The sequence below is a fragment of the Micromonospora acroterricola genome (assembly GCF_003172955.1).
Taxonomy (GTDB): domain Bacteria; phylum Actinomycetota; class Actinomycetes; order Mycobacteriales; family Micromonosporaceae; genus Micromonospora; species Micromonospora acroterricola.
This window is the reverse complement of record NZ_QGKR01000193.1, coordinates 1-54232: the sequence shown is the minus strand read 5'-3', so window position 1 is coordinate 54232 and position 54232 is coordinate 1. Positions and strand designations below refer to the sequence as shown.

43 protein-coding genes are annotated in these 54232 nt (G+C 72.1%); 25 read left to right on the top strand and 18 right to left on the bottom strand.

Annotation, left to right across the window (positions count from 1 at the left end):
- Positions 1–247: 247 nt before the first annotated feature.
- Positions 248–2602, bottom strand: a complete 2355-nt coding sequence (locus DKT68_RS14575; RefSeq protein ID WP_201749039.1) for an AbfB domain-containing protein — start codon at positions 2600–2602, stop codon at positions 248–250.
- Positions 2603–2859: 257 nt separating this feature from the next.
- Between DKT68_RS14575 and DKT68_RS14570 the strand changes: the two genes are divergently transcribed.
- Positions 2860–3876, top strand: a complete 1017-nt coding sequence (locus tag DKT68_RS14570; protein ID WP_109817943.1) for a LacI family DNA-binding transcriptional regulator — start codon at positions 2860–2862, stop codon at positions 3874–3876.
- A gap of 188 nt (positions 3877–4064) precedes the next feature.
- The gene (locus DKT68_RS14565; protein WP_109817942.1) at positions 4065–4856 is read left to right on the top strand and encodes a S1 family peptidase; all 792 of its coding nucleotides are present in this window, start codon (positions 4065–4067) and stop codon (positions 4854–4856) included.
- 241 nt (positions 4857–5097) lie between these two features.
- Here the strand turns inward: DKT68_RS14565 and DKT68_RS14560 are convergent, their stop codons facing one another.
- A complete protein-coding gene (locus tag DKT68_RS14560; RefSeq protein ID WP_109817941.1) occupies positions 5098–5430 on the bottom strand; it encodes a putative quinol monooxygenase in 333 nt (110 codons plus the stop codon).
- Positions 5431–5555: 125 nt separating this feature from the next.
- On the opposite strand from DKT68_RS14560, the gene DKT68_RS14555 reads away from it, so the two are divergent.
- On the top strand, positions 5556–6446 hold the full coding sequence (locus DKT68_RS14555) for a glycoside hydrolase family 19 protein (protein ID WP_109817940.1): 891 nt from the start codon (positions 5556–5558) through the stop codon (positions 6444–6446).
- 125 nt (positions 6447–6571) lie between these two features.
- Positions 6572–8239, top strand: a complete 1668-nt coding sequence (locus tag DKT68_RS14550) for a glycoside hydrolase family 10 protein (protein ID WP_236646897.1) — start codon at positions 6572–6574, stop codon at positions 8237–8239.
- Positions 8240–8311: 72 nt separating this feature from the next.
- Here the strand turns inward: DKT68_RS14550 and DKT68_RS14545 are convergent, their stop codons facing one another.
- Positions 8312–9361, bottom strand: coding sequence for a zinc-dependent alcohol dehydrogenase family protein (locus DKT68_RS14545; protein WP_109817939.1), 1050 nt, complete (start codon positions 9359–9361; stop codon positions 8312–8314).
- A gap of 108 nt (positions 9362–9469) precedes the next feature.
- Here DKT68_RS14545 and DKT68_RS14540 point away from each other — a divergent pair, with 108 nt between their 5' ends.
- The 4 genes from DKT68_RS14540 (at position 9470) to DKT68_RS14525 (ending at position 13447) form a co-directional block, all read left to right on the top strand.
- Entirely contained in the window at positions 9470–10693 is a 1224-nt protein-coding gene (locus tag DKT68_RS14540; RefSeq protein WP_161556666.1) for a B12-binding domain-containing radical SAM protein, read from the top strand.
- A 3-nt stretch (positions 10694–10696) separates the two neighbouring features.
- On the top strand, positions 10697–11668 hold the full coding sequence (locus DKT68_RS14535; protein WP_109817937.1) for a GHMP family kinase ATP-binding protein: 972 nt from the start codon (positions 10697–10699) through the stop codon (positions 11666–11668).
- 85 nt (positions 11669–11753) lie between these two features.
- Positions 11754–12320 (top strand): hypothetical protein, encoded by a 567-nt coding sequence (locus tag DKT68_RS14530; RefSeq protein ID WP_109817936.1) that lies wholly within the window; start codon positions 11754–11756, stop codon positions 12318–12320.
- Complete coding sequence (locus DKT68_RS14525) at positions 12302–13447, top strand: hypothetical protein (RefSeq protein ID WP_146218372.1); 1146 nt, start codon at positions 12302–12304, stop codon at positions 13445–13447. The genes DKT68_RS14530 and DKT68_RS14525 overlap by 19 nt, the downstream gene beginning before the upstream one ends.
- Here DKT68_RS14525 and DKT68_RS14520 read toward each other — a convergent pair.
- The 9 genes from DKT68_RS14520 to DKT68_RS14485 all read right to left on the bottom strand — a co-directional run bounded on the left by DKT68_RS14520 (position 13420) and on the right by DKT68_RS14485 (position 23992).
- The gene (locus DKT68_RS14520) at positions 13420–14148 is read right to left on the bottom strand and encodes an HAD family hydrolase (protein ID WP_161556665.1); all 729 of its coding nucleotides are present in this window, start codon (positions 14146–14148) and stop codon (positions 13420–13422) included. The two genes, DKT68_RS14525 and DKT68_RS14520, sit on opposite strands and share 28 nt — an antisense overlap.
- A 369-nt stretch (positions 14149–14517) precedes the next feature.
- Positions 14518–16434, bottom strand: coding sequence for a glycerophosphodiester phosphodiesterase (locus tag DKT68_RS32405; RefSeq protein WP_109817933.1), 1917 nt, complete (start codon positions 16432–16434; stop codon positions 14518–14520).
- A gap of 79 nt (positions 16435–16513) precedes the next feature.
- Entirely contained in the window at positions 16514–17248 is a 735-nt protein-coding gene (locus tag DKT68_RS14510) for a cellulose binding domain-containing protein (protein ID WP_146218370.1), read from the bottom strand.
- Positions 17249–17321: 73 nt separating this feature from the next.
- Positions 17322–17702 (bottom strand): DUF742 domain-containing protein, encoded by a 381-nt coding sequence (locus DKT68_RS14505; protein WP_109817931.1) that lies wholly within the window; start codon positions 17700–17702, stop codon positions 17322–17324.
- Entirely contained in the window at positions 17680–18129 is a 450-nt protein-coding gene (locus tag DKT68_RS14500) for a roadblock/LC7 domain-containing protein (protein ID WP_109817930.1), read from the bottom strand. Before DKT68_RS14500 ends, DKT68_RS14505 begins: the two co-directional genes overlap by 23 nt.
- Positions 18126–20105 (bottom strand): nitrate- and nitrite sensing domain-containing protein, encoded by a 1980-nt coding sequence (locus DKT68_RS14495; protein WP_146218369.1) that lies wholly within the window; start codon positions 20103–20105, stop codon positions 18126–18128. Before DKT68_RS14495 ends, DKT68_RS14500 begins: the two co-directional genes overlap by 4 nt.
- A 43-nt stretch (positions 20106–20148) precedes the next feature.
- Positions 20149–20514 carry a response regulator transcription factor gene (locus DKT68_RS31985; RefSeq protein ID WP_236646898.1) on the bottom strand — a complete coding sequence of 122 codons (366 nt, stop codon included), beginning with the start codon at positions 20512–20514 and terminating at the stop codon, positions 20149–20151.
- 860 nt (positions 20515–21374) lie between these two features.
- Positions 21375–22721 (bottom strand): hypothetical protein, encoded by a 1347-nt coding sequence (locus DKT68_RS31980; protein ID WP_236646896.1) that lies wholly within the window; start codon positions 22719–22721, stop codon positions 21375–21377.
- A gap of 5 nt (positions 22722–22726) precedes the next feature.
- Positions 22727–23992: an Hsp70 family protein gene (locus tag DKT68_RS14485; RefSeq protein WP_161556664.1), complete on the bottom strand. Its 1266-nt coding sequence runs from the start codon at positions 23990–23992 to the stop codon at positions 22727–22729.
- 299 nt (positions 23993–24291) lie between these two features.
- Between DKT68_RS14485 and DKT68_RS14480 the strand changes: the two genes are divergently transcribed.
- The 13 genes from DKT68_RS14480 to DKT68_RS14420 all read left to right on the top strand — a co-directional run bounded on the left by DKT68_RS14480 (position 24292) and on the right by DKT68_RS14420 (position 44382).
- Positions 24292–25212: an IniB N-terminal domain-containing protein gene (locus DKT68_RS14480; protein ID WP_109817927.1), complete on the top strand. Its 921-nt coding sequence runs from the start codon at positions 24292–24294 to the stop codon at positions 25210–25212.
- A 115-nt stretch (positions 25213–25327) separates the two neighbouring features.
- Positions 25328–27184 carry a dynamin family protein gene (locus tag DKT68_RS14475; protein WP_109817926.1) on the top strand — a complete coding sequence of 619 codons (1857 nt, stop codon included), beginning with the start codon at positions 25328–25330 and terminating at the stop codon, positions 27182–27184.
- Positions 27181–28641, top strand: coding sequence for a P-loop NTPase family protein (locus DKT68_RS14470; RefSeq protein WP_109817925.1), 1461 nt, complete (start codon positions 27181–27183; stop codon positions 28639–28641). The genes DKT68_RS14475 and DKT68_RS14470 overlap by 4 nt, the downstream gene beginning before the upstream one ends.
- 381 nt (positions 28642–29022) lie before the next feature.
- The gene (locus DKT68_RS14465; protein WP_236646895.1) at positions 29023–34629 is read left to right on the top strand and encodes a GH92 family glycosyl hydrolase; all 5607 of its coding nucleotides are present in this window, start codon (positions 29023–29025) and stop codon (positions 34627–34629) included.
- A gap of 405 nt (positions 34630–35034) precedes the next feature.
- The gene (locus DKT68_RS14460; RefSeq protein ID WP_109817923.1) at positions 35035–35736 is read left to right on the top strand and encodes a FadR/GntR family transcriptional regulator; all 702 of its coding nucleotides are present in this window, start codon (positions 35035–35037) and stop codon (positions 35734–35736) included.
- Positions 35737–35926: 190 nt separating this feature from the next.
- A complete protein-coding gene (locus tag DKT68_RS14455) occupies positions 35927–36784 on the top strand; it encodes a fumarylacetoacetate hydrolase family protein (protein WP_109817922.1) in 858 nt (285 codons plus the stop codon).
- Positions 36781–38094: an L-fuconate dehydratase gene (locus tag DKT68_RS14450; RefSeq protein ID WP_109817921.1), complete on the top strand. Its 1314-nt coding sequence runs from the start codon at positions 36781–36783 to the stop codon at positions 38092–38094. The genes DKT68_RS14455 and DKT68_RS14450 overlap by 4 nt, the downstream gene beginning before the upstream one ends.
- Positions 38091–38900: an SDR family NAD(P)-dependent oxidoreductase gene (locus DKT68_RS14445; protein ID WP_109817920.1), complete on the top strand. Its 810-nt coding sequence runs from the start codon at positions 38091–38093 to the stop codon at positions 38898–38900. The genes DKT68_RS14450 and DKT68_RS14445 overlap by 4 nt, the downstream gene beginning before the upstream one ends.
- Positions 38897–39943 carry a sugar ABC transporter substrate-binding protein gene (locus DKT68_RS14440; RefSeq protein WP_109817919.1) on the top strand — a complete coding sequence of 349 codons (1047 nt, stop codon included), beginning with the start codon at positions 38897–38899 and terminating at the stop codon, positions 39941–39943. Before DKT68_RS14445 ends, DKT68_RS14440 begins: the two co-directional genes overlap by 4 nt.
- A gap of 80 nt (positions 39944–40023) precedes the next feature.
- Complete coding sequence (locus DKT68_RS14435; protein WP_109817918.1) at positions 40024–41541, top strand: sugar ABC transporter ATP-binding protein; 1518 nt, start codon at positions 40024–40026, stop codon at positions 41539–41541.
- Positions 41534–42583, top strand: coding sequence for an ABC transporter permease (locus DKT68_RS14430; protein ID WP_109817917.1), 1050 nt, complete (start codon positions 41534–41536; stop codon positions 42581–42583). Before DKT68_RS14435 ends, DKT68_RS14430 begins: the two co-directional genes overlap by 8 nt.
- Before the next feature lie 6 nt (positions 42584–42589).
- Positions 42590–43555: an aldo/keto reductase gene (locus DKT68_RS14425; protein WP_109817916.1), complete on the top strand. Its 966-nt coding sequence runs from the start codon at positions 42590–42592 to the stop codon at positions 43553–43555.
- Complete coding sequence (locus DKT68_RS14420) at positions 43552–44382, top strand: amidohydrolase family protein (RefSeq protein WP_201749037.1); 831 nt, start codon at positions 43552–43554, stop codon at positions 44380–44382. Before DKT68_RS14425 ends, DKT68_RS14420 begins: the two co-directional genes overlap by 4 nt.
- Before the next feature lie 186 nt (positions 44383–44568).
- On the opposite strand, the gene DKT68_RS14415 is transcribed toward DKT68_RS14420, so the two are convergent.
- The 4 genes from DKT68_RS14415 to DKT68_RS14400 all read right to left on the bottom strand — a co-directional run bounded on the left by DKT68_RS14415 (position 44569) and on the right by DKT68_RS14400 (position 47497).
- The gene (locus DKT68_RS14415) at positions 44569–45894 is read right to left on the bottom strand and encodes an alpha/beta hydrolase (RefSeq protein ID WP_109817915.1); all 1326 of its coding nucleotides are present in this window, start codon (positions 45892–45894) and stop codon (positions 44569–44571) included.
- Positions 45895–46014: 120 nt separating this feature from the next.
- Positions 46015–46368, bottom strand: a complete 354-nt coding sequence (locus tag DKT68_RS14410) for a TraR/DksA family transcriptional regulator (RefSeq protein ID WP_109817914.1) — start codon at positions 46366–46368, stop codon at positions 46015–46017.
- A gap of 44 nt (positions 46369–46412) precedes the next feature.
- Entirely contained in the window at positions 46413–46628 is a 216-nt protein-coding gene (locus tag DKT68_RS14405) for a hypothetical protein (RefSeq protein WP_236646894.1), read from the bottom strand.
- A 32-nt stretch (positions 46629–46660) separates the two neighbouring features.
- A complete protein-coding gene (locus DKT68_RS14400) occupies positions 46661–47497 on the bottom strand; it encodes an alpha/beta fold hydrolase (protein ID WP_109817913.1) in 837 nt (278 codons plus the stop codon).
- Positions 47498–47555: 58 nt separating this feature from the next.
- On the opposite strand from DKT68_RS14400, the gene DKT68_RS14395 reads away from it, so the two are divergent.
- Both DKT68_RS14395 and DKT68_RS14390 read left to right on the top strand, forming a co-directional pair.
- Positions 47556–48254 carry a TetR/AcrR family transcriptional regulator gene (locus DKT68_RS14395; protein ID WP_109817912.1) on the top strand — a complete coding sequence of 233 codons (699 nt, stop codon included), beginning with the start codon at positions 47556–47558 and terminating at the stop codon, positions 48252–48254.
- Between the two features lie 211 nt (positions 48255–48465).
- On the top strand, positions 48466–48825 hold the full coding sequence (locus DKT68_RS14390) for a hypothetical protein (RefSeq protein ID WP_236646893.1): 360 nt from the start codon (positions 48466–48468) through the stop codon (positions 48823–48825).
- Between the two features lie 85 nt (positions 48826–48910).
- Here the strand turns inward: DKT68_RS14390 and DKT68_RS14385 are convergent, their stop codons facing one another.
- Positions 48911–49768 (bottom strand): NAD(P)H-binding protein, encoded by an 858-nt coding sequence (locus DKT68_RS14385; protein WP_109817911.1) that lies wholly within the window; start codon positions 49766–49768, stop codon positions 48911–48913.
- A 96-nt stretch (positions 49769–49864) separates the two neighbouring features.
- On the opposite strand from DKT68_RS14385, the gene DKT68_RS14380 reads away from it, so the two are divergent.
- Together DKT68_RS14380 and DKT68_RS14375 are read left to right on the top strand one after the other, a co-directional pair.
- Positions 49865–50260: a winged helix-turn-helix transcriptional regulator gene (locus DKT68_RS14380; RefSeq protein ID WP_109817910.1), complete on the top strand. Its 396-nt coding sequence runs from the start codon at positions 49865–49867 to the stop codon at positions 50258–50260.
- Positions 50261–50394: 134 nt separating this feature from the next.
- Positions 50395–53187, top strand: a complete 2793-nt coding sequence (locus DKT68_RS14375; RefSeq protein ID WP_109817909.1) for an AfsR/SARP family transcriptional regulator — start codon at positions 50395–50397, stop codon at positions 53185–53187.
- 25 nt (positions 53188–53212) lie between these two features.
- Here DKT68_RS14375 and DKT68_RS14370 read toward each other — a convergent pair whose 3' ends face one another.
- A complete protein-coding gene (locus tag DKT68_RS14370) occupies positions 53213–54175 on the bottom strand; it encodes a helix-turn-helix transcriptional regulator (RefSeq protein WP_146218368.1) in 963 nt (320 codons plus the stop codon).
- Positions 54176–54232: the final 57 nt, after the last annotated feature.

The following is a 54232-nucleotide window of genomic DNA, read 5'->3' as shown; positions in this document are numbered from 1 at the left end:
GCCACCAGAGACCCTCCCCGTCACCGGCGGTGACGCGGCGGGTCTCTGGTGGCTGTTCGGCACCGGTGCGGCGTTGGTCGTCACCGGAACCGCGGCGCGGCTGATCCTGCGCCGATCCAGGGCAACGATGGACGCGTGACACACGCGCCCTGAGACTGGTCGCCACCGCGGGGGGTTCCCGGCTTGAGCCGGAACCCCCCGCGGTCGTTCCATGGCGGCGGCCACCGGCCGCGGCCCAGCCGACCGGTCAGGGCGCCCAGGGGGCGGCCATGTTCCAGGTGCTGTCCGCGGCCCACAACGTCGGCGTGTTGTACGCGTCGCCGCCCGTGCCGTTGCTGAGCCAGACCTCCGAGTTGTAGTGCCGCAGGTACCTGCCCCGGAAGTTATACGACTCCAGCGAGACGCCCGTGCCCGTCAATCCGACCCGGGCACACCACGTGGCGTCCGCGCGGGTGAGCGCGGTGCCGTCGTTCGGGGAGTTGCGTACCCGGGAGTTCTGATGGCGCAGGTACTGCCCGGGGACGTTGACCGACTCGAACGAGTAGCAGCCGGTGTCGGCCAGACCGGGCCGGATGGTGTACGTGGCGTCGGCCTTGAGCAGGCTGGAACTGGCGGCGTCGACCACCTCCGTGTAGGCGAGGCCGTCCTGGTGGCGCAGGTACCGGTTGGTGTAGCCGGGGGTGGTCACCTGCAACGACCGTCGGGTGTTGACCGGCAGGGCGACGGGCGCCGCGCTGCCGATGGTCTTCGAGGCGTTGATGAGGGCGGTGTTGGCGGCGCGGACCCTCGCCTGATCCATTTTGACGACCTGCCGGTCGTAGGTGAGGAAGCCGTTCAGCTCGCCCTCCAGGTCGGTGATCTCGGTGTAGACCGAGGCGCTGAGCCCCTTGCCGAGCATCAGGTTCTGGGTGCCCTGCACCAGCCCCACGTACCGGTCGGTGAGCGCGGTCGAGTTCGTCTGCCATTCGTAGGCGAAGAACTGACCGTTCGGGCTGTGCTCGTGGCCCGGGGTGTGCAGGCCCAGGCCGCCGAACTCGCCGAGCACGGCGATCCGGCTGCTCGACGGCGTGGGGGAGTCCGGTCCGAGGTAGACGTGCCAGTCGTCGATGTCGCCGTTGCCGGGGTTGCCGAGGGACTGGCAGCAGTTGTGGCCGCTGTGCGGGTTGACCAGACGGGTCGGGTCCTGGTTCTTGATGTTCTGCCCGACCCGGCGGGTGTCGGCCAGGGCTCGCTCGCCCCAGCCCTCGTTGTAGGGCGTGTACGCGACGACGGCGGGGGAGCTGCGGTGCTCGTCGACGATCTCGCGTGCCTCGGCCTCGAACTGCGCCTGCTGGGCGTCCGTGGGGTTGATGTCCTGCGCGGTCATCGACGGGATGTCCTGCCAGACCAGCAGGCCGAGCCGGTCCGCGTGGTAGAACCAGCGCTGCGGTTCGACCTTGATGTGCTTGCGCACCATGTTGAAGCCGAGATCCTTGTGCTTCTGCAGGTCGAAGGCGAGAGCGGCGTCGGTCGGCGCCGTGTACAGCCCGTCCGGCCAGTAGCCCTGGTCCAGGGTGCCGACCTGGAACACGAACTGGCCGTTGAGCTTGGGGCGCAGCACCCCGTTCACCATGCCGGTGGTGATCTCCCGCATGCCGAAGTAGTGGGTGGTCCGGTCCACGGTGGCGGCCCCGGCGTTGCGGAGGGTCACCCGCAGGTTGTAGAGGAACGGGTCGTCGGGTGACCATCGGCGGGCGTTGGGCACCGGCACGCTGAAGTCGGTGAAGCCGCCGGTAGCCGATCCGACGACGGTGCTTCCGTTCAGCGCCTCGGCGAGCACGCTGTGGCCGCTCACGTCCCCCCGGGTGAAGACCCGGACCCGCAGGGTGTTGTTGCTCAGGTTCGGGTAGACGTCCACGCTGCTGATGGAGGCCGTGGGCACCGGCTCCATCCACACCGTCTGCCAGATGCCCGAGCTGGGGGTGTAGAAGATCCCGCCGGGCTGCTTGGTCTGCTTGCCGATCGGGGGCAGGCTGCCGTTCTGCCGGGTGTCGGTGGGGTCCCAGACCTTGACGACGATCTCGTTGGCCCCGGCGGTGAGCTGGGGGGTCACGTCGAGGGTGAAGGCGTCGTAGCCGCCGGTGTGGGCACCGACCCGGACGCCGTTGACCCAGACGGTGCTCTGCCAGTCGACCGCGCCGAAGTGCAGCAGCGTCCGCCGGCCCGACCAGTTCGGCGGGACGGTGACGGTACGCCGGTAGAACAGGTAGTTGCGGTTGTCGTTGGCGGCCCGCTGGATGCCGGAGAGCGCGCTCTCCACCGGGAAGGGCACGTTGACCCGCTCGGGCAGGTCGGTGCCGAACTGCGGGGCGTCGTCGGTGGCGGACTGGCGTAGCTGCCACTCGCCGTTGAGGTTGAGCCAGTCCGGCCGGGTCATCTGCGGTCGCGGGTACTCGGGCAGTGGTGTGCCGACCAGCGCCTGGCTGGTCCAGGGGGTGGTCAGTGGCGGCGTCTTGGGCGGGGCGGCCTGCGCCGGTCGGGTGGGTGCGACGAACAGGCCGGCGACCAGGGTGAGGATGAGCAGCAGAGGCAGGGCGGGGCGGAAGGGGACCTGACGTGTCATGCCGTCTCCGGGGGACGAGTCGCCGCGGGCGGTGCAGCCGGGCCCGAAGCGCGCTGGCGGTGGGCATCGGGTGGTCACTCGACGAGGGACGGGCGTCATCGACGGATGTCGGTGGGATTTCCACGGGCCAAGGATGGTGCTTATATTGACATCCATCACCACCTCTATAACGTTATAGAGGTGTGGCGTGCGTTCCGTCAATCCTTGTTGGTCAATGTCTTTCCGGTTCGCCAGTCGGATTCGCGGAGGGTCGGTGGATGGGCGTCAGCCTGAAGGACATAGCCGAACGTGCCGGCGTGTCGCTGGCCACGGTCTCGAACGTCGTCAACGGGTACCGACCGGTGGGGGAGCGGACCCGGCAGCGCGTGCAGCAGGCGATCGACGAACTCGGATACAGCCCGAACCTCGGCGCCCGGCACCTCCGTCGGGGGCGTACCGGCCTGATCGCCCTGGCCATCCCGGAACTGAACAATCCCTACTTCGCCGAGCTGGCCGAGATCGCCATCCGGGAGGCCGTCGGGCTCGGCTACACGCTGGTGATGGAGAACACCGCCGCGGACCGGGAGGCCGAGCTGGCGCTCCTCGACGGCTCCCAGCGGCGCATCATCGACGGCCTGATCTTCAGTCCGGTGCGGATCGGCCGCGACGAGGTGCTCGCCCGCACCGCCGACAGTCCGCTCGTGCTGATCGGCGAGGGCGTGTACGACGTGCCGCACGATCACATCGCCATCGACAACGTGGCCGCCAGTCACGCGGCGATCCAGCACCTCGTGGCGACCGGCCGCCGCCGGATCGCGTTCATCGGCGCCACCCCCGGTGGTGACCGGCAGTCGGCGCACCTGCGCGTACGCGGCTACCGGGAGGCCCTGGCCGCGGCCGGCCTGCCGTACCGCCCGCGGCTGGTGGCCCGCACCGACGCGTTCGGTCGACTCGACGGCAGGCGGGCGATGCGTGACCTGCTCGCGCTCGGCGACCCCCCGGACGCGGTGTTCGGCTACAACGACCTGGTCGCCATCGGCGCGCTGCGGGCGTTGACCGAGGCCGGTCACCGGGTGCCGGACGACGTCGCGGTGATCGGGATCGACAACATCGAGGAGGGGCGGTTCAGCAGCCCGACCCTCACCACGATCGCCCCCGACAAGGAGGCGATCGGCCGCCTCGCGGTGCGCCGCCTCGTCGCCCGCATCGAGGGCGCGGAGGTCGCGGCGCCGCTGACCGTGCAGACGCCGTTCCGGCTCATCCGACGGGAGAGCACCGGCACAACGGGCGGGTGACGCGCGAGCGCGTTCGAAGAACCGGAGCGGCGCGTCGCGGAGCCTCCGCGACGCGCCGCTCGCGTTCCATAGCGCGGGTGGTACGACCCAGAGAGGATGTCGCAGCGAATCTATTGATCTCAATATGATTGCCGCAATCTTGAATCAGGTGCGCTCACGAGGCGTGCCATCCTGATGCGGAGGAATGCATGGTTCGCTGGCGTACCCTCACCGGCCTCCTGGCCACCGCGCTGGCCGTGGTGACCGCGGGCAGCCTCACTATCGCGGCGCCGGCGGCCGGGGCCGACAACCCGACGCCCACCGTTGTCGGTGGCACCCGCGCCGCCCAGGGCGAGTTCCCGTTCATGGTCCGGCTCTCGATGGGGTGCGGCGGGGCCCTGTACAGCTCGCGGCTGGTGCTCACCGCGGCGCACTGCGTGGGCGCCACCGGCACCAACACCAGCATCACCGCGACGCTCGGGACGGTCGACCTCCAGTCGTCCAGCCGGATCACCGTCCGGTCGAACTACGTCTACCGGGCGCCCGGCTACAACGGGAGCGGCCGGGACTGGGCGCTGATCCGGCTGGCCACCCCGGTCACCGGGCTGAGCACCCTCAAGATCGCCAACACGACGGCGTACGACAGCGGCACGTTCACCATCGCCGGCTGGGGCGCCGCGCGTGAGGGTGGCGGGCAGCAGCGGTACCTGCTCAAGGCGACCGTCCCGTTCGTCAGCGACTCCACCTGCAACTCCTACTACGGCGGCGAGATCATCCCCGCGCAGGAGATCTGCGCCGGCTACGCCGCCGGCGGCGTGGACACCTGCCAGGGTGACTCGGGCGGCCCGATGTTCCGCCGCGACGCCAGCAACGCCTGGGTCCAGGTCGGCATCGTCAGCTGGGGCAACGGCTGCGCCCGGCCCAACTACCCGGGTGTCTACACCCAGGTGAGCTACTTCGCCTCGTCCATCGCCTCGGCAGCCGCGAGCCTCGGCGGCTGACCGTACGACCGATCGGGCGGCCCGGCCGGGAACGGCCGGGCCGCCCGCGCGTCACTCGCGCGTGAGCCCTGGCGGCAGAGGGCGTCCTCGTCGGTGACCTCCACGCGGCCCCACCAGGCCATCGGTCGGCGCCGCGGCTAGGCGCTCCGCCCCGTCCGGTCGTGATCAGGTGGTATCGCACGTCGGGCATGAGACGCCGGGCGGCGCCGACGTTCCCGGTGGGCCGGCGGGGCGATGTCGGTCAGCTGCCTTCGGAGACGGCCATCTCGCCGAGGAGCGACCAGTCCTGCTGCGGCACGGTGGCGTTCACGATGCGCGGCGTCTCGGCCAGGTGTGGCGGCAGGTCCTCCTGGGCCTTGCGGAAGTGGGCGGACCCCACGTGCGCCGCGCCAGCCTCGTCGTCGCGGAATGCCTCGACCAGCACGTACTCGGTCGGGTCGTCCAGGCTGCGGGACCAGTCGAACCACAGGCAGCCCGCCTCGGCCCGGGTCGCCCGGGTGAACTCGGCGGCGATCTGCGGCCACCGGTCGGCGTCCTCGGGGAGTACGCGGAACTTGGCGGTAATGAAGATCATGCCCTCAGGCTACCCAGACGGCGCCCCGGCCCAATAGTAAAGATTGTGAACAGTACGTGTACAGTCACTCCCATCGATGTCTGGCCGGATCGTCGGCCAGTCGTTTCCCAGGAAGGAGTGATCCCATGTCGAGACTGCGCGCCCTGGTCGCGTTCGCGGCACTGGTCGCCGTCAGCGGGCTGGTGGCGGTCATCCCGTCGACCCCCGCGTCGGCCGCGGCCTGCTCGGCGTCGTGGCAATCCTCGGCCGTCTACACCGGAGGCGCTCAGGTCTCCCACAACGGCCGTAACTACCAGGCGAAGTGGTGGACCCAGAACGAGGCGCCGCCCGGCACCACCGGCGTGTGGCAGGACCTCGGCGCCTGTGGCGGCACCACGCCGCCCCCGACCAACCCGGGCAGCTTCGTGGTCAGCGAAGCCCAGTTCAACCAGATGTTCCCGGGCCGCAACTCCTTCTACACGTACTCCGGGCTCGTCGCCGCGCTCAACGCCTACCCGGCCTTCACCCGGACCGGCAGCGCCACCGTCCAGCGCCAGGAGGCCGCGGCGTTCCTGGCGAACGTGCACCACGAGACGGGCGGACTCGTCCACATCGTGGAGCAGAACACCGCGAACTACCCGCACTACTGCGACAGCGGCCAGCCGTACGGCTGCCCCGCCGGGCAGGCCGCCTACTACGGGCGTGGGCCCATCCAGCTGAGCTGGAACTTCAACTACAACGCCGCGGGGAACGCCCTCGGGCTGCCGCTGCTGACCAACCCCTGGCTGGTGCAGACGGACGCCGCGGTGGCCTGGAAGACCGCCATCTGGTACTGGATGACCCAGAACGGGCCGGGCACCATGACCCCGCACAACGCGATGGTCAACGGCGCCGGGTTCGGCCAGACCATCCGCAGCATCAACGGCTCGATCGAGTGCAACGGCGGGAACCCCGCCCAGGTGCAGAGCCGCGTCACCAGGTACCAGCAGTTCGTCGGCATCCTCGGCGTGTCCGCCGGGGCCAACCTCTACTGCTGACGTGACGCCGGGCCTCGACACCCGTCGTGACGCGGCGTCGAGGCCCGGCGGGCGGTCCTTAGCTGATCGTTAAAAAGCGGGTCATCTGGTATCAGTCGGCCGGTGGTACTGGGCAGACTGGGGCAATGCCCGCCACCGCCCCGCCCGCCGTCTCCGCTCACCGCCGCCGTGTCCGCGCGTTCGTCGCCGTGATCGCCACGTTCGCCATGGCCGTCGGGGTCGGCGCCTGGTCGCTGTTGGACCGGGTCGACGACGGCGGCGGTGCGGGGCGGCCGGGCGGCGCCGCCGCCCTGAACGCGGTGCCCGAGGCCGACCCGGCGGGCGGAGACCCCACCTGCGCCGGCCTGCCGGTCCGAGCGCCACGTGAGCTGCGTGGCATGTGGATCACGACCGTGAACAACATCGACTGGCCGAGCCGGCGTGGACTCCCGGCGGACGCCGCGCGGGCGGAGTTCCGGGGCTGGCTCGACCTTGCCGTACGGCGCAACCACAACGCGGTCTTCGTGCACGTGCGGCCGAGCGGCGACGCGCTCTGGCCGTCCAGCTACGCGCCCTGGTCGGAGTGGCTGACCGGACGCCGCGACGGACGCGATCCGGGCTGGGACCCGATGGCGTTCATGGTCGCCGAGGCGCACGCCCGGAACCTCGAGTTCCACGCCTGGTTCAACCCGTACCGCGGTGGGCAGCCGGCCACGGTGGGCGGGCCGGGCCCGAAGCTGGACCAGCTCGCGCCGACGCACCCGCTGCGGCGGCACCGCGACTGGGTGGTGACCTACCCCAGCGCCGACAAGCCCGGCAGCCGCCTCTACTTCAACCCCGGCATCCCCGAGGCACGCACCTTCGTCGAGGACTCGATGCTGGAGGCGGTCCAGCGGTACGACGTCGACGGGGTGCACTTCGACGACTTCTTCTACCCGTACCCCGAGGCCGGACAGGACTTCCCGGACGGCGCGGCGTTCGCCCGTCACGGCCGGGGATTCGCGGACCGGGACGCCTGGCGCCGCGACAACGTGAACACGCTCGTCCGGGAGATGAGCGAGCGGATCAAGGCCATCAAGCCGTGGGTGAAGTTCGGCATCAGCCCGTTCGGCATCTGGCGCAACGAGCGCACCGACCCGGCCGGCTCCGCGACGGCCGGGTTGCAGAGCTACGACGACATCTACGCCGACACCCGACTCTGGGTACGGAAGCAGTGGCTGGACTACGTGGTGCCGCAGCTCTACTGGCACATCGGGTTCGGCAAGGCCGACTACGCGAAGCTCCTGCCGTGGTGGGCGGCCACGGTGAAGGGCACCCGGGTGCAGCTCTACATCGGGCAGGCCGACTATCGGGTCGGCGAGTCGGGCGCCTGGCGCAACCCGGCCGAGCTGGACCGCCAACTGGCCCTCAACCGCCGGTACGGGGTGAGCGGGAGCGTGCACTTCAGCGCCCGGCAGGTACGCGCCGACAAGCTTGGCGCGGTGAGCCGGTACAGCAGGGCCCACTACGCCAGCCCCGCGCTGGTGCCCGCGATGGCGCAGCTACCCGCGGCGCCGCCGGCAGCGCCCGAGGTCACCGGCGTCCGGCGTACGGACGCTGGCGAGGTGGCGCTGACCTGGCGCGGGGAAGGGGCCACGAGCTTCGCCGTCTACCGCGTCGACGGCGACGCCGCCCGACTGGTCGGCACCGCCCGGGGAACGGGCTGGGTCGACCGCGCGGCACCGGCCAGCGCCCCGCTCACCTACTGCGTGTCCGCGCTGGACCGCAGCGGGAACGAGGGCCGTCCCAGCGCGGCGATGCCCGCGTCGTCGTAGCCGATGCCCGTCCGCCGCCCCCGCTCCGGCACCGCCAGCGTCGGGAGACGCCGCTCGCCGTCCCCACGGTGGTCAACGCGGCTGGATCAGGCACATTCCGCCGAGGGCCGGTCCGTCCATGCTGGACAGCGCGTCGGGCGCCTCGGCGAGGGCGATGGTGCGTGTGACGAGCTCGGCGGGGCGTAGGACGCCGGCGGTCACCAGCCGCAGCAGCTCGGGATAGGCGTGCGCGGCCATGCCGTGACTTCCCCGCAGCTCCAGCTCGAACGCGATGACGAGATCCATCGGCAGGGCTGGCCGGCCCTGCGCGGCGGGGAGGAGACCGACCTGCACGTGCCGTCCGCGCCGCCGCAGGCTCTCGATGGACGCGGTGCAGGTGGCGGAACTGCCCAACGCGTCGAGGGACAGGTGGGCGCCGCCCCCGGTCGCCTCCCGGACTGCCGCGGCCACCGCCTCCGGCCCGCCCAGGGCGCTTCCGTCCAGGCACACCGTGGCCCCCAGACTCCTCGCCAGCTCGAGCGCGCCGGGCGCGACGTCGACCGCCACCACCTGCGCGCCACAGGCCGCGGCGATCATCACCGCCGAAAGGCCCACGCCGCCGCAGCCCTGCACCGCGACCCACTCGCCGGCGGCGACCCGTCCCTGGCCGACCACGGCCCGGAACGCGGTGGCGAAGCGGCAACCGAGGGCTGCCGCGGCCGGGTGGTCCAACTCGTCCGGCAGCCGGACCAGGTTGACGTCGGCGTTGCGCACCGCCACGTACTCGGCGAACGATCCCCAGTGTGTGAAGCCGGGCTGCGTCTGCCGCTCGCACACCTGCTGGTCGCCGGCGAGGCAGGCGGGGCACTGCCCGCAGGCGCAGACGAACGGCGCCGTGACCCGGTCGCCGGGCCGCCAGCCGCCCACGTCGGCGCCGACCGCCGCGACGACGCCGGAGAACTCGTGACCGGGAACGTGCGGCAGGCGGATGTCCGGATCGTGTCCCTGCCAACCGTGCCAGTCGCTGCGGCACAACCCGGTCGCCTCGACGCGGACGATCGCGCCGCCGGGCGGGGGCGCCGGGTCCGGAACGTCGCGGACCTCGGGTCGGGCACCGAACTCGTCGAAGATCACGGCACGCATGCGCCGCATCCTCACATGCCGCGCACCTACCCAGGAAACCAAGCATGTAAATCTGTCGGTGCCCCTGCTAAAATCCCGGGGCGGCGAGGGGGCAACGACATGGCGAGAGTGGTTCTGCTGCAACCGCCCTATCTGCGAGCACTCGGGTCACACAACGACCGATACCCACTCGAGCTCGCGTACTACGCCGCCCATCTGAGAAACGAGGGGCACGAGGCGCTCCTCGTGAATGCCGACTTCACCGGCAGCGCGGCGTACATCGAATGGCAGCGCCTTTTCCGCAACTATCGCTACCTGGTGGATGCGATGCGTTTCGGGTCGCCGTTGGTTGACGAGACCGTCGAGCGCGTTGTCGGGCTGGATCCCGACGTGGTCGTCGTGTCGGCGGGCGACTCGCTTGTTCCCTGGGTCGACAGCGGTAACGCCTATTGGTCGGCCATGTTCTCCGGTGCCCTGCGGAAAGCCGGCCTGTTCACCGTCGGCGTGGGCCCGTTCTTCGACCAGGTCCCGGAGCGCTTCCGGGAGGATTTCGACGCGATCCTGCTGGGGTTGCCCTCCGCGAAGATATCCGAGGTGGTGCGGAGCCGCGCCGCGGGATGCACGTCCACGGGAGGCTTCGACGTCACTGTCGCCCCCTTGCGCAACCTCGTCGACTCGCACCAGGCACCCGACACCCTCATCACGTCTGCCGGCTGTCCCCACTCCTGCACGTTCTGTCTGGGGCGAGACACCGGGCTGTCGCTTCTGCCCCGAGCCGTCATCGAGCGTGACCTGTCGGAGACCAGATCGACACTCGTGGAGATAGGCGACGCGATCGCCCCGAGTCTGCAGAGACTGTCTGATCTCCAACCCATGTTCAGCAGTTCCGGTCGTCACTTCTCATGTGAGATCACGGTGCGACAGGCGAGTCCCCGGCGATTGGACGCTCTGCGGCAGGCGGGCGTCAGAGTCGCGAAGATGGGCATCGAGAGCGGCGACGACGAGTTCCTCCGGGCGGCCGGCAAGAAGCAGTCCCGCTCGACGATTCTCGAGGCCGTACGGCGGTTGAAGGACCGGGGTTTCCACGTCGTGGCCTACGTCCTGCTCGGCGGTCCGTCCAGCACCCCGGCGGTGGTGGCACACACCTACGATCTGTGTGTCGAGCTGGGAGCTGACGAGTACGTCGTGAACGTGTGGTCCCACCACGATCTGGCGAACAGGGATTTCCGTTACGACGCGCACTTCTCGTCCACGCTCGCCGAGGAGTGGGGGGTGTCGGAATATCTGCCCAGATTCTTCAATCTTCAGGGGTCGCAGAAGATGGGCCTCGGTCGCATCATCCGGTACGGGTGACCCGTGGCAGCGAAGAGCCTCATCGCCAGGGCGCCCGTCCGCGTCGACCTCACCGGTGGCTACACCGATGTTCCTCCGTTCGACGCGGGCCGGCCCAACGGCACATCCGTGAACATCGCCATCACCCTGTACGCGTGGGCGACGTTCCGCGACCGCCGCGACGGTGAGCCGGTCGCCGACGGGTTCGTCGAGGAACTGCGTGCCGCCTGCGCCGGCGTGCTCGGCCTCGACCGACGGCGGACCCGACCGATGTCGGTCGAGGTTGACGTTCCTGCCGGGTGTGGACTCGGCACATCGGCCGCGCAGGGGGTGGCCATGGTCCGCCTGCTGGCGGCAGACCGGGGGATCCCCCTCAACCCGAAGGAGGTGGCGGAGGCGGCGGCTGCCGCGGAACGGCACCTCGGCATCGTGGGAGGCTGGCAGGACCAGTACGCGTCCTCGTACGGCGGCGCCAACGTGGTCATCTCCAGCGCCGATGGCAGGCACGCCCACCCATTGGGCCCGGCATTCCAGGCCTGGGCCGCCGCTCGCATCGTCATCGCCCTGCCGGCAACCGTCCGGAGGGGAGCGGCTCTGGTCGAGGACGTCGTGAGGGGGTATGCGACACACCGGGTCCGGGCGTCGCTCGGGGATCTCGACCGCCTCGCGGCGGACCTCTGCGGCGTGATCAGGCTGGGAGCGTACGCATCGCTTCCGAAACTGCTGGAACGTGTCCGCGAGGCACAGGAAAGACTGGACCAGAGGATCGTCGACCCCGACTTCCTGCCATGCCTCGAGAGCGCGGGCGTGTCCACGGCCAAGCCCTGTGGTGGAGGCGGCGCGGGCGCCGCATGGCTGATCATCGAGGAGTCGGCGCGCATCCCGTCGATACGGGCCGCTCTTCATCGCGCGGGCGTCCGGACCGTTGCCCCCGCTGTCGACCACCAGGGTGCCGTGGTTCTGGACGGCCGGAGCACCGGCGCGGCCGTTCCGTGAGCCAGATCCGAACACCACGTTCTTCACGGGCGTCTGTCCTGCGGGGAGAGCCTCCGAGACACGGCCACTAGGGGACAGGACCGACATGGACTTCAGACGCCAGCTCGCGCTTCTCTTGATCGGCGGGTTCGTCGGCGCGGCGATCAGTGCCGGCTTCAATGCCGTGGCCACCGGCGATCCCGGCACGTCCAACACGAAGGCGGCGCTCCTCGGTGGGGCCCTCCTCCTGCTGGGCCTGCTCGCGTCGACCCGCACGCTCGGGTCGATAAAGCACGTGTTGTCGTCATCCAGAGGAATTCGCGCAGAGGGTCACTGGGCGGGCTACTTCGAGTACGAGAAGTCGGGCGAGCTGGTTCGGGTCGAGGAGGATCTGCAGATAACGCAGGTCGGGCTACTGCTGAGAGGCAGGTCGACAAGCACCAGAATTGACGGGGACTTCCCGCTGAAGCGGACGACCTACGATTTCTCCGCCGTCCTGGCCAGCGACGGGACGTTCTCCGGGTCATGGAAGAGCATCGCGGTGCGGGGCAGGTATCACGGCCTGCTGCTGGGCAGGATATCCCGGCACGGGGGGCGGATCGACGGCGTATGGATCGGGATCGAGGAGCCGCAGTCGCGAAAGGGGGACTTCACGTGGGTGAAGGCGAGCTGAAGGACAGCCACGGCGCTTCACCGGTGACCGATCAGGACATCCTGGCGTCCCTGGTGAGACTGTTCGAACCGCAGCTGGAGGACATCGAGCAGCGGGTTGTCGGGTTCCTGGTCGAGTCCGGGTTCCGCTCCTCGTCGGCCACCGATTTCGTGTACCGCCATTCGCTGCCCTATCTGGCCTGCTCCGACGCGTTGAACTGTGGTCCGGCGCAAGGCGACGCGGTTGTCGGCTGCGTCCTGTCCTACAGCTTCCCCCTGATGGGCCTGGACATACTGCTCGACGGAGGTGCGCCCGTGCTCAGGCGCGCCGAGGAGTTGTGGGGCACCGCGTCGGTGGCGGCGACCGCGCTGCTCACCAACCTCGGCTACGCACTGGTCGCGCCCTCCGGCGTCGACTCGGTCTCCCTGCTCTCGAGTCTGGCAAGACGGACGATCAACGCCATGATGCGCGACTCACAGGCCAGCTTTGATCCGGCGCAACTGAACACGGCGGTGGACGAGTACTGGCGATCCGGCACATCGAGGCTGTTCGGCTCGGCGATCAACGAACTGATGTTCGGAGTCGCGTGCCAGGACGCACGGAGGTCGTTCTCGCCGCATCGGCGGTTCGTGGCGGCCGGCATCGGCAGACTGCGCCAGGCGGCAGACGAGTTGATGGACGTTCGGGAAGATGTGCGCCGAGGTCTGGTCACGCTGCCCGTCCTGTGCGCCCTGTCGACCACATCTCACGCGGGGCGAGTGACGTCGATGGTGCGGGAGATCTGGGACCGAGGGGGCGAGGAGGACGCCGACCTGGAGGGTGAGCTGACCGAGCTAGTCCTGGACAGTAGCGCGCCAGAACATGTTCTCGGGCGAATGCGCGATCTTCGCGACGAGTGCCTCCGGTCGGCCAAGCTGGCGTTCCCCGACCCGGAACCGGTCGAGTTGCTCATCGAGCAGCGGTGGCTGCAGGGCACGCGGGCCGTTGCTCACGGCCTGTGCGATCCGCCTCCCTACCTCACCTCTCTCGCGCTCGCGGCCGATCGCTCCTTCGGAGTGCCGACCGAGGTGGAGGACCGCATGCGGGCGAACCTGTCGAGACGGTCTCCTGGGTGGCCCGCTCAGGCTGAGGCTGGAACCGCCAGCTGAAGGATGTCGCCCAGACTCCGCAGGCGGTCCTGCTCCGGAATGTCGTACCGGCAGGTCGGATCGATCAACAGGCCGTCGATCCCGGCGGCTTTGGAGCCGAGATAGTCTGCCGTGTAGTTGTCACCCACGAAGACGGCGTCGGACGGGGCGACCCGCATCTGATCGAGCGCCTCGGCGAAGATCGCCGGGTGGGGTTTCCTCCAACCGACCTCCAGGGACGTGACAACACTGTCGAAGAAGTCGGCGATGCCCATGTTGGCCAGATGGCGGGGCACCAGATCGGCCTTGTGCGTATTGGTGACGACGGCGAGCCGGAACCGGCTCGCGAGTGTCGCCACGATCATCGGTGCGTCGGCCGGATAGCGGACCCCCTTGTTCCATTCGTCCAGGTACACCTCGACGAACTGTGCCACGGTGTGCGGCGCCGGATCGCTCTTCGTCAGCCTCTTCAGGAAGTCGGAGGTGACGTCCTCCATGGAGAACTCGCGGTGGCTGGTCTGGGTGACCTCGTCGAGGCGTGACGACTCGGCTGACCATTCATGGAGAAACTCGTCGTACCCCATGCGCAGGCCCATGCTCCGCAGTAGTGCGTGAGAGCGGTGAAAGCCCTGCTCGGTGCGACTCGGTGAGTAGTCGACGAGGGTGCCAAAGAAATCCAGGAAAACGCATGACACCGGCGAGCCGTTCATCGTCCAAGGCATGCCACCTGGCTGCGTCTCGGGGGCGGGCGCACCGACGTCATGAGCCACGTTACCGGGCCCCTCCACCATTCCGTCCAATGGAGGCGCTCATTGCCCCGGAGATCCGAATTGGGCTCGGCTTGTGGCAACGCGTTCTCACATGGACCACCAATGCGTGTTCGAGGTGAGGACGGTCACCCCACTGGTTGATACGGCAACCGCGATGGTTTGTCAAACCTGGATTGGAGGTCCACGGACGCCAGTTGTGCAGGTCGCGCGTGCTGTCGCCGGCGGACGGTTCTCGACCTTTGCCGGTCGTCGTACCGCGGCGCGTTGCCGTGTCCCCGCCGTCGGGGGAAGGACGGCGGGGACTCTCGGCGTGGTGACGGACTACGTCAGCGCGAGGGTGCGAGCGTCGGCGGCGATGACACCGGCGACCTCCGCGGGCACCAGCTTGCCGGCCTGCCGGTCGACGTAGGTGGCGAGCTGGGCGTACTGGGCGTGGGCCAGCTTGACCGTCATGGCGTTTACGGCGGCCGGCTCGGCGCCGGAGGTGAGGATCAGGTAGCCGAGCCCGGCCTGGGTCACCGTCACGGTGAAGGTGCTGGTCGCGGTCGCGGTGCCCTCCGGGCCGGTCACCTCGGTGTGGACGGTGTGCCGGCCAGCGGTCAGCGTGACCAGGTCGAGCTTGCGTCCCGCGGCCGACTTTCCGCCGTCGAGCGTGACGGTGACCGTGTCCGCGTTGGTGGCGGCGACCGCGATCACGGGGGACTGGGCCCGGTCGAGGCGCGCGCCGTCGACCGGTGAGGTGATCTCAACGGTGGCGTCGGCGGAGGCGCGCTGCATGAACGCCGAGTTCCAGCCGACCAGCTCGGACGCCCGGTTGGTGATGACCGCGTCGGCGCCGATCCGCTCCAACCGCTGCCACAGGCCGGCGGAGTCCATCGTCCAGGCCATCACGGCGACCCCGGCGGCGTGCAGCGGCGCGACCACCTCCGGCTTGGCCAGCAACGCGTTGCCGTCCGGGTTGTACGCGGTGAGGTGCAGCTCCCTGGAGATCGCCACCGGGTCGGCGTCGAGGCTGCTGCGGAGCAGGCCGAGCGGCAGCTCCGGAGCGAGGTCGTGGGTGTACCGGAGGGCGTCGACCTCGAAGCTCTGGACGAACACCCGGCTCATCATCTGCTCGCTCCGGATCACCTGGATGATCGTGGCGACCTCGTCCCTGGTGTGCCTGCCCTTGATCTCCAGCAGCAGGTTGCCGCCCCGGGTACGCAGGTCCGCGAGCTGCTCGGCGAGGGTCGGCACACGCTCGCCGACGTAATGCGGGGCGAACCAGGAGCCGGCGTCGAGCGCCTTGATCTGCGCGGCGGTCAGGTTCCGGACGGTGCCGGTCCCGTCGGTGGTCCGGTCGACGGTGCCGTCGTGCACGATGAACGGGATGCCGTCCTTGCTCGGCTGGACGTCGTTCTCGATCCAGTCGGCGCCGCCCCGACGCGCGATCTCCTGCGCGACCAGCGTGTTCTCCGGCGCGGCGGCGGACGCGCCGCGGTGCGCGATCACCGTGAACGGGCTGCCCTTCGGGCGGATGTAGCCGTTCGGCGCCAGCTCGGTGACGGTCACGTCGTCGTACGAGACGGTGGCGCCGTTGACGAAGAGCGCCTGGACGCCGTTGGGGGAGCGCTGGAGGCTGCTCGTGCGCATCGCCTCCCGGCCGTCGAAGATCCAGCGTGCCTGGTTGCCGTGCACCTCGACGGCGACGCGGACGTCGCGGCCGGTGCCGGCGGCGTACGGGGCGGAGGCCGTGTTCGTCACGACCCAGGCGTTGGCCGTGGTCCGCTGGGCGAACTCGAGACCGTTGGCGGCGGTGGTGCCGCTGCGCAGGGTGGCGATCCACCACGGGGTGGCCCCGTTCGCGGGGACGTCGATACCGAGCGAGGCCCAGCGGGTGGCCGCGGAGACCGACTCGAAGCGCATCGTGGCCTCGAGCCGGAAGTCGTTCAGGTGCCGACCGAAAGTGATCTTGTTGTTCTCGCCCGAGCTGGTGGAGGTGCCGTACAGCCGGCCGTTCTCGACCCTCCAGGCGCCGTCGACCGCGTTCCAGCCGGCGGGCAGCGACCCGGAGGAGAAGGTCTCCGAGACGGCGACGGTGCCCGGCTCGGCGGTGGCGGGCGACGAGGTCGCCACGGTCACCGCCACGGCGGCGCCGGTGACGGCGAGCGCCGCGATGGTGGCGGCGGCCCGGGTACGCAGGGCGACGAGCCTCGTCGCGGCGCGGCCGGGCGGCGATGGTGCGGGTAGGACAGTCATGCTCGGACGGTACGAAGCACAACCGAATGCACGATCAATCGAGCGTGGCGACCGCCCGAACCCTGGGTGACGCGGCCGGTCAGTCCGGCAGGCCGGTGCAGGTGGCCCCGTCGATGGTGCAGGCGGTCGGGGCGGAGCTGACGGGCGCGCCGTTGACCCGGAAGGTCACCCGGACCGACGCGCTTCCGGACACCTGACCGGCGCTCCCGTCGGGCACGAACGTCCACACCGCACCGTCCCGGCTGGCCTGCGCGCCCTCGACCGAGCTGACACGCAGCGACTCCCGGGGGAGGGTGACGACCAGCGTCCACTGCGGCACCGGCACGGCGCCGGGATTGCTGATCGTCACGGCGGCGCCGTAGCTGAGCAGGGAGTTCTCCTCGATGGCGAAGTCGGCGCCCAGAGCGGCCGGCGTCGGTGCGGCGGGCGAGGCGCTCGGCGACGGCGCGCTGGTGGACGGCTCGGGGGTCGGCGGGGCTGCCGTGGTTTCTACGGGAGCGGACGGCCTCGGGCTGGTGACGGCGGGTCTCGCCTGCGCCCTCGGCGTGTCGGCGGGAGACGTGCCCACCTGGTCGACGGACGGCGGTGGGTCGAGGGTCACCGGCGCCAGGCCCTCCGGCGTACGCAGGACCCCGACGACCGACACGACCGTCGCGATCAGCACCCCGAGCGCCGCGATGACGGCCACCCACGTGGCGCGCGAGACGTCACCCCGGCCGGTGAGCACCCGCCGTGCGGCTGCGGCGATGGCCACGATCCGGTCCAGCAGGATGATCACCACAGTGCGCCGTGGCTGGGGCGGTGTTGCCGGCACTCCCTGTTTCTCCTTCAATTCGTCACCGGACACGCGCCTGCGCTTCCCCCGGTCGGGGGTGCCACCCGGCCGGTCACAGCGCGCGAAGCCCGACGAGTATCGCCTCGAGCAGATCCGCGGTCGGCAGCTCCGACAGCGTCGGCGGTTCGTGCGTCTCGATCAGACCGGCCGTGAGCAGGTCACCGAGGAGAACTCGGACGGTCCCCACGGGCAGGTCCAACTCGGCGCCGACCTCAGCCACCGACACTGGATGGTGACACAGCTCGACGATCCGCGCCTGTTCGGGGAAGAGCGGCGTGCCAGGCGCGGCTGCCCGCCGGGCGACGACCAGCGAGATCAGGTCGAACCGTCCTCGATCCGGTGCGGTGCGCCCGCCGGTCATCGTGTACGGGCGGGCCACCGGGCCCGCGTCGTCGTCGTACCACGCCTCGTCAGCGGTGTCGGTGGTGTACACCGGTGTCCCCGCTCACCGCAGCGCGGGCCGGCTCCAGGCTCACGGGGAGGTGCCGCTCGGCCTGTCCGACGAACAGCGCCACCTCGTACGCCATGTCCCCGACCTCGGCGTCGTCGCCGGCGATCCGAACGGTGAGGATTGTCCCGTTGCGGATCGTGGCGATGAAGAGGAACGCCCGCGACATCTGCACCACGATCTGCCGCAGCCCGCCCGCGTCGCAGGTCCGGGTGGCGGCCAGCCCCAGCGCCAGCAGGCCGGCGACCACACCGGAGATCTGCTCGGCCAGCTTCGCCTCGACCCGGCGGGATCCGCCGAGCGGCAGCCCGTCCGGAGAGAGCACCACGGCGAACTCCGCGCCGCGCACCCGGTCGACCAGGCGGTCCAGGGCGCCGGTCAGGCTGTCTCCGCTGACCACTGCTTGCGTCATCGATGTCTCCTTGCTGCTCTCGCGACCGGCAACTCGACGGTGTCGGGGCCGGTGGTGCCGCGTTCGGGCCCGGTCGGGCCGGGTTGGCGGATCCGCATCGGCAGCTCGCCGTGCCCGCCGGGCGCGGGCGCCTGGTCCCCGGCGGGCCGGGCCGGCCGGTACGCGGGGTCGATGGGAGGCGTGGCCGGTCCACCGCCGCCGGCGGCCGTGACCAGCCCGGCCGGGAGGAGCACGATCGCGGCCGTCCCGCCCCGCTGGCTGGGACGCAGCGAGACCCGGGCGCCGCAGCGGGCGGCGAGCACGGCGGCGGTGTACAGCCCGGTACGACCGGTGGGCGGGCCGTCCGGTGGTGGGTTGCCGAGCAGATGGTTCGCCTCGGTGAGCGCGGTCGCGTCGAGGCCGGGGCCGTCGTCGATGACCAGGACGGCACAGCCCTGTGGCCGGTGCTCGCCGGCGACCCGGACGGTGGTCTCCGTCGGTGCGAAGGCGAGGGCGTTCTCGATCAGCTCGGCCAGCAGGTGGATGACGTCCGTGACGGCGGGGCCGGCGAGCGTCCACGGCCAGTGGGGCGCGATCAGGACCCGGTGGTAGTCCGGGACCTCGGCGACCGCGCCGCGCGCGACGTCGAGCAGGGGCACCGGGCGCCGCCAGCGGCGGGCCGGTTTCCCGCCGGCGAGAGCGATGACCTTCTCCACGTTGCGCCGGACCAGGGTGGTGAGGTGGTCGAGCCGGAACAGCTCGTCGTTCTCCTCGTCGGTCCGCTCCCGCCGCTGCATGCCGTCCAACAGGCTGAGCTGGTCGCGCAGCAGGATCTGGTTGCGCCGGGTCAGCCGCAGGAACAGCTCGTGGGTCGCGGTGGCATCCCGGGGCCGCACCGGAGGGTCGACGCGCGCCGTGACGGCGGGTGGGGCGAGCGCCGCGCCGGTCGGTGACTCCTGCTCGTGACGGGGGGCGCCCGACCGGCCCGGGTGGTCGGTCAACCGGCGGACGGTGCCGGCCCAGCTCAGCAGAACCACGATCACCGCGATGAGACCGAGCCCCACCACGGCGCCGGTGCGCGCCACGATCACGGCGGCGCCCGGTGTGGCCCGCTCGACACTGCTGCGGGCGGTCGCCGTCACCAGCTCGTGCAGCGCGCCGAGGGCGGCGTCGGCCGCCGCCCGCCAGTCCGGGGCGGTGACGCCGGTGAGGGGATTCGCGGTGTCCGGCCGCAGCAGCACGTCCTCCAGGGCGAGCAGGCCCGCGAACGGGGGGCCGGCCGTGAGACGCTCGTGGTCCCCCGGCGCGTCGGCCGGCAGCCCGGCGCTCGCCTCGGCGCTCGCGTACCGCCGGTTGCCGACCAGCTCCGCCAGGTGGCGCCGCTCGTCGGCGCTGATCCGACCGGCGGCCAGGGCGGCGCTGACCAGGGCGTCCTCGCGCGCCAGCAGCTCCCGGGCGCGGGCCAGCGCGATCACCGCGCGGGTGTCGGCGGCGAGCGCGCTCTCGTACGCGCCCCACTCCGGCCCGTACACGACGAAGGCGGCGTCGACCAGCCGGTCGTACCGGTCGACCGCCTCGGCACGGTCGATCCGCTGATCGTCCACCCGGGACCGGACGGTGCTCAGGCCGTCCAGTCGCCGGACCAGCTCGTCGGCCCGGTCGCGGACCGCGCTCGCGGTGAGCAGCCGCAGGTCGCTGCCCTCGGTGAACGCACGTACCTCGGCCGCCGCCCGGTCGGTCCCCTCCCGCGCGCCAGCCAGCGCGGTCCCCGCGCGCTCCGCCCCGGCGATCGTCTCGACGGTGAGCCGACGCTCGGTCTGCAGGCTCATGATCAGTCGATCGACGGGCTGGCCCAGGGTGTCCGCGAGGGCCCGGACGCGGAGCAGGTCGGCCGCGTCCTGGACGCTCAGGTAGGCCGCGTACGACCAGAGCGTCACCAGCACGGCCGCCAGCGCGACGAGCCTGATCCGGATCGACCGGGCTTCGGGGGGCGTCACGTTCCGCTCCGCCCGGGCCACCGGCACCCACCGCACGGCCGCCTCATCGGGGCGACCGTTGCGGCCAGGGCTGGCCGGCCGCGTTGCTGGCGCGGTCGGCGACGACCGTGCGCAGCAGTGCCAGCAGCTCGGCCCGGTTGGCGCAGTTCAGCCGGTTGCGCATCCGGGCCACGTGGTGCTCCACGGTCTTGGCCGAGATGAAGAGCCGGTCACCGATCTCGCGATAGGTCAGCCCGGCCAGCACCAGCTCGGCCACCTCGTACTCACGGTCGCTGAGCCCCTGCTGGGTGGGGCCGGCGTTGGCGTCGGCGACCTGGGTGGCGCCCGCGGCGGTCGCGGGCCGCTGCCCGCCCGTGGAGCCGGCCGGCCGGCCCTGGAGCACGCGGGCGCACTCCAGGAGAGTGGTCATCGCCCGCCGGTCCGAGGTGCGGATCGCGGCCTGCCCGGCGAGGCGGGCGCCGTCCCAGCACAGGCCGGTGTCGTGCAGCCCCCGGGCGGCGGCCTCCACCCGGACCGGGTCGACCACACCCCGCAGCACCTCCACCCAGCTCTCGGCGGCCGCGGCGACGACGGCCGCGTACCGGCTGTGGCCCGCGGCGGCGAGCAGGGCGGCGACGTGCTCGTCGGCGGCCACCGGCTCGTCGATCAGGATCGCGGCGTGCAGCCCGCTCCAGTGCAGTGGGACGCTCCACAGTGCCGGCTCCCCGAGCCGGCCGAGCAGCGACCGGGCCTCCCGCAGGTACGGCTCCAGTCGGGCCAGGTCGCCCAGCCGGGCGCCCGCGATGGCGAGCTCGCCCAGCGGCAGCAGCGTGAACAGGTCGACGGGGTGCCGGACGACCGCCTCCAGCGCCTGCTCCCAGCCACGCTTGAGTGCGCCGAGGTCGCTGTTGCGGCGGCCGATGCCCATCCGGAGCGCGGCGGCGAAGAGCTGGTCGCGTGACTCCAGCGGCCGTCCGTCGACGGTCACCGTGGCGAGGTGCTCGGCCGCGGCGAGCGTCTGGCCCCGGACCATCAGGATCCAGGCCTGCAACAGCCGGTGACGGCGAGCCATCAGCGGGCCGCCCACGCCGGCCGTCAGCGCCCGGTGCAGCACCCGGTCGGCGACCTCCAGCTCACCGCAGTGCACCGCCGTCAAGGCGGCGAGCGCGGCCGGGCTGTCCGGCAGGAGCGCCGCCCGCCCGTCCGGCTCCAGCAGCGCGGCAGCCTGCACGAGCGCCGAGAGTGCGGCGGTCGGTGGGCCGGTGACGCTCTCCCGTACCCCGTCGGCCATCAGTCGGGCGGCGCTGGCGTGCAGCGTGGGCGGCTCGCCGGCCAGGTCGCCCGTCGGCGGCCGGGCGGCGGCCGGGTCGCCGGTGGCGAGCCCGCCGACGGTGGCGAACGCCACCGACGAGGAGGTGCCCGCCCACCGGTACAGCTCCACGCTGCGACCGGCGTGACCGCGGTGCGCCAGTGCCGTCGCCGCCACCATGGCGGCCTCCGTGCGGTCGGTCGGAGCGGCCGTGGCCAGCAGGCGGTCCGCCAGCCGCAGGGCGCCGTCGAGATTGCCGGCGAGCGCGGCGGCGAGCGCCTGCCGGGCGCTGGCCGGCCAGCCGGCCGCCGTGGCGGCAGCGAACAGCTCGGAGGCGAAGGCCGGATCGTCGGCCAGCGCCTCCTCCGCGGCGGCCGCCAGCGTCGGGGCCGGGCAGTCGCCGAGCACGCCCGCCGCGAGCAGTGACCGCACCAGCGGCGCACGGCGCCACCGCGCGCGAGCTGCAACTCGGTGAGCCGGCGCCAGACTCCGCTGCGGTCGGTGGCCGGGCTCAGCGTGGTGACGGCCCGTCGGACGATCGGCGCGAGCCGGCCGTCGGCGCCGAGCAGGCCGGCCGCCCTGGTGGTGGCGATCAGCTCGTCCACCGCCTCCGGCTCGCGGCCGAGGAGCGCGCCGAGCATGCTCACCGGCAGCGGCACGCCGGCCGCGACAGCGAGCAGCAGTCGTCGGACGTCGGCGGCCAGCACCTCCAGGTCCGGGACGAACTCCAGGACGGTGGACCGGGGAGGCTCGACCGGGACGGCGGCGCCGCTCTCCGGCCCGCGCAGTCCGCGGGCCAGCCGCTCGACATCCCGAGGCACGCCGCCGGTCTGCGTGTGGACGAAGTCGACCAGATCGTCTCGCAGGGCCTGCCCCACCGTGTCGGCGAGGTAGGCCGCGGTCTGCTCGCGGGTGAACGCGGTGAGCAGCAGGGCCTGCCCGTCCCGTCGCAGGGTGTCGGCCAGCTCCATGAGGGCCGCCGACCGGGGCCACGGGCGGTGGGCGATCACCAGCCGGTGCCGGCGGGTGGCCGCCAGGCGCAGCAGCGCCGCGAGTCGTGCGTCGTCGAGCAGGTGCGCGTCGTCGACCAGCACCAGGGTGTCGGGGGCGACCTCCTCGTCCGGCGGCGGGGCACCCGTGCGCACCGTGCCGCCCGCCTGCTGGTGGACGCGCGCCAGCTCCGCGAGCAGCGCGGTCTTGCCGTGGCCGCCCGGCCCGGCCAGGCCGACGCTCAGCGGCCCGGTCGGGTCCTTCGCGACCATCTCCAGCAGGGTCGTCGGCCCCTCGCCCAGGACCAGCCCGGACTCGGCGACGTCATTCATGATCATTGTGCTCATCCTTCGCGTCCCCGGCCTCGGGCCAGTGCCAGGCGGGACGCCTTCGGCAGTTCCAGTGGGAGGATCCGGACCGGGGGGCGCGGAGGCGGATCGCCCGGAACGGTGGTGTCGTGGTGGGGGCGGCGGGTCGCCGGGATGGCGGCCCGGCCGGCGCCGGCGACCGCCGCCGGTTCGCGTGCCGGCTCCGGTCGGCGGGGGCGTGGCGACACCACCTGACAGGCGGCCATCGCCGCCCCGGTGGCGGCGGTCAGTTGGGAGTCCGGCTCGACCTCGACCGGAACGGGAAGGGCCGCGGTGATCAGCTCGGTGACGAGCGGGATACGGGCGGAACCACCGGCGAGCAGGACGCCGTCGAGCTGCGCCGGCGTCAGGCCGGCGCCGTGCACGGTCCGGAGCAGGAGGTCGACAGTGGCCTGCACCGTCGGGCGGATCATGTCCTCGAACTGCGCCCGCGTCACCGGGATCCGCGCCGGCCCGGTGGGCAGGGGCAGCACCACGTCGGCCGCCAGGTCGACGGTCAGCTCACGCTTGACCCGGCCGCACTCGGGCAGCAGCCCCCGCAGGGCGGCCTGGGCGCCCCGACGTGCGGTGGCCGCCAGCTCCCGGGCCAGCACGGTGCGTACGTGGGCGGCCAGCGCCTCGTCGAAGTCGGCGCCGCCGATCGGGTCGAGGCCCTGTGGGGTGCCGAAGGTCTCGTACGTGCCGCGCGGGGTACGTCGCACCAGGGCGGCTTCGAAGCTGTTGCCCCCCAGCGCGTAGACGGCGGCCGTGGTGCCCCCGAACCCGCGGGCCGCGTGGCCCTCGGCCACCGTGACCGTGCGAGGCAGCAGCGTCACGGTGCGCAGGCCGAGGTCGAACAGCGCCCGGCGCAGCAGGTCCCGCCGGTACGGGCGCCAGCTCGCCGGGTGGCTGAGCACGATCGCCTCGGCCGGGCCGCCCTCGAAGGCGTGCACCCGTTCCACCACCCAGGTCGCCAGCTCGGCGGTCAACGTCTGCGGCGCGCACGCCTCACCGCCGAGCAGCAGGGGCACGTCGTCGCCGATCCGGCGGACGAAGTCCCTGGTGATGCGGCTGCCGTCGTCGGTCGTGGGCTCGCCGACGTGCAGTGAGCCGTCCTCCGACAGGTGCAGCACCGACGGCAGGAGGACCGAGCCGGCGTTCAGCGGGACCGGCTCGGGACGCGTCCAGGTCGTACCGTGTCGTCGCGCGACGGCGGCGGCCGTGTTGGTGCTTCCGATGTCTATCCCCAGGACGTACGGCATCCGTCTCATCTCTCCCCGTGAGTTGGCCGGCCGGTGGCGATCGCGCGGGCGCTGCCCGGCGACCCACCCCCGGCGAACCCCGCGGGCTCCTACGTTCGTACCAGAGATCGCCCCCTGGTCGGGACCCTAATCTGGCCGGGACGGTTTCCCCCAGCCCCCCTAACGTAGGAGGGCGTGGAGACCCTAATGCGGCGGGACGGGATGCGGGCGGAACCCCGATGTCCGGGGTCACCCCCCGGCAATAGCGTCACTCTCGACGAACGACGGTCGCCGACGCCACATCCGAGGAGAACCGGCACATGGACTCGAACCAGACCCTCCACGACTTCGTGCTCGACCTGCTGACCAACCCTGACGCGCGGTCGGCCTTCGACCTCGACCCGGAGGGTGCGCTGAACGCCGCGGGGCTCACCGACATCACGGCCGCCGACGTGCAGGACGTCGTCCCGCTGGTGGTCGACTACGCCCCCGGTCAGGGCCTCGCGCCGCTGGCCCCGGTCGAGCAGCTCGGGTTCGACCCGCTGGTGACCGACGCCACCGACGTGGTCGGCCAGCTGCAGAGCGTGGCGCAGCAGATCAGCATCACCAGCTCTCCCGGCGGCCTGGACGTCAAGGCGGGCGTGCTGGGCGCCATCGCGGTCGACCCGGCGACGGTCGCCGCCGGCGTCACCGTGCTGCCGGGCATCGGCCTGGGCGTGGGTCCGAGCGGCCTCGACACCGACCTGACCGGTGTGTCCGATGTGGCGCACACCCTCGACGCCGACGTGGTGGCGCCGGTGGACGGCATCGTGGACCCGGTGGTCGGCGACGTCACCGGCACTGTCGGCAACCCCACCGGCCTGCTCGGCGCGACCGACTCGGGCCTGCTCGGCGGCGACCTGACCGGCGGTGTCCTCTCCGGCACCCAGGGTCACGTCGACGGCCTCGTCGGCTCCCTCGGTGTCGACGACACCCTCGGCTCGCTCGGTGTCGGCGACACCCTGGGCGGGCTGGGCCTGGGTGACGGCGGCGGCGCCGTGGGCGGCGTGGTCCCGCCGCTGGACGTGCCGTCCGTCGTGGGCGGCGTGACGCACCAGGTGGACGGGCTCGTCCCTGGTGTCACCGGCACGGTCGGTGACGTCACCGGTGGCCTGACCGACGGCGTGACCGGCGACTTGCACGACGGGGGGCCCGCCTCGTCGGACAATGGACTGCTGGGCATCACCGGCGGTCTGCTCTGACGGGGATTCCCGGTAGGAGCGGGAGGCCGGATCGCCCTGGGCGGTCCGGCCCTCTCCGGTTTCCCTTCCGGTCCCTCTTGATAATTGAGCCGAAATCCGCACACTTGGTGCGGTGATGGCGGGGATCTGGTTGGACGTGCTGGACGAGATCGCCCGCACGTGCAACGCACACGGCCGAGGTGACCTGCTCCAGACGGTGCGGCAGAAGCGTGCCCAGCTGCTGGATCCGAGACTCCGGGTCCTGGTGATCGGCGAGCCGAACCAGGGCAAGAGTCAGTTGATCAACGCGATCATCAACGCGCCGGCCTGCCCGGTGGGCGACGGCCGCACCACCGTCCTGCCGACCGTGGTGCAGCACGCCGACGTTCCGGCCGCCGCCGTGGTCCAGGCGCCGCCACCGACGCCGGGCCGGCCCGCGGGCGCGGCGCCGGCGGCGATCGTCGAGCGGACCCCGGTGGCGCTCAACCAGGTCGCGGCGGGGGTGGCCGGCACGGTCGGGCGTCGGCCGGGTGGCGGCCCGGCGTACGTCGAGATCGGAGTGCCCCGCGCCCTGCTCGGCGCCGGGCTGGTGCTGGTGGACACTCCCGGCACCGACGAGATCGCGGCGATCGGTGGCGGCGCCCCGGTTGCCGCTCCCACCCATGCGGACACCGTGCTGCTGGTCTCCGACTCCACCCGGGAACTCTCGGTCACCGAGCTGAACATGGTGCTGCACGTCATGCGCTCGCACCCGAACGTGGTCGTGGTGCAGAGCAAGACGGATCTCGTGGCGGACTGGCGCGCGGTCGCCGAGCGCAACCGGCAGCACCTGGCCGACGCCGGTGTTCCGGTGCCGCTGATCCCGGTCTCGGCGGCGCTGCGGCTGCGCGCGGCGGCGGCCGACGACCGCGGCCTCAACGCCGAGTCGGGCTTTCCCGCGCTCATCGCCCGGTTGCAGCGGGACCTGGCGGGCAAGGCCAACCAGCTGGCCCGGGCCTCGGTGCAGGGGGTGGCCCGGACGGTGGTGGAGCAGTTGGCCGCCCCGCTGCGCGCCGAGCTGGCCACCCAGGAGGCCGAGGAGCAGTCCGGGCCGATCTCCCGGCTGCACGCGGCCCAGCGCGAGGTCGACGAGCTGCGCCGCTGCTCCACCCGCTGGCAGAACACCCTCACCGACGAGATGGCCGACCTGCTCAGCGACATCGAGTACGACCTGCGCGACCGGACGCGGCAGATCCTGCGAACGGTCGACGAGGCGTTCGACACGGCCGATCCCCTGGTCGCCTGGGACACCTTCCAGGACTGGCTGGAGCGGAGCCTGGTGGAGGCGGCGGAGGCGAACCACGAGTGGCTGATCCAGCGCTGCGACTGGATCGCCCGCCGGGTGGCCGCAAACTTCGCCCGCTACGGCTACGACGTGCTGCCGCCCTGGTCGATGACGATGCCGGAGGACATCGGCGACCGGCTGCCCGAGCTGGAACGGCCGAGGATCGACCGGTTCACCACGGGTCAGAAGCTGTTCACCGGCATGAAGGGCTCGTACGGCGGCATGCTGATGTTCGGTCTGGCGACGACGCTGGCCGGGATGCCGATGATCAACCCGGTCTCGGTCGGCATCGGCGCGCTCTTCGGCGGCAAGAGCATCCGCGACGAGAGCAAGCAGTTGCTCCGACGCCGGCAGGCAACCGTCAAGACGGCGATCCAGCGGCACGTCGACGAGTTCTTCGTCCGGATGATCCGGGACTGCCGGGACGCCACGCGGCAGGTGCAGCGGATGCTGCGCGACCACTTCACGGGGCTCACCGAGGAGCTCCAGGAGGCCATCGTCCAGTCGTTCCGCAGCGCGAAGCAGGAGGCCGACACCGATGCCGCCCTGCGTGACCAGCGGCAGCGTGAGATCCGGCTGAAGATGACCCGGTTGGCCGCGCTCTACGAGCAGGCCCAGCAGCTGAGCGGGACCCGTCCCGCCCCGGTGCTGCTGGAGCCCCGGGCATGACCGTCGGGCTGCGGCTGGACGAGGCGGCGTGGGGGTTGCTGCACCAGGCCATCGACCTCTACCAGGACAACCCCCGGGCCGTCGCGCAGTTGCGGCATCAGGTGGCCCGACTGGAACAGCCACTGCGGATCGCGGTCGCCGGGCCCTGGCGTTCCGGCAAGTCGACGGTGCTGAACGCGCTGATGGGGGAGGAGGTCGCGCCGGTCGAGGGCGCCGACGGCGTCTTCACCTGGTACGAGGACGGCGCCCAGCCGCGCGCCACCGCCTACCCCGCCGGCCAGCCGGCGCAGGAGTTGACGGTGGTCAAGTCGGCGACGGGGATGCGGGTGGATCTCGGCTGGCGGGCGGGGGAGGTGCGGGACATCGTGGTGCAGTGGCCGACGCGGGCGCTGCGCCAGGTCACCCTCATCGACACCCCGGCGGTGACCGGCACCGGTGAGCAGGGTCGCCTGCCGGTGATGGACCGGGTGCTGCGGGACGCCGACGCGGTGTTGTACCTGACCCGCGACGGCCGCGACAGTGATCTGCGGGTGCTGGAGTCCACCCGGGAGAGCGCGGTCGGGCAGGCCGCCCCGGTGAACGTAATCATGGTGTTGTCCCGGGCGGACGAGACCGGCGGTGGCCGGATCGACGGGTTGCTCACCGCCCGCCAGCTCGCCCGGCGGCACCACCGCGATCCCCGGGTCGGCGCGCTCTGCGTGAACGTCGTGGCGTGCAGCGGCGCGGTCGGTCTGGCGGGCCGCATGCTGAGCGAGTCGGATTTCGCCGCGCTCGCGACGCTCGCCGGGGTGCCCCGGGCGGAGCTGGAGGCCCACCTGCTCTCCGCCGACCGTTTCCTCCGTGGCGAGCTGCCGGTGCGACTGGACCCGGAGGTGCGCGCCGCGCTGCTCGACCGGTTCGGACTCTTCGGGATCCGGCTGGCGGCGACCCTGGTCCGCAGCGGGTTCGACAGCCGGGTGAAGCTGTCCGCCGAGCTCATCCGGCGTAGTGGGCTCACCGAGCTGCGCGAGTCGATGACCCGCTGCTTCATCGACCGCCGCGACACGCTGAAGGCCCGCTCGGCGCTGGCCGCCGTGGAGGCGCTGCTGCGCGCCGAGCCCGTGCGGGGCGCCGACGAGCTGGTCGGCACGATCGAGCAGATCCTCGCCGGCGCACACGAGTTCCGGGAGCTTCGCCTGCTGGTGGCACTGCGGAACAGCCGGCTCGGGTTCGACGCCGAGCTGGTGGCGGAGGCCCAGCGGCTGATCGGTGGCGACGGGGTCGGGTTGGCCGCCCGGCTCGGTGTCGAGCACGAGGCGACCGTGCAGCGGCTCTGGGAGGTCGCCGCGGACGCGCAGTGGCGATGGCGCGACCGGGCCGAGGATCCCCTGCTGTCACTGGCCCAGCGCCGGGGCGCGCAGGTCGTCGTCCGCAGCTGCGAGGGCATGCTCGCCGAGCTGGCCGCAGGCGGTCGTTGAGGTCCGACGGCGGGACGTCCGTCGTCGGGCCGCCGAAACCCTTTCGCAAGCTTTTCAGCGCACCCGACACCGGTTTGCGACCCGCTGCTGGAGGCGCCCGAAGTACTCAGACTGCCTAGGTAGGGCAGTCGACGTGCCGGAGCGCGCGTTGTTTCGCTCTGATGAACCCATTGACATTGCCGTGATCTACCCGGAACCATCAGCCACAGTCCACGCTCCTGGTTCGTCGGTCATGGGTTGCCATGACAACGATGTCAGGCCGTGGCTCCGAAGAAGTTCATTACGATCCACCGCGGTTCCGGTCCACTCTGCCCAGACGTTTGACGTACTCGACCCGGTTCGAGGCGAAAGGCCCCGCCCCTTATGTCGCATCCCCCCGTTGTGCGTTTCCTGTCCCCCCGACTGATCGCCGCGACAACCGCGGTCCTGCTGCCGGTGGGGCTGCTCGTCGGCGCCCCCCTGGCCAGTGCCGCGCCCACCACCGCGCCACCCGGCACCTTCAGCTCGTCGTTCGAGACCGCCGACCCGCAGCCCGTCGCGAGCACCGTCGAGGTCGACGCGAGCGGCAAGCCGGTCCAGGCGAACCTCAACGGCTCGAGCCGCACGGCCCTGCCCGGCAGCCTGCTCGAGCAGGTCGGTGCGGTGACCGCGAGCGCCGAGAACGCGCCGAACGAGACCGCCGCGAAGCTCGCGGACGGCAACCCCTCGACCAAGTGGCTGGCGTTCAACCCGACCGGCTGGGTGACGTACCGGTTGACCACGCCGGCGCCCGTGGTGCGGTACGCCCTGACCTCCGCCGACGACGCTCCGACCCGTGACCCCAGGGACTTCACGGTGCAGGGGTCCAACGACGGCAGCACCTGGACCGACCTGGACCGGCAGACGGGGCAGACCTTCGGTGGGCGGTTCGCCACGAAGACCTACAGCCTCACCAACACGACCGCCTACGGCTACTACCGGCTGAACGTCACCGCGAACTCCGGTGACTCGCTCGTCCAGCTCGCCGGCTGGGACATCAGTGACGGCTCGGACGTCAAGCCGCCGGCGACTCCCATGGTCAGCGTCACCGGCGCCGGTCCGACCGGCGGCTACACCACGAAGCCGGGGGTCGGGTTCAGCGGGCTCGCCTCGCTCCGGTACGCGGGTGGCGCCGAGGCCTCCGGTCGTTCGTACGCGACCAACCGGCTGTTCGACGTCGACATCCCGGTCGGGCCGAAGACCCGCCTCTCCTACAAGATCTTCCCGGAGTTCACGGGCCAGGACGCGCAGTACCCGTCCACCTACGCGGCGGTCGACCTGCACTTCACCGACGGCAGCTACCTGAGCCGGCTCTCGCCCGTCGACCAGCACGGCTACGCGCTCACCGCATCCGGGCAGGGCGCGTCGAAGGTGCTCTACGCCGACCAGTGGAACGCGGTGCGGACCGACATCGGCACGGTCGCCCGGGGCAAGACCATCGATCGCATCCTGCTCGCCTACGACAACCCGCAGGCGACGGGGGAGACCCGGTTCCAGGGCTGGCTCGACGACGTCGCGGTGACGGCCTCGCCGGCCTCGATCGACGGCTCGCGGCTGACCAACTACGTCGACACCCGGCGCGGGACCAACTCCACCGGCGGGTTCTCGCGCGGCAACAACCTGCCGATCACCTCGGTGCCGAACGGCTTCAACTTCTTCACGCCGGTGACCGACGCGACGTCCGACTCCTGGGAGTACCAGTACCACCGCGTCAACAACGCGGCGAACCTGCCCACGCTGCAGGGCCTCGCGATCTCCCACGAGCCGAGCCCCTGGATGGGTGACCGCAACCAGATGTCGGTCATGCCGGTCGCCGGCGACGGACCCCTCACCGGGCCGCCGTCCAGCCGGGCGCTCGCCTTCCGCCACGAGGACGAGACGGCGCAGCCGGACCTCTACCGCGTCGCGTTGCAGAACGGCATGACCGCCGAGATGTCGCCCACCGACCACGCCGGGATCATGCGGTTCACCTTCCCGTCCGGGCCGGCGACCGGGAGCCTCGTCTTCTACAACGGCACGTTCACGATCGGCGCCGGTGGCACGTTCACCGGCTGGGTCGACAACGGAAGCGGCCTGTCGGCCGGTCGCAGCCGGATGTTCGTCTCCGGCGCCTTCGACCGGGCGCCGACGGCGTCCTCCGCGACGTCCGCCACCTTCGACGTCTCCACGAACCGCCAGGTCACCATGCGCATCGCGACCTCGTTCCTCTCGGTCAACCAGGCAGAGCGGAACCTCGACCTGGAGGTCACCGGGAAGAGCTTCGACCAGGTCCACGCCGCCGCCACCGCCGCCTGGCAGGACCGGCTCGGCCGGGTCGAGGTACGGGACGCGACCGAGACGCAGCTCGTGACGATGTACTCGAACCTGTACCGGCTGAACCTGTACCCCAACTCGCAGTCGGAGAACACGGGCACCGCCGCCGCTCCGCGCTGGCAGTACGCGAGCCCGGTGTCGGCGCCGACCGGCACGTCGACCGCCACCCGCACCGGCGCGAAGATCGTCGACGGCCAGATCTACGTCAACAACGGCTTCTGGGACACCTACCGCACCGTGTGGCCCGCCTACGCGCTGCTGTACCCGGACGTCGCGGCCAGGATTTCGGACGGGTTCGTCCAGCACTACCGCGACGGCGGCTGGATCGCCCGCTGGTCGTCCCCCGGCTACGCCGACCTGATGACCGGCACCAGCGCGAACGTCGCACTGGCCCAGGCGTACCTCACCGGGGTCAAGCTGCCCGACCCGCTCGCGGCGTACGACGCGGCGGTCAAGGACGCGACCGTCGCGTCCGGGCGCGGCGCGGTGGGCCGCAAGGGCATCGAGACCTCGCTGTTCCTCGGCTACACGCCGACCTCCACCGGGGAGTCGGTGTCGTGGGCGCTGGAAGGCTTCATCAACGACTACGGCATCGGCAACATGGGCGCGGCCCTGGCGAAGGACCCGGCCACGCCGAAGGCACAGCGCGATCGGCTCAAGGAGGAGTCGCGGTACTTCCTGGAGCGCGCCCGCAACTACGTCCACCTCTTCGACCCGAGGACGAAGCTCTTCCAGGGCCGCGACGCGTCCGGCACCTTCCTCGCCGGTGACCCTCTCGACTGGGGTGGCGTCTACACCGAGACCAACGGGTGGAACTTCGCGTTCACCGCCCAGCAGGACGGCCAGGGTCTGGCCAACCTCTACGGCGGACAGAAGGCGCTGGGGGACAGGCTCGACCAGTTCTTCGCCACCCCGGAGAACGCCGACCGACCCGGCGGGTACGGCGGCACGATCCACGAGATGCTCGAGGCGCGCGCGGTGCGGATGGGCCAGCTCGGCATGAGCAACCAGCCCTCGCACCACATCCCGTACATGTACGACTACGCCGGCGCGCCGGCGAAAACGCAGGCGATCGTGCGTGAGATCCTCCAGCGCCTCTACGTCGGCAGCGAGATCGGCCAGGGCTACCTGGGCGACGAGGACAACGGCGAGATGTCGGCCTGGTACGTCCTCAGCTCGCTGGGCATCTACCCGTTGCAGGCCGGGTCGTCCCACTGGGCCATCGGCTCGCCGCAGTTCACGAAGATGACCGTCCACCGCACGAGCGGCGACATCGTCGTCAACGCGCCGAACAACAGCACGAAGAACGTCTACGTGCAGAGCGTCAAGGTCAACGGGAAGAAGCAGCGCGAGGTGTCCGTCGACGTGTCCGCCCTCGCCAAGGGCGGCACGATCGACTTCCAGATGGGTGCCGACCCGTCGTCCTGGGGCAGCGGCAGGAACGACGCGCCGCCGTCACTGACGAAGGGGGACGCGGCGCCCAAGCCGTTGCAGGACGTCACCGGCCCCGGCCTTGGCACCGCGACCGCGACCGGCGGGCAGGACGCGTCGAAGGTGTTCGACGACTCGTCGACCACCCAGCTGACGTTCACCACCGCGACGCCGCAGGTCAGCTGGGCCTCTCGTGGCACCAGGCAGAAGCCGCGCTACTACACCCTCACCTCCGGTGCGGCCGCGGGCGATCCGGCGGACTGGCGGTTGCAGGGCTCCAACGACGGCCTCACCTGGAGCACCCTCGACACCCGCAGGGGAGAAGTCTTCCCGTGGCGTAACCAGACCCGTCCGTTCACGATCGACGAGCCGGGACGGTTCGCGCAGTTCCGCCTCGTCGTCACGAAGACCGTCGGCGCCGCGCAGACGAACCTCGCCGAGATCGAGCTGCTCGCCGGAGGCGACCTCGAACTCGGTGGTGGCGACATCACGGTGACCGCCGCGGGCAGCGTGCACGCGACGTCCGGCGCGCCCGTCTCGGTGCCACTGGCCACCGTCACCGGGGGCACCGCCAGCGGCTACAAGGCCACGATCGACTGGGGTGACGGCTCACCGGTCACCGACGGCACCCTGACGTTGAGCTCGCGGGCCGTCTACAGCGTCGGCGGCTCGCACACCTACGCCACGCCGGGCCACCACCAGGCGAACGTCACGGTGACCGACGGCACCAGCCAGGGCGCCGTCACGGTCGGCGTCGACGTGGCCTACGTGCCGAGCTCCGGCCTCACCGCGGCGTTCGACACGGTCTGCATCGGCGACGAGGGCGTCGTCGCGGCGAACTGCGACGCCAAGGCGTGGGCGTACTCGCGGGCCGCCCTGACGGCAGCCGGCGTGACCCAGGGCCAGCGGCACCAGGTGCCCGGAACGGCGCTGCAGTTCACGCTGCCGACCGTCCCGGCAGGGCAACCGGACAACACCACCGGCAACGGCAGGACGGTCGTTCTGAACCTTCCGACCGACGCCAGGAGCATCTCGTTCGTCGGCGCCGGCACGCAGGGCAACCAGAGCACCACCGGCACGGCGACGTTCAGCGACGGCAGCACCGCCACCATCCCGATCCAGATGAGTGACTGGACGCTGGGCGGCAACGCCAACGGCACCCCGTCGTACGGCAACATCGTCGTCGCCAAGGCCGCGTACCGGCTGAGCGGCACGAGCCGGGACGGCGCCCAGCCGTTCCTGTTCGCCACCGCGCCGTACCAGATCCCGGCGGGCAAGACGCTCGTCTCGGTGACCCTGCCGACCCAGACCGGCGACCCCGGCTCGGCGGGCAGGATCCACGTGTTCGCCATCGCGGACGACGGCACGCCGGCCGCCGCCCTGGTGACCACCGCGCCGAACGACCAGAAGGCCAACGCCGGGCAGGCACTCTCGGCCAACCTCGGCTCGGTCCGTGGCGGCGTTCCCGGCACCACCGGCTACCGCGCCCGTGTGCAGTGGGGCGACGGCACGGCCCCGGACGACGTCACGATCGGCCCGGACGGTGCGATGAGCGGACGGCACACCTACGCGCAGGAGGGCACCTACACGGTGCACGTCACCGCGTGGGACACGCTGTCCAGCAGCACCGCGACGTTCACGGTGACCGTGGCACGCGGCGCCCTCCAGCCGGCGATCGCGGTGCCGGCGTCCGCCACCGTGGCCACCGGTGACGCGGTCACCGTCAACGGCAGCGGCTTCGCCGCCGGCGAGCAGGTGACCGTGACGCTCGGCACCAGTCCGGCGCGGACCATCACGGTCGAGGCGTCCTCGGCGGGAGCGGTACGCGCCTCCGTCGCGACGTCCGGGAACGCGCAGCCGGGCCGGTACTCCGTCACCGCCACCGGCGCGTCCTCGCGGACGCCGGCGACGGCCACCGTCCAGGTGACCGGGGAGCCGGAGAAGCCGACCTACGAACCGCAGGCGGCGCTGACCACCACCTCGGGACCGCGCGGTACGTCGATCACGGTCGACGGTTCCGGGTTCGCCCCGAACGAGGCGGTCACGGTCAGCTTCGGTGACGGCCTCGCCGTCAGCACCGTGCGGGCGAATGCCGACGGCGTCGTCGCCGGCGCCACGGTCAGCGTCCCCGGGGCGGCCAAGGCGGGCTCGACCAGCGTCACGCTGGCCGGTGCCAGGTCGGTGGCGCGGGTGTCCCTGCCATTCACCGTCACCGTCCGGGACTGACCCGGGGGTAGCCGGAGCGTGTGGGGCGGGCCGTGTTCACTGCCCGCCCCACACGCGTTTCCCGTCCAGCCGTCCCTGCCCGAGGCCGCCGTACCAGGGGCGGCGGGGTTCACCGAAGTGGCAGCAGCGCGTCGAACAGATTACGCAGCGGCCACGCACCGCTGACCCGTGCCGCACGGAAGGCCGTGGCCACCCACACCGGTGGCCACGGCCTTCCGTGGTGACGGCCAGCAAGCTGAGGCCGACGTCGTCGTACACATCGGAGGTGTCCCGCTGGCGGAGGCCGGTCGGGCAGGGGTGCGGCGGGACCATCTGGCCCGATGTGTGGCGGCCGGAGTCGACGGATTACGGGTCGACCTGCCCGCAGGTAGTCTGCGAGACATCCGATGTCCGGAAGGGGGCGAGGTGCCGGTTACCGACGAGGCGATCGACAAGATCAAGGCGATGATCGTGCAGGGGGAGCTGAGCCCGGGTTCCCGGCTGCCCCGGGAGGCTGACCTCGCCGAGCGGCTCGGCCTCTCCCGCAACTCCCTGCGGGAGGCCGTGAAGGCGCTGTCGCTGATCCGGGTGCTGGATGTGCGGCAGGGTGACGGCACGTACGTGACGAGCCTCGAGCCCGCCCTGCTCCTGGACGCCATCGGGTTCGTCGTCGACTTCCATCAGGACGACACGGTGCTGCAGTTCCTGGAGGTGCGCCGCGTGCTCGAGCCCGCCGCGACCGAGCTGGCCGCGATCCGGATGAGCGACGAGGACATCGCCGGCCTGCGCGCGATCCTCGCGGAGTTGGGCGAGGCGCCGACCGTCGAGGCGCTGGTGGCCAACGACCTGCGGTTCCACAACCACATCGCCGCGGGGTCCGGCAACAACGTGCTGTGCTCGTTGATCGACAGTCTCTCCGGGCCGACCACGCGGGCGCGGATCTGGCGCGGCCTGACCCAGGAGGGGGCCGTGCGGCGTACGCGGGAGCAGCACGAGGCGATCTGCGAGGCGATCGAGGCGCGCCAACCCGAGGCGGCCCGGGCCTGGGCGACGGTGCACGTCGCCGGCGTCGAGCAGTGGCTCCGCAATGCGCTCGGCGGACCCGGGTCGGCGTTGCCGCCCGCCTGACCTTGCCGGTGACCCCCTGGTCACGCAGCACAGGGGACGGTCGGTGAGCCGGGCCCTGTTCGATCGCTGTTTTAAGCGCTCCTGGTCATCGGATCTCTCTGACCCAAGTTCTCGACATGCTCTTGCAACACGCGCGTAACTCCACTATACAACCAGGCAACAGATCCGATGTTTGGCCGGAGGTTGTCGAGTGAAGCTGCTTCGAGTGGGGGCGACCGGCCAGGAACGCCCGGCGGCGCTGGACGCGCAGGGCCGGCTCGTGGACCTCTCCGACCTGGTGGTCGAGATCGACGGGGACTTCCTCTCCGGTAACGGCATCGAGGCGGTGCGCGCCGCGGTCACGGGTGGCGACCTGCCCCTGGTGGCCGACCCCGCGCCCCGGGTCGGCCCGCCGATCGCCCGCCCCGGCAAGATCGTGTGCGTCGGGTTGAACTACTCCGACCACGCCGCGGAGACCGGCGCGGAGCCGCCAGCGGAGCCGATCCTGTTCATGAAGGCGCCGAACACCATGGTCGGCCCCAACGACCAGGTCCTGATCCCGCGGGGCAGCGTCAAAACCGACTGGGAGGTCGAGCTCGCGGTCGTCATCGGCCGCACCGCGCGCTACGTGGAGAGCGATGCCGCAGCCCTGGCCTGCGTCGCGGGCTACACCATCTCCAACGACCTGTCGGAGCGCGAGTTCCAACTCGAACGCGGCGGCCAGTGGGACAAGGGCAAGTCCTGCGAGACCTTCAACCCGCTCGGGCCGTGGCTGGTCACGGCCGACGAGGTGCCCGACCCGCAGCGGCTGAACCTGCGCCTGGCCGTCAACGGCACCGCCCGGCAGAACGGCACCACCCAGAACATGATCTTCGGTGTCGCCGAGCTGGTCCGTTACGTGAGCCAGTTCATGGTGCTCGAACCGGGGGACGTCATCAACACGGGCACACCGGCCGGCGTGGCGCTCGGGCAGCCGGAACCGAAGCCCTACCTGCGTGCCGGTGACCTGATCGAGGTCGAGATCGACGGCCTCGGCGCGCAGCGCCAGACGGTGGGGGCGGCGGCATGACCGCGCGGATCACCGGCCTGCGGACGTACGACATCCGGTTCCCCACCTCCCGGGAGCTCGACGGCTCCGACGCCATGAACCCGGATCCGGACTACTCGGCGGCGTACGTCGTCATCGACACGGATCACCCGGACGGCCACGAGGGCCACGGGTTCGCCTTCACGATCGGTCGCGGCAACGACATCCAGACCACGGCGATCCGCGCGCTGGAGTCGTACGTCGTGGGGCGCCCGCTCGACGGCACGCTGAGCGACCTCGGCGGCGTGTGGCGGGAGATGGTGCACGACTCGCAGCTGCGCTGGCTCGGCCCGGAGAAGGGCGTCATGCACATGGCGATCTCCGCGGTGGTCAACGCGCTGTGGGACCTGCGCGCCAAGCGGGCGGGCAAGCCACTGTGGAAGCTGCTCGCCGACTCCACCCCGGAAGAGCTGGTCGACCTGGTCGACTTCCGGTACCTGTCCGACGCGCTCACCCCCGCCGAGGCGCTGGAGATCCTCCGCCGGGCGGAACCGGGCCGGGCCGAGCGGGAGGCGTACCTGCTCGAGCGCGGCTACCCGGGCTACACCACCACGCCGGGCTGGCTGGGGTACGACGACGCCAAGCTCGCGCGTCTCTGCAAGGAGGCCGTCGCGGACGGCTTCACCCAGCTCAAGCTGAAGGTCGGGGCCAACCTCGCCGACGACGTACGGCGGATGGGCATCGCCCGGGCGGCCGTCGGCCCGGACATCCGCATCGCCGTCGACGCCAACCAGCGGTGGGACGTCGGTCAGGCCATCACCTGGGTGCGGGAGCTGTCCCGCTTCGACCCGTGGTGGGTCGAGGAGCCGACCAGCCCCGACGACGTGCTCGGCCACGCCACCATCGCCCGGGCGATCTCCCCGGTGAAGGTCGCCACCGGGGAGCACGTGCAGAACCGGGTGGTCTTCAAGCAGCTCCTCCAGACCGACGCGATCTCCTACCTGCAACTGGACGCCGCGCGGGTGGCGGGCGTCAACGAGAACGTGGCGATCCTGCTGCTGGCGGCGAAGTTCGGGGTGCCGGTGTGCCCGCACGCCGGCGGGGTCGGCCTCTGCGAGCTGGTGCAGCACCTGTCGATGTTCGACTTCCTGGCGGTGTCCGGCTCCATGGACAACCGGGTGATCGAGTTCGTCGATCACCTGCACGAGCACTTCGTCCACCCGGTCGTCATCCGCAACGGCAACTACCTGGCCCCGACCGCGCCCGGGTTCAGCTCCGACCTCCGGCCGCAGACGCTGATCGACTACGCCTACCCGCACGGCCCCGTGTGGATGGAAGGAGAGGCGGCATGAGCGCCGAGTTCGCCGGCCTGCGCGCCGTGGTCACCGGGGGCGGCTCCGGCATCGGTCTCGCGACCGCCCGGCTGCTCGTCGAGCGGGGCGCCGCGGTCGCCTGCCTCGACCTGGACCCGTCCGGCGTGCCGGCCCCGCTGCACGGCATCGTCTGCGACGTCACCGACGCGGAGCAGGTGACCCGGGCCGTCGCCGAGGCCGCGCGGCGCCTCGGTGGGATCGACGTGCTGGTCAACAACGCCGGCACCGGCGCGCAGGGCACCGTCGAGGCGAACGCCGACGACGAGTGGCACCGGGTCTTCGACGTCAACGTGGTGGGCATCGTCCGGGTCACCCGGGAGGCCCTGCCGCACCTGCGGGCGTCATCCCACGCGGCCGTGGTCAACACCTGCTCGATCGCCGCGACCGCCGGCCTGCCCAACCGGGCGCTCTACAGCGCGACGAAGGGTGCGGTGCAGGCGCTGACCCTCGCCATGGCCGCCGACCACATCGCCGAGGGGATCAGGGTCAACTGCGTCAATCCCGGCACGGCCGACACCCCCTGGGTCCGCCGGCTGCTCGCCGCGGCCGACGACCCGGACGCCGAACTGGCCGCCCTGCGCGCACGTCAGCCGATCGGCCGGCTGGTCTCCGCCGCCGAGGTCGCCGCCGCGATCGCGTACCTGGCCAGCCCGCTGGCCGCGTCCACCACCGGGACCGTGCTCGCCGTCGACGGTGGCGTGCACGGGCTCCGCCTCCGGCCGGCCACCACGGCGGCCGCGGACCGCGAAAACCCTTCCCTGCCAGTGAATCGAGGAAAGCCATGACGATCGGTGTGACCGCCCGAGGGGTGCTCGGGCTGTCCATGGCCGTGGCGCTGGTCGCGTCCGCGGCGGCGTGCAGCAAGGACTCCGCCGAACCCGCCGCCGGCGGAGGAGGCACCGGGTCCGTCGGTGTCGACCTGCCGCGCGCCGACTCCGACTTCTGGAACGCGTACGCCAGCTACATCACCCCGAAGGCCGGGGAGGTCGGTGTCGAACTCACCGCGCAGACCAACTCGCAGAACGACATCCAGAAGGTGATCAGCAACGTCGACAGCCTGGTCACCCAGGGCGCGAAGGCGCTCGTGATCGCCCCGCAGGACACCGGCGCGATCGGCCCGAAGCTCGACGAGCTGGCACAGAAGAAGATTCCGGTGGTCAGCGTGGACACCCGGCCGGACAACGGCAGCGTCTACATGGTCGTCCGCGCCGACAACCGGGCGTACGGCACGAAGGCCTGCGAGTTCCTCGGGGAGAAGCTCGGTGGCAGGGGCAAGGTGATCGAGTTCCAGGGCGCGCTGTCGTCCATCAACGGCCGGGACCGGTCCGAGGCGTTCAAGGAGTGCATGACCACCAAGTTCCCGGGCATCACCGTGTTCGAGGAGCCGACCGAGTGGGAGGGCAGCAAGGCGCAGGCCGCCCTGGAGACCCGGCTGTCGACCGACCCGGACATCAAGGGTGTGTACATGCAGGCCGGCGGGGTGTTCCTCGACCCGACCCTGCAGGTGCTCAAGCAGCGCAAGCTGCTCGTCCCGCCGACGGACCCGCGGCACATCTTCATCGTCTCCAACGACGGCATCCCGCAGGAGCTCGACGCAATCCGCAAGGGCGAGATCGACGCCACCGTCTCCCAGCCGGCGGACGCCTACGCGCAGTACGGCCTGTACTGGGCCAGGCAGGCGATGGAGGGCGTGACGCCGAAGGAGGGCCCGACCGACCACGGCAGCAGCGTCATCAAGCTGCCCAACGGCTACGAGGACCAGCTCCCGGCGCCCCTGATCACCAAGGACAACGTCGACGACCCCGCCCTCTGGGGCAACAAGAAGTAGCGCGGACCGCGCGGCGCCGGGCATCCTGCGGGGCGGCCGGCGCCGCACGGCCCGACGCCGGGATCCGGAGGGACGGTGTGATGGTCGACGACGAGTCCAAACCCGTAGTCGAGGCGGTGGGGGTCGCCAAGCGGTTCGGCCCGACCGTGGCGCTCGCCGACGGAACGCTGACCGTGCTGCCCGGTGAGACGCACGCGCTCGTCGGCCGCAATGGCGCCGGCAAGTCCACGCTGGTCGGTGTCCTGACCGGTCTGCTCAAGCCGGACGCCGGCCAGGTGCGCTTCGCGGGGCGACCGGCGCCGCCGCTGGGCGACCGCGTCGCCTGGCGCCAGCAGGTGGCCTGCGTCTACCAGAAGCCGTCGGTGGTCGGCGAGCTGTCGGTCGCGGAGAACCTCTTCCTCGACCGGCAGCCGCGCGGCCGGTTCGGCCTGCTGTCCCGGTCCCGGCTGAGGCGGGCGGCGAACGACCTGCTGGAGTCGTGGTCGGTGCCGGTGGACGCGGACACGCCGGCGAAGGAGCTGACCGTCGAGCAGCGTCAGCTCGTGGAGATCGCGGGCGCGCTGTCGCACGGCGCCCGGTTCGTCATCCTCGACGAGCCCACCGCGCAGCTCGAGGCGCGGGCCATCGCGCGGCTCTTCGACCGCCTCACCGGCCTCCAGCAGCAGGGCGTCACCTTCCTGTTCATCTCCCACCACCTTCCGGAGATCTACGAGATCTGCCAGCGGGTGACGGTGTTCCGCGACGCCCGGCACATCGTGACGGCGCCGGTCGCGGAGCTGGACCACGCCAGGCTCGTCGAGGCGATGATCGGCGACGCGCACGGGCTGGTGCAGGTCGGAAAGGACCGACCGCCGGTGCCGGACGAGGCCGAGCCGGCGCTCACCCTCGACGCGGTGGGCGTGCCCGACCTCACCGAGCCGATCGACCTGACCATCCGGCAGGGCGAGATCGTCGGTGTGGCCGGCTCCGCCGCGAGTGGCAAGCGGCAGCTCGCCGAGGCCGTGGTGGGGCTGCGTCCGCGTACCGGCCGGGTGCGGGTCGCGGGCGTCACGGTGCGGCCGGCCAGCGTCCCGGCCGCCCTGCGCGCCGGTATCGGGTACCTGCCGGCGGACCGGAACGCCGACGGGTTCGTTCCCGGGCTCTCGGTGGCGGAGAACGCCACGATGACCGTCGCCGACCGGCTCGGCCCGGCCGGCGTGGTGCTGCCGAAGCGGCGCGACGCCCAGGGCCGCCGGGCGATCGCCGACCTCGACGTGCACGCCGCCGGCCCGCACCAGCCGGTCGGGGAGCTGTCCGGCGGCAACGCGCAGAAGGTCGTGATGGCCCGGGCGCTGGCCCGCGATCCCCGGGTCCTGGTGTTGGTGCACCCCACCGTGGGGGTGGACGTGCGGTCGAAGGAGTCGCTGCTCGGCGTGGTGGACGCGGAGACCCGGGCGGGCCGCGGCGCCCTGCTGGTCTCCGACGAGCTGGACGACCTGCGGGTGTGTGACCGCGTGGTGGTGATGGTGGCCGGCCGGGTCGTCGCCGAGCACGGTCGCGGCTGGGACGAGGCCACGCTCGTGGCAGAGATCGAAGGGATCGGTGAGAAGCATGTCTGAGACGCTGGCCGTCGGCGCCCCGGAGGCGCCGCAGCGACCGCCGCGACCCACCGGCCGCCCGAGCAAACGCCTGCGGCTGGCCCGGCTGCGCGACCTCGCCCTGGTCCCACCGATCATCGCGCTGCTGATCTACGGCTACACGCTCAAGCCGGACGTCTTCCTCACCAAGTCCTACCTGGTCGACACGGTGCTGAAGTACCAGACCGAGCTGGCGCTGGTGGTGCTGGCGGAGGCGCTGGTGCTGATCGTCGGGAAGTTCGACCTGTCGCTGGAGTCGGTCGTCGGCATCGCTCCCGCGGTGGCGGTCTTCCTCGTGGTCGGCCAGACCTCGATGCTCGGGGCGCCGTGGCCCACCTGGACGGTCCTGCCGGTGGCGCTGGCGTTCGGCGCCCTGATCGGGGTCTTCAACGGGCTGCTGGTCGTGCGGTTCAAGCTCTCCGCGTTCATCGTGACGCTGGCGATGCTCATCGCGTTGCGCGGGCTGCAACTGGCGATCGTCGGTGGCGCCACCATCTCCAACCTGGCCAACCGGATCCCCACCATCGACAACCTGGGCAGCCTGCGCATCCTCACCGTCCCGCTGTCGATCTGGATCGTGGTCGTGGCGTTCGCCGTGGGCGTCGTCGTGCTCGGCTACACGCGGTTCGGGCGCTCGATCTACGCCGTTGGCGGCAACGCCGACGCGGCGCGGGCCGCCGGCATCCGGGTGGAGCGGGTCATCTGGGTGACGTTCATCGTGGCCGGCGCGCTCGCCGCCCTGGCCGGGCTGATGCTGTCGGCCCGGCTCGGCTCGGTGGCCGCCAACCAGGGCAACGGAATGATCTTCACGGTGTTCGCCGCGGCGGTGATCGGTGGCATCAGCCTCGACGGCGGAAAGGGTTCCCTGGTCGGCGCCCTCACGGGTGTCGTGCTGCTCGGCCTGATCCAGAACGTACTCACCCTGGCCCAGGTCAAACCCGACCAGATCCAGGCCGTCAACGGCCTCGTCATCCTGGTCGCGCTGGTCCTCGCCCGTCTGACCAGCGGCAAGGCGCAGGACTGAGGCGGCATGCGGACCCAGCGACTCGGCCGGTCGCCCGTGCGGGTGACGGAGCTCGGCTTCGGCGCGGCCGCGATCGGCAACCTCTACCAGGCCGTGGACGACGAGACAGCCCGCCGCGCGGTCGACGCCGCCTGGCAGGCCGGGATCCGCTACTTCGACACCGCCCCGCACTACGGGCTGGGGCTGTCCGAGCGGCGGCTCGGCGCCGCGCTGGCAGAGCGCCCCCGCGACGATTTCACCGTCTCCACGAAGGTGGGTCGGCTCCTCATACCCACGCCGGAGACCGCGCACCGGACCGACAAGGCCGGGTTCGACGTGCCCGCCGACCACACGCGACGGTGGGACTTCAGCGCCGACGGCGTACGGCGGTCGCTGGAGTCCAGCCTCGACCGCCTGGGCCTGGACCGGGTCGACCTCGTGCTCATCCACGATCCCGACGAGCACTGGCGGCCGGCCGTCGAGGAGGCGTACCCGGCGCTGCACGAGCTGCGCGACCAGGGTGTCGTGGGCGCGATCGGCGTCGGTATGAACCAGTGGCAGATGCTGGAACGGTTCGTCACGGAGACCGACGTCGACACCGTGCTGGTGGCCGGGCGGTACACGCTGCTCGACCAGTCGGCGGCGCACACGCTGCTGCCGCGCTGCCGGGAACGCGGGGTGTCCGTGCTCGCGGCCGGTGTGTTCAACGGCGGGACGCTCGCCACCGACGACCCGGGTCGTTTGTACGACTACCGGCCGATCCCGGACGCCGTGCGCGACCGGGCCTCCCGGCTCGCCGAGGTGTGCCGGTCGCACGGCGTCACGCTGCCGCAGGCGGCTCTGGCGTTCACCGCGCGGCATCCGGCCGTCGCGTCCCTGGTGGTCGGCGCGCAGACCGCCGCGCAGGTCACCCGCAACGTGGACCTCGCCGGCGCGCCGGTGCCCAACGCGCTCTGGCGGGACCTCGCCGCGGCGGGGCTGGTGCCGGCATGATCGTCGACGGTCACCACCACCTGTGGGATCCCGCGGTGCGCGCGTACCCGTGGCTGTCGGACGACGCCCTCACACCGATCCGCCGCCCCTACACGGTGGCCGACCTGCGCGCCGCCTCCGGTGGCCGGATCGCCGCGACGGTTCTGGTGCAGACCGTGCCGTCGGCCGCCGAGACCGAGGAGTTCCTGGCGACCGCGCGGGCGAGCGGGGGCCTCGTCGCCGGGGTCGTCGGCTGGCTCGACCTGACCCGTCCCGACATCGCCGACGAGATCGACCGGCTGCGCTCCGACGGCCCGCTCGTCGGCGTACGCCACCAGGCGCAGGACGAGCCGGACCCGGCATGGCTGCGGCGGCCCGACGTGACCCGGGGGATCGCCGCGGTCGGGGCGGGCGGGCTGGCGTACGACATCCTCGTGCGCGCCCCCCAGCGGCCCGCCGCCCTGGCCACCGCCCAGCGGGTGGACGGCGTCCGGTTCGTCGTCGACCACGCGGGCAAGCCGGGCATCGCGGCGGGGGAGTGGGAGCCGTGGGCGTCCTGGGTCACCGCCATGGCGCGGTGCCCGGGGGTCGTGTGCAAGTTGTCCGGGCTGGTCACCGAGGCGGCCGGCGACTGGGACGCCACGCGCATCCGGCCGTACGCCGAGCACGTGCTGTCCGCGTTCGGCGCCGACCGGGTGCTGTTCGGCTCGGACTGGCCGGTCTGTGAACTCACCGGCCGGTACGCCGACGTCCTCGCGCTCACCGACGAGCTGCTCGTTGGCTGCACCGAGAGCGAGCGGGCGGCCGTGCTCAGTGACACCGCACGAGCCGTCTACGCCCTGCCGTGACCGCGTCCGGGCCGTCCGCTCCGGCCCACGGGTGACCGGCGTCCCGACCCCGGTGTGGACACGCTCGACACCGACATGTGGGGTGTGACTTCTTCGAGCGGCGGGTGTCGGCGTACCAGCCGAGGGTGACCCGCTCGACGCATCCGGGCAGTCGACGCGGGCCCCCCGCCTGGGGCTGCCGCCGGATCAGAAGTCGTCGACGCTCACCGTCACGCGATGCTCGCTGGACCTCCAGTTCGGGACGTTGATCACGTCGTACCCACCGCCGCGTTGGCCCACCGCGATCCGCACGAGGCCGAGGTGTGCCGGCGCCGCCGGAATGAACACGTCCATGCCGGTGATGAAGGTCTGGCTGAAGAACTCCGGCAGCGGAGCGGTCAGGTCGGTGACGCCGTCGCTGCCGTCGTCGAAGGCGAAGACGGCGATCGTCCGCTTGACGCGCGGCGTGTTCGCCGCGTTCAGGACGTCCCGGCCGTTGATCCAGAGGTTGTCGCCCGCGTCACCCTGGTCGCCCCACCACTCCTTCTGGCGTTGGATCGTCAGCGCGGTGTGCCGGTCGCTGGTGTCGACCAGCGCGCCGAGGCCCTCGCCGGGCCGACTGGTCGCCAGGCGTACGAACGAGTCGGACCGCAGGAACGGCTGGAAGTAGAAGTGGTGCGTCGCGGCGCCGGCGCGCACGATCGCGAACTCGTACCGGGCGGTGGCGAGCACCGGGAACGGTCCGAAGGAGCCGTCGTCGCCGAGTGGCACCCGGTGTGCGGGCCTGCTCGACAGCCGGCCGCCCGTCAGGGAGCTGACCGGATAGACCTCCAGCGTCGCGTCGCCAACCCCGACGTTGCTCGGGAAGAGCACCGCGCGGCCGGAGACCCGGGCGGTGCCGAAGAGTTGCGGCACGATGGTCGTCGTGCGGGGCGCGCGGCCCTGGAGGAACCGGAAGATCTCGCCGAACGACTCCCGCGACGACACGGTCTGGGTGTGCGACTGCTGGGGGAAGTACACGTTGGTCGCGCCCACGACGGCACGGGCCGGGTCGCCCTCGCCCCAGATCGCCAGGGTGGGCACGCCGCCCGGCGGTGATCCGGCGGTACGTCCGTCCAGATTGACGTAGTGCGCCGCGCGCGCGGCACGGGCCGGTGAGCTGTTGAGGTAGCCCTGCGTGACGAAGGTGCCCAGCGAGTGCGCGAGCAGGTCCACCCTGTCCGCGCCGGTCTCGGCCAGCAGCCGCGAGATCCGCGCGTCCAGCCCGGCGTACACCTGGGGCAGGATCGTGGCGACGTTCGGCGAGTCGTACTCGTGTGCCTCGATGATGTCCATCGGGTACCCGTTGCTGGCCAGGCGCTTGGCCTGGGACTGGAACTGCGCCGCCGACCCGGCGCTGCCGTGCACGAAGATCACCGGGCGGTGGGGCGGTGCGGCGGCCCCGGCGGCGCCCGGAACGGCGGCGACGGTCGGGCCGGCGGCGAGGGCCACCCCGGCCAGAAGGGAGAGCAGTCTCCGTCGGGACGTGTGCATCGATCCTCCACCTCGGTAGACGAACTATTTGCACTTGTAGCGCAAGTATCGTCTCAGGGTCCGGGCCGGCGGTCCACACCCGCTTCGCGATCGAATGCGCGGGCAACAAGTTCAAGCGCGCTAGGCGCGGCTGGCGCAGCCGACACACGTGCGTGCCGAGGGGCGGGCGGCCAGCCGCTCGGCGGGAATCTGCCCGGAGCACCTCTCGCACACGCCGTACGTGCCGGCGTCGACCCGTTGCAACGCGACGTCCAGCTCGGCGAGGCGCCGGCGCGTCGCGTCCCGCACCGCGGTGAGCTGCGCCCGTTCGAACGCGATCGTGCTGCCCTCGGGGTCGTGTTCGTCATCCGCGTTGGACGACCGGGACGCCTCGAAGAGGCTCCGCAGGTCGCCGTCGAGTGCGGCGGCCTGCGTCCCGGCCTGCTCGCGCAGTCGCAGCAGGGCCGCACGGGCCGAGGCGTTGTCCCTGTTCATGGCCGTTCCACGGTAACCCGACGGCCCGGGACCCGTCGGCTCGCTCACCGCCCGGCGCGAGCGTCCTCGCGGTGTGGGCGGCCGTGCCCGTCGTCGCGGTCGATCCGTAGCTCGCGCTCCAACTCGGCGATGACCGCCCGCAGGTCGTCCAGCCGTTGGCTGATCGCGACGCGGTCCACCTCGTCCGGTACGCCGTCGCCGTCCTCGTCGTACCCGGGGGCCAGCCGTTCGGTCATCTCCAACCGGCGTGCCTCCTCCATCGAGTTGACGATGGAGACCGGGGACCGTGGCGTCAGAGGTGGCCGGTCCGTTCCGGTGTCACCGGGGCCCCGAAGAACGTGGCGAGCGGGTCGACGAACCTCGGGTAGGCCCGGTTGACGGCGTCGTGGCCGCTGCGGGGAATGAGCAGGGTGCGGGCTCGGGGCAGCGCGCTGGCCAGCGCCTCGTTGAGGTCGTCGTAGTAGGGCGGGCTGTCCGCGCCGCGGGCCAGCAGCACCTCGGCGGTGACCCCGGCCCACTGGCTCGCAGGCCCGTCGTGGGCCCGGATCAGGGCGGACTCCTCCAGGGTCATCGGCAGCAGGTCGGCCATCGTCCGCCCGATCGGCGTCCGCATGAACGCACGGATGATCACCAGCCGTACGCCGAACGGGAGCTTCGCCGCCGCCATCTGCGGGTTGATGCCGGCCGCCGTGATGGCGAGGCCCCGGGCGACGTCGCCGGCCCGCAGCGCCTCCTGCGCCGGGGCGAGCCACGCGGCGGGGAAGCCGCCGTCGACGCAGACCGCGGCGTCGTAGAGCGCGAGCCGGGCGATCGGCAGCCGGAGTGCCGCCTGGAGCGCGATGAACCCGCCGGAGCTGTGACCGACGACGTTGCCGGACCCGGTGTGCTCCAGCACCACGGCGAGGTCGTCGATGTCCTGCTCGAAGGTGTAGGGCAGCGACCTGGGCGGGGCGTCCGCCCGCCCCCGCCGGTTGTACAGGTGGACGGTGAACCGGTCGGCGAGCGCCGTGGCCAACCGCCGGTACACGTCGATGGTGACCCCGCCGCCGTGCACCACGACGACCCCGGGCCCGGTGCCCGTGGAGTGCAGCACGATGCTCGCGCCGTCCCGTGCCGTGATCCGTTCCATCGCCGACCCACCTCCCCTGACTGAACTGCGAACGCCGTTTGTAGTTTACAGTAGATCAGTGAGCGACGCACCCACGAGATCCGGCGACGACGGCTCCGGCCGGCAGTCGATCTGGACCAGGCCCGAACGCGGCAGCCGCGGCCCCGTCCCGGCGCACAGTCGCGACGCCATCGTCGAGGCCGCCATCGCGTTGGCGGACGCGGAGGGTCTCCCGGCGGTGTCGATGCGGGCCATCGCCACCGCGCTGGGCACCGGCGCCGGGTCGCTCTACCGGTACCTGTCATCACGGGACGACCTGCTGGACCTGATGACCGACCGGGTGGTGGGGGAGTTGCGGCCGTACCCGCCGGCGGAGGGCGACTGGCTGGACGGGATGCTGCTGCTGGCCCGCCGCCAGTTGGCGTTGCACCGGCGCCACCCATGGCTGATCGAGGTGAGTCACCGGCCGTCCGCGGTCGGCCCCGAGAGCCTGGCCTGGTTCGACAACTGTCTCCGGATCCTGGAACCCGTCGCCTGCGCCGTCACCGCGAAGTTCGAGGCCATCGCGATGGTGACCGGCGTGGTGAGCCTCTTCGCCCGCAGCGCGGCCGCCGCCGGGTCGTTCAGCTTCGCCGGCGCCGACCTGGCGGCGTACCCGCACCTCGTCGCGGCCTTCAGCCAGCCCCCGGCGCCCGCGCCCCGGGCGGACCTCTTCGAGCGGACCCTGCGCGGCCTGCTGACCGGTCTGCTCGTCGCCGATCCCACGGAGGCCGGCTGAGTCGACCCTGCCCGTCACGCTCTGCGCGGCGGTGGCTTCGCGTGCGGGTCCGCCGTCGGCCGGGTGTTTCCCCAGCCGTCGACCGCCCGGCGCGGTGCCGGGTGGTCTAGCTTCGGTGCTGGGGTACGCCGGGGCCACCGGAGGACCCGCGAGCCAACGAGCGGGCGGGTGGGACGAGCCGGCGCGCGACGGTCGGGTGAGAGGTGCGAGCGTGTCAGGTGCGGATCGTGCGAGCCTGCGGGAGCGGGCCGCGAACGGTGACCGGGACGCGGTCGACCAGCTCGTCGAGCTCGCCGGTGAGCAGGGTGACCTGGCGGAGCTGCGGCGACTGGCCGACGCCGGCAGCGCCGACGCGGCGGCTCAGCTCGTCGAGCTCGCCAGCGAGCGCGGTGACATGGACGAGCTGCGGCGCCTGGCCGACCGCGGCGACCGCGACGCGGTCGACCAGCTCGTCGAGCTGGCAGCCGAGCGGGTCGACGTCGCCGAGCTGCGACGGCTCGCCGACGGCGGCAACCGGGACGCGGCCGACGTCCTGGCCGAGCTCACCGAGGACACCGACGACGCCGAGTAGTCCGTGCGGGCGGCCCCGGCGGTCGTGATCGGAGCGCGTCGGGCGGGCGGCGGGTGCGCACCCGCCGCCCGCCCGGAGTCGCCGGTCAGGCCCGGGCGGCCCGGATGGCATCGTGCAGCGGGGTGCTCGGCCGGCCGATCAGGCGGCTGAGGTCGTCGCTGTCGGTCACGAGCTCACCGAGGGCGATCGAGTGGTCGAGCGCGGCGACGAACCCGGCGGTGCCCGCGTCGAGCCCGACGGTCTCCAGGGTCGAGGCCAGGTCGGCGGCCGACATGTCCCGGTGGACGACGGTGGTGCCGGTGACCTCGGTCACGGCCGCGGCCAGCTCGTCGAAGGTGAAGGCGGTCCCACCCAGCTCGTAGACGACGTTGCCGTCCTCCTCGCGGGTCAGCGCCGCGGCGGCGGCGGCCGCGTAGTCGGCCCGGGTCGCGGCGGAGACCTTGTTGCCGCCGGTGGCGCCGAGGATCGTGCCGGTCCGCAGGTACTGCGGCAGCTGGTCGGTGTAGTTCTCGGTGTACCAGCTGTTGCGCAGCACGGTGTGAGCCAGGCCGGATGCGGCGAGGATCTCCTCGGTGGCCCTGTGCTCCGACGCCAGCGGGTTCGTGGTGGTGTCGGCGCGCAGGATGCTGGTGTAGATCAGGCGCTCGACCCCGGCGAGCCGGGCCGCGTCGATGACCGCGGTGTGCTGGGCCACGCGCTGGCCCGGCGTGTCGCCGGAGATGAGGAGCAGGCGGCGTACGCCGGCCACGGCGCCGGGCAGCGTCGACGGGTCGTCGTACGTGGCCCGGCGGATCTCGACGCCCCGCGCGGCGAGATCCGTGGCCTTCTCCGGGCTGCGGACGATGGCGGCGATCTCGGCCGCGGGTACGCCGGTGTCGAGCAGTCGCCCGATCACGAGGCGGCCCAGTCGGCCGGTGGCGCCGGTGACGGCATAGGTGGGCATGGAACCTCCGCTACGGCGATGACGAACTGGAAGCACTTACGAATCTACAGTACATGCTTGCCCGTAACTGTGGGGTAGGCTCGTGGCGTGGACGACATGCCTGCCCAGGACCCGGCGGGGCCTACCCAGGAACTGGTCAGCGATGTCTTCGCACGGGGCTGCACGTCCCGGGCGGCCTTCGAGGACGTCACCTCGAAGTGGGCCTCCCTCGCACTGCTGGCACTCGGCGAGGGTCGCTACCGGTTCAACGCGCTCCGCCGCCGCATCGACGGGGTCAGCGAGCGGATGCTCTCGCAGACCCTCCAGACCCTGGAGCGGGACGGCATGCTCACCCGCGAGGTCCTCACGGCGATCCCACCGCGCGTCGAATACTCGCTCACCCCCCTCGGCGCCCGGGTGGCCGAGCAGCTCCGCGGTCTCGCCGACCTGCTGGAGGCGTCGGTGCCCGAGCTGCGGACGGCGCGCGACGCCCACGAGCGCGACCGCGACTGACCCGGCGCCGTTTCCCGAGCCGTGGACAGGGGACGCCGGCTAGCTCATCAATCTTGGACAATCCTTGGACAAGCTTGAACGGCTCGGGCTGACGCGGCTTCCCGGCACGACGCCCGGGTGAAGGAACGGTGTTGATGCCCACGGAATTCGGCCTGCTGGGCGATCTCCAGGCACAGGTTGACGGCAGGCCGCTCGACGTGGGTCACGTCCGACAGCGCTGCGTTCTGGCCGCGCTGCTCGTCGACGTCAACCAGGTCGTCCAGGTCGGGCAGCTCGTCGACCGGGTGTGGGGTGAGCACGCGCCGACGGGCGCCCATGCCACTCTCTACAGCTACGTGTCCCGGCTGCGCGCCTGCCTCGCACCCGCCGACGACGTCCAGATCGTCCGCCAGTCCGGCGGGTACCTCCTCGCCGCCGACGCCGCCTCGGTGGACCTGCACCGGTTCCACCGGCTCGCGGGGCTGGCCCGGACGACACCGGACGCCGGGCAGGCCCTGCGCATCTTCGAGGAGGCGCTGGGTCTCTGGCGCGGCCTGCCGCTCGCACCGCTGGACACGCCCTGGGCCAACGGCCTGCGGGACGCGTTGCAGCGCGACCGGGTCGCCGTCGACCGCGACCGCACGGACCTGGCACTGCGCCACGGCCAGCACGCCGCGCTGGCGCCCTATCTGATGGCGTGCGTCGAGGAGCACCCACTCGACGAGCGGCTGGTCAGCCAGCTGATGCTCGCGCTGAGCCGCTGCGGACTGCAGGCGGAGGCGCTCGACCAGTACGACCGGTTGCGGCGTCGCCTCGCCGACTCCCTCGGTGTCGACCCGACGCCGGAGCTGCAACGGCTGCACACCGACGTCCTCAAGGGCGACACGGAGCTGCGGGAGCCGACCGGGTCGGTGGCGGCCGGCGAGGCGACGATGCCGCGCCAGCTACCCGCGCCGCCGCCGCACTTCGCCGGCCGTGCCCACGAGCTGGCGGAGCTGACCCGCGTGCTGTCCGTCCGCGACGGCGCCGCGCTGTCGGTGGCGATGTGCGCGGTGGGCGGGACCGGCGGCGTCGGCAAGACCTCCCTCGCGCTGCGGTGGGCCCACGACAACCTGGCCAGCTTCCCCGACGGCCAGCTGTACGTGAACCTGCGGGGCTTCGACCCGGGCGGGCCGATGACCCCGGAGGTCGCGCTGCGCGGGTTCCTCGACGGGTTACGGGTGCCGCCCGCGTCGATCCCGGCCGATCTGGACGCCCGCGCCGCGCTCTACCGCAGCCTGGTCGCCGGCCGCCGGATGCTGATCCTGCTCGACAACGCGCACGGGATGGAGCAGGTGGTGCCGCTGCTGCCGGGCGGCCCCGGCTCCGTCGTGTTGATCACCAGCCGGGTCCGGCTCGGCGGGCTGATCACCACCTACGGCGCGCGGTGGCTCGGGTTGGACGTCCTCGACGGCGAGGAGGCCCACGAGCTGCTGGCCCGGCGGCTCAGCCGGCAGCGGGCGGACGCCGAGGCGGCCAGCCTCCGGGAGATCGTGCGCCGCTGCGGCGGGCTCCCCTTGGCGCTGAGCATCGTCGCCGCGCGGGCGGTCATGCAGCCGGACCTGCCGCTCGACGCGGTGACGGAGGAGCTGCGCGAGGAGGCCACCCGACTCGACGCGCTGAACGCCGGCGACCTGACCGCCGACCTCCGAGCGGTCTTCGCCGCCTCCCACCACCGCCTCGCCGCCGCGCCGAGCCTGCTGTTCCTCCTGCTGGGGCTGGCGCCCGGGCCGGAGATCGGGCTCGCGGCCGCGGCGCGCCTGGCCGGTCTGCCGCCGACCCGCACCCGGCTGCTGCTGCAGACGTTGCAGGACCACCACCTGGTCCAGCAGCACCGCCCGGAGCGCTACCGCCTCCACGACCTGGTCCGCCTGTACGCGGCGGACCGCGCGCACCGGGACCAGCCGGCGGACCTGCTGGCGGCCGCCCTGCGCCGGCTCGTCGAGCACTACCTGGACACCGCGCAGCGGGCGGCCCGGGTGCTCGACCCGCAGCGGGAGCCGGTGGCGGCGGGGCCGGCGCCGACCGACGAGACGGCGGGCGAGTTCGCCGGCCAGCCCGAGGCGCTGGCCTGGTTCGCGCGCGAACACCAGATGCTGCTCGCCACCCTGGAGCACACCGTCGCGCAGGGGCTCGACCGGCACACCTGGCACCTCGCCTGGACCCTGGAGACCTTCCTCGACTACCAGGGCCACTGGCGGGACTGGGCGTACACCCAGCGGCTGGCGCTGGACGCGGCCCGGCGGCTGGACGACCCGTTGCGGCAGGCGCACGCGTACCGCAGCCTGGGGCTGGCCGAAACCCAACTGGGGCTGCTCGACGACGCGTACGACAACCAGCGGCGGGCGCTCGCGCTCTTCGGCGAGCTGGGCGACGAGGGCAGACAGGCGGACATCGCGCGTGGTCTGGGCTGGATCTGCCACCAGCGGGGCAACTGGGCCGAGGCGCTGGACTTCAACCAGCAGGCTCTGAAGCTCTACCAGCATCTCGACCAACGCCCCGGGCAGGCGCTGGCGCTGAACAACCTCGGCTGGCTGCACGTGCTGCTGGGTGAGCACCGGCAGGCGTTGGCCTACTGCGCCCAGGCCGTGGCGGTCCACCAGGAGATCGGTGACGCGCACGCCGAGGCCGGCGCGTGGGACAGTCTGGGCTTCGCCCACCATCACCTCGGGGAGTACGCGCAGGCCGTCCGCTGCTACGAACGGGCGCTGGATCTGGTCCGGGGGTTCCACGACCGGTTCAACGAGGCGGACATCCTGCGCCACCTGGCCGAGACGCGGCAGGCGACCGGCGACCCCGAGGGCGCCCGGGGCTGCCTGGAGGCTGCCCTGAGCCTGTTGCAGCAGCTCGACCATCCGGATGCCCCGCAGGTCCGTGCGGACCTCGACCGGCTCGGCGGGTCGCCGTAGCGCGAGTGCGGCCCGGATCGGCCGGTCAGGCGTTGAGCGTCTCGCGGGGCGGCACGCCGTAGCTCGCCTGGTACCGGGCGGTGAACCTGCTGTGGTTGGCGAATCCCCACCGGCTGGCGATCGCCGACACGGTGTCCCGACGCGGGTCGGCCCGCACCAGATCGTGGTGGGCCCGGTCGAGCCGGACCCGTCGCAGGTACGCCATGGGGGTCGTGCCGAGGTGACGGCGGAAGGCGAGTTGCACCGCCCGCAGGGAGACGGCGGCGGCGCCGGCGATGTCGGCCGCGCTGATGTCCCGGTCGGCGTGCTCCTCCATGAAGGCGATCGCCCGGCGCACGGTGGAGGTGCTGGCGTCGCGCCGGTCCTCGATCGTCGGATCGCTGACCGCCGTGTTGGGAAAGACCGTGAGCGCCGTGGCGGCGAGCATCCGCGCGGCGTTTCCGATGACCAGCGGCTGGGTGCTGGCGACCGGGTTGTTCAGGACGACGTCGCTGACGTAGGTGGTGGTGTTGCGCCACTGCCGGGCGAGGGCCGCGGCGGCGGGGCCGATGTCGGTGAACCGGATCCGACCGGGGCGCCGGGCCGGAGCGGTGCTGGCGACCTGTGCCAGCACCGCGAGATCCAGCACGCAGACCTCCACCTCGCCGGGGTGCCAGCGCACGGTGAACGGCAAATCGGGCCTGGTGCCGAGGAAGACGTCGCCGGGAGCGAACCGGTGGGTCACCTCGTCGCAGGTGCGCGCGACACGGGCGGTGCGGGTGCGGCAGACGACCAGCCCGGCGATGTCGCCCACGCCGATGTCGAGGCACGCCGTCTGGTCGATGGTCGCGAGCGCGAACGGCCCGGTGTCGACGCGCTGGTGGACGAGCCGGTATCCCTTGTCGCCGCCGTGGATGCGCAGTTGTGTGCCGTACGTGGCCGCCAGGAAGTGGTGGGTGGCCACCGCGTCGTTGCTGTCGAACCGTTGGATCTGCACGGGTGACGTCATCCGCTGTCTCCGTCCGGGGATGGGTGCCGCCGGGTGGTGGACCGGGAGGGCGGCGGG

Bases quoted from the DNA above. Each gene is read 5' to 3' on its own strand.
- DKT68_RS14575 (WP_201749039.1), bottom strand. From the start codon at position 2,602: ATGACACGTCAGGTCCCCTTCCGCCCCGCCCTGCCTCTGCTGCTCATC.
- DKT68_RS14570 (WP_109817943.1), top strand. From the start codon at position 2,860: ATGGGCGTCAGCCTGAAGGACATAGCCGAACGTGCCGGCGTGTCGCTG.
- DKT68_RS14565 (WP_109817942.1), top strand. From the start codon at position 4,065: ATGGTTCGCTGGCGTACCCTCACCGGCCTCCTGGCCACCGCGCTGGCC.
- DKT68_RS14560 (WP_109817941.1), bottom strand. From the start codon at position 5,430: ATGATCTTCATTACCGCCAAGTTCCGCGTACTCCCCGAGGACGCCGAC.
- DKT68_RS14555 (WP_109817940.1), top strand. From the start codon at position 5,556: ATGTCGAGACTGCGCGCCCTGGTCGCGTTCGCGGCACTGGTCGCCGTC.
- DKT68_RS14550 (WP_236646897.1), top strand. From the start codon at position 6,572: ATGCCCGCCACCGCCCCGCCCGCCGTCTCCGCTCACCGCCGCCGTGTC.
- DKT68_RS14545 (WP_109817939.1), bottom strand. From the start codon at position 9,361: ATGCGTGCCGTGATCTTCGACGAGTTCGGTGCCCGACCCGAGGTCCGC.
- DKT68_RS14530 (WP_109817936.1), top strand. From the start codon at position 11,754: ATGGACTTCAGACGCCAGCTCGCGCTTCTCTTGATCGGCGGGTTCGTC.
- DKT68_RS14520 (WP_161556665.1), bottom strand. From the start codon at position 14,148: ATGCCTTGGACGATGAACGGCTCGCCGGTGTCATGCGTTTTCCTGGAT.
- DKT68_RS32405 (WP_109817933.1), bottom strand. From the start codon at position 16,434: ATGACTGTCCTACCCGCACCATCGCCGCCCGGCCGCGCCGCGACGAGG.
- DKT68_RS14500 (WP_109817930.1), bottom strand. From the start codon at position 18,129: ATGACGCAAGCAGTGGTCAGCGGAGACAGCCTGACCGGCGCCCTGGAC.
- DKT68_RS31985 (WP_236646898.1), bottom strand. From the start codon at position 20,514: ATGACCACTCTCCTGGAGTGCGCCCGCGTGCTCCAGGGCCGGCCGGCC.
- DKT68_RS31980 (WP_236646896.1), bottom strand. From the start codon at position 22,721: ATGATCATGAATGACGTCGCCGAGTCCGGGCTGGTCCTGGGCGAGGGG.
- DKT68_RS14485 (WP_161556664.1), bottom strand. From the start codon at position 23,992: ATGCCGTACGTCCTGGGGATAGACATCGGAAGCACCAACACGGCCGCC.
- DKT68_RS14480 (WP_109817927.1), top strand. From the start codon at position 24,292: ATGGACTCGAACCAGACCCTCCACGACTTCGTGCTCGACCTGCTGACC.
- DKT68_RS14475 (WP_109817926.1), top strand. From the start codon at position 25,328: ATGGCGGGGATCTGGTTGGACGTGCTGGACGAGATCGCCCGCACGTGC.
- DKT68_RS14470 (WP_109817925.1), top strand. From the start codon at position 27,181: ATGACCGTCGGGCTGCGGCTGGACGAGGCGGCGTGGGGGTTGCTGCAC.
- DKT68_RS14450 (WP_109817921.1), top strand. From the start codon at position 36,781: ATGACCGCGCGGATCACCGGCCTGCGGACGTACGACATCCGGTTCCCC.
- DKT68_RS14445 (WP_109817920.1), top strand. From the start codon at position 38,091: ATGAGCGCCGAGTTCGCCGGCCTGCGCGCCGTGGTCACCGGGGGCGGC.
- DKT68_RS14440 (WP_109817919.1), top strand. From the start codon at position 38,897: ATGACGATCGGTGTGACCGCCCGAGGGGTGCTCGGGCTGTCCATGGCC.
- DKT68_RS14435 (WP_109817918.1), top strand. From the start codon at position 40,024: ATGGTCGACGACGAGTCCAAACCCGTAGTCGAGGCGGTGGGGGTCGCC.
- DKT68_RS14430 (WP_109817917.1), top strand. From the start codon at position 41,534: ATGTCTGAGACGCTGGCCGTCGGCGCCCCGGAGGCGCCGCAGCGACCG.
- DKT68_RS14425 (WP_109817916.1), top strand. From the start codon at position 42,590: ATGCGGACCCAGCGACTCGGCCGGTCGCCCGTGCGGGTGACGGAGCTC.
- DKT68_RS14420 (WP_201749037.1), top strand. From the start codon at position 43,552: ATGATCGTCGACGGTCACCACCACCTGTGGGATCCCGCGGTGCGCGCG.
- DKT68_RS14415 (WP_109817915.1), bottom strand. From the start codon at position 45,894: ATGCACACGTCCCGACGGAGACTGCTCTCCCTTCTGGCCGGGGTGGCC.
- DKT68_RS14410 (WP_109817914.1), bottom strand. From the start codon at position 46,368: ATGAACAGGGACAACGCCTCGGCCCGTGCGGCCCTGCTGCGACTGCGC.
- DKT68_RS14405 (WP_236646894.1), bottom strand. From the start codon at position 46,628: ATGGAGGAGGCACGCCGGTTGGAGATGACCGAACGGCTGGCCCCCGGG.
- DKT68_RS14400 (WP_109817913.1), bottom strand. From the start codon at position 47,497: ATGGAACGGATCACGGCACGGGACGGCGCGAGCATCGTGCTGCACTCC.
- DKT68_RS14385 (WP_109817911.1), bottom strand. From the start codon at position 49,768: ATGCCCACCTATGCCGTCACCGGCGCCACCGGCCGACTGGGCCGCCTC.
- DKT68_RS14380 (WP_109817910.1), top strand. From the start codon at position 49,865: ATGCCTGCCCAGGACCCGGCGGGGCCTACCCAGGAACTGGTCAGCGAT.
- DKT68_RS14375 (WP_109817909.1), top strand. From the start codon at position 50,395: ATGCCCACGGAATTCGGCCTGCTGGGCGATCTCCAGGCACAGGTTGAC.
- DKT68_RS14370 (WP_146218368.1), bottom strand. From the start codon at position 54,175: ATGACGTCACCCGTGCAGATCCAACGGTTCGACAGCAACGACGCGGTG.